The sequence below is a fragment of the Streptomyces sp. NPDC033177 genome (assembly GCF_055577715.1).
The window spans coordinates 269,318-324,651 of sequence record NZ_JBVIPS010000011.1; the positions used below are offsets into that span (position 1 = coordinate 269,318).

Below are 55,334 nucleotides of genomic sequence, written 5' to 3' on the forward strand. Positions count from 1 at the left end.
TCTTTGTAATGGCGCTATCGGGGCTGCGGACCCAGTACAGAAAGAGACATTTGCGGGTGTGGGGGGGGGGTCTTCCCCAAGGGAGGTTTTGTGTCCCCCCCCCCCCCCCCCCCCCCCCCCCCCAACACCGTTTCCGCGTCTACGACCGACGGGGCTGCCTCAGTGGCGTGACAGATGCAGCGCGGCGGGTTCGGTCTGTCCGGGGATGGAGGGCAGGAAGTCCTGTGGGGACAACTCCGAAGGTGCCTCCGAGGACGCCTCGTCCCGCGGTGAGCGGGTCAGCACCACGACTCCGTACGCAGCGATCGCCGCGCCCCCGGCCGCCAGGAACAGCCCGGCCACGCCTCCCTGCAGCCGCTCGCCGAGCAGGGTGAGGCCGATGACGGCGGCGGCCACCGGGTTGGCCAGGGTGACGACGGCCAGTGGCGCCCCGAGGCCCCCGCGGTATGCGGTCTGGGACAGCAGGAGACCACCCACGGCGAACGCGGCGACGAGCAGCGCCACGACGATCACCTGCGGGCTGAGCAGCGGACCCGAGCGGTCCGTGGCGGCGACCGTCACGGTCTGGGTGAGCGCGGACGCGACGCCCGAAGCGAACCCGGAAGCGGTCGCGTGACGCAGCCCCGGCCGCGTACCGGGGCGGGAGAGCACGCCGATCACGGCCATCGTGGCGCCCGCGACGGCCAGCGCCTCCGTCAGGGTCAGCGTGTCGTCGGGCGCGGGCCCGGTGGCGGTGAGGAGCAGGGCGCCGAGGCCGATGAGCGTGAGCCCGGTGCCGCGCCACTCCGGCGGGGTGACGCGCCGCCCCGCGAGGCGGGCGCCCAGCGGCACGGCGGCGACCAGGGTGAGCGCGCCGAGCGGCTGCACCAGGGTGAGCGGACCGTACTTCAGGGCCGCCACGTGGAGCAGGGCCGCGGACGCGTTGAGCCCGACCGACGACCACCAGGGACCGCTGCCGAGCAGCCGCAGGATGCCGTTGCCGGTGTCCGTGATGCGGGTGGCGAGGCGTTCCTGGGCCACGGCGGCACAGGCGTACGCGGCGGCCGAGACGAGCGAGAGCGCGACGGCGAGAAGGGTGGCGTTCATCGGCGGACCCCGGGAGCGGCCAGCTCACGCGTGGGCGCGTACCGCCGCACGACGCGCGAACACGCGGGATCCGGCAGCTTGATCACAGCGAGCGCGATGCCGAGCAGCGCGGTCACCACGAGGGCGTCGAGCCAGTAGTGGTTGGCGGTCCCGACGACCACGAGCAGGGTGATCAGCGGGTGCAGCAGCCACAGCCAGCGCCACCGCGAGGAGGTCGCGACGATGAGTCCGACGGCGAGCATCAGCGCCCACCCGAAGTGCAGGGACGGCATCGCGGCGAACTGGTTCGCCATCGAGTCGGTCTGCGGGGTGGCGCCGTACACGGTCGGTCCGTACACCTGCCCGGTGTCCACGAGACCGGTCGCCTCCAGCATCCGGGGCGGCGCCAGCGGGAACGTCAGGTGCAGCACGAGGGCCGCCGCGGTCAGCGCGGCGAGCACTCGGCGGCTCCACACGTAGTGCCGGGGCCTGCGCAGGTAGAGCCAGACCAGGAAGAGCGCGGTGGCCGGGAAGTGCACGGTCGCGTAGTAGGTGTTCGCGATGTGCACCAGGGTGTCGCTGCTGAGCAGCGCGTGCTGTACGGCGCCCTCGCCCGGCAGGTGCAGGGTGCGTTCGGCGTCCCACACGTGGTGGGCGTTGCGGAAGGCCTCACCGGTGTGGCCGTTGGCCAGCTGCCTGCCGAATTTGTAGACGAGGAAGAGTCCTACGACGAGGAGGAGCTCGCGGACGAGGGGCGGTCGGGCAGATGTGTCCGGCTCCCGGACGGCTATGTCCGGTTTCCCTTCGGCAGGCTCGGTTCGGGATTCCATCCCCCGGCCCCTTTACGTGACGACTGGGTGGTGCGGGTAGTGAGTGGAGAAGCGCCTCGCGCAGTCGTTGCCGTCGTGGAGCGCCGCACTCATCGATACGCCAGTGTACCGATACGCCAGTGTACCGATACGCGGGCGTACCGGTACACTGGCGTATCGATAGGGTCGGTCGAAGCCGCCGCACCGAGGAGAAGAGTCATGACGTCGCCGGACCGGGCAGCAGAAGCAGGCACGACGGACCCCGCGGGCTCCTCGCGCCGCTCCAAGATCACGCCCGAGCGTGAGCAGGAGTTCTACGAGGCCGTCCTCGACCAGCTCCGCGAGTGCGGGTACGACGCCGTGACCATGGAGGGCGTGGCCGCGACCACCCGGTGCAGCAAGTCCACGCTCTACCGCCAGTGGAAGACCAAGCCCCAGTTCGTGGCCGCCGCGCTGCGCGCCAACCGCTGCGTGCGGTTCGCGGGCATCGACACCGGCACGCTCGCCGGTGACCTGCGCGAGGCGGCGCGGGCCGCGGGGGAGTGGTCGACCCGGGACAGCATGCTGGTCCAGGCGCTGAGCCACGCGGTGCTCCAGGACGAGGATCTGCGCAGCGCACTGCGCGAAGCCTTGGTCGAGCCGGAGACGAGGGCGCTCGACGAACTGATCGAGCGCGGGGTGGCCCGGGGCGAGATCGCCGCGGACCATCCGGCCACCAGATTCATCACGGCTCAGCTCATGGGCGTGGTCCGCGCCCGGCCCGTCCTTGAGGGCAAGCAAGCGGACGAGGCGTATCTGTCCGACTTCGTCGAGGCGTGCGTGCTGCCCGCACTGGGCTTGACCAGAGCCACCTGATCGTGGACCGGGGCCCGGTGGATGACGGGCCCCGGTCTGCCTGGCGCGCCGCACCGTGGGGACGGGGGTGGCGTGGCCGCTCTTGGCCGGGCGGGCGGAATCCTCGTGGTTCCGCCCGCCCGGCTCTGACGTTCCCGGGGCCCGTCAGACTTCCTTGCCGTTGCCGCCCCCGCCGCCCGACGCGGCCTTGATCCCCTTGGTGATCTCGTCCATGACGGACAGCTTCGGGGACTTGTCGTTCACGTCGATGCCGAAGCGGACGATCACGAGCTTCGACTTCAGGGTGGGAGAGGGGAAGGCCAGCGACTGGACGTACCCGTCGTCGCTCTTCTCGGTGACGGCCTTCCAGCGCACGAGGTAGCCCTTCTGGCCGGCCACGGTGACCGCCTTGGACTCCAGCTCCTTGTGCGAAGTGATCTTCCCGTAGGTCTTGCCGCCGTACGACTCCTTGGCATTGACGGAGATGTCGGCCTTGGCGGCCGCCTCCGCCGTCTTGGCGTCGATCTTGAAACCCTCGGCGAGTCCGGCGTACGCGCCGCCGCGGGAGCAGGTCTTGGCGGTGTCCCTGGGGCAGGGGTAGGGCCCCGTGGTCACCGAGGCGCCGCCGCTCTGGCCGGCCGCGCCGGTCCAGCCGTCCGGCACCGGGAGGCTGATTCCGCTGAGGGGGTCGGTGGCGTACCCCTCCTCCGACGGCGGGGCCGCGTCGCCACCCGGCGGCTGGGACTGCTCGGGGTCCTGCGGATCCTGCGGGTCCTGGGGGGCGCCGGGCTTCGAAGGGGCGGAGGACGAGGGGTTCTTGGCGGTGTTGTCGCCGTCCCCGTCGTCATCGGCGGTCAGGAAGTAGACGCCGCCGCCTATCCCGGCCAGGACCGCCACGGCCACGCCTATGGCTATGCCTATGCGCAGGCCGCGCCGAGGGGCGGTGGGCTGGCCCGGATAGGAGGGATAGGCCGGGTATGCGCCAGGGGCGCCCGTCGGGGCGCCGGGCGGATAGGCCGGGGGAGTCGCCGGGGCGGAACCACTCCACCCGGCGGCGGATCCCACCGCGCGGACCTGGTCCGTCCATACGTTCCCGTCCCACCAGCGTTCGGTACGGGGGCCGTCAGTTGTCTGGCCGGGGTCGGGGTACCAGCCGGGAGGGGTTACCTGGGTCATGGGCGTCAGGGTATGAGCATTCGGTGAAAGCGGCATGAGAGGGGGCCGCTACGGGTCACCGTTCGGCCGCTGTACTCCCAGGAGGCAGCGGTGAGTTCACAGCTTTCTCGCGTCCACCGTTCACGACCCCCTCCCGTCCACCGTTCACGACCCCCTCCCGTCCACCGTTCACAACCCCCTCCCGTCCACCACCAACCGCACCGGGCCGTCGCCTGTAGGGGCGGGCACCCGCACACCGGCCCGGCCCGGCGTGATCGACCCCAGCACGCTCGCGTGCCGCGCACCCGTACTCTCCGGCACCGTCCCCGGCAGCCCGTGCGCCGTCAGGAAACCGAGGACCGCGAAGGCGTACGCCTCCTTCGCCGCGGACGGCAGTCCGAGCTCGTCGGACGTGCGCACCGGGACCTTGTCCCCCAACTCGGCCCGCAGGAACGCCATCAGCGTCGGGTTGCGGGTGCCGCCGCCGGAGGCGATGACCTCGGAGGCGTCCACCGACCTGACGGCGTCGGCGACCGTGCGGGCGGTCAGGAGGGTGAGCGTGGCGATGACGTCCTGCGGGGCGAGCGCCTCGTACCCGGTGAGCGCCGCCCGTAGATAGGGCAGATGGAAGAATTCCTTGCCGGTGGTCTTGGGGGCGGGGCGCGCGTAGTACGGCTCGCGGAGCAGGACCGCGAGCAGACCCTCGTCGACGGTGCCGCGCGCGGCCATCTCGCCGTCCATGTCGTACGTGAGCCGCTCCCGGGTCAGCTCGCGCACGGCGGCGTCGACGAGCGCGTTCGCGGGGCCGGTGTCGAAGGCGGTGCCGTCCGCGGCGGTGATGTTGGCGATGCCGCCGAGGTTCAGCGCGGCGGGGGCGCCGGGCCTGCCGCGCAGCCACATCCGGTCGACGATGCTGACCAGGGGCGCGCCCTGGCCACCGGCGGCGATGTCGCGGGGGCGGAAGTCGGCGACCACCGGGAGGCCCGTCGCCTCCGCGATCCACGCGGGCTGCCCGATCTGCAGCGTGCCGTGCACCTGGCCGTCCGCCACCCAGTGGTAGACCGTCTGGCCGTGCGACGCGACCAACTCGGCGCGCCCGTCGCACAGTTCGCGGTCCGCCTCGGCCGCCGCGGTGGCGAAGGCCTGGCCGATGCGGGTGTCGAGGCGGCACACGTCCGCCAGCGTGGTGGCGGCGGGCGGCAGCGCGGCGGCGAGCGCCGTCCGCACCTGCTCGTCGTACCCGCGGGTGATCAGTCCCAGCGGGGAGAGCAGCAGGCGGTCGCCGTCGATCGTCAGGTCGGCCGCCGCCGCGTCGATGGCGTCGTACGAAGTCCCCGACATGAGCCCGATTACGCGCACGTGCTGCCCCTCTCACTCTCCTCACCAGTGCGTTTGATCATTGCAGCGAAGAAGGGGCGAGCGCACTCGCACGTACGATCCAGTTCAGGCCATCGACGCAGGGGGAGGGGCGACTTGTCCACGTCCACCACGGGATCGCCCGGTTCCCGCACGGGGGTGTGCCGCACGAACCTCACCCGAACCGACGGCTCCTGGAACGGCCTGCTCCTGGAAGCGCAGGATCGGCCCCGGCCCGGACTGTGCCTCTGGATCGCCGAGAACCGTCTGCTCCTGACGCAAGGGGCGACCGCGGATCCGCTGCTGCTGGCCGTGGTGGACCCGGACCGCGACGGAGTCGACTTCTACCGGACCGGCCGCTACCGACCCTTGGCCCCACCTCTGCGCGCACACATGGCCCGCGCCTTCGAGGGCTCCACGGAGCGCTGGGCCCACCACCTCGCGGCCTTGCTCGCGACGTCGCCGGACAGCCCCTTGCACGACGGACGTTGGGTGCTGTCCCCGGACCCGCTGCTGCGCCTGCGCCCGAACCACCCGCAGGGCGAGTCACCCGGGGAGTATTGGCGCTCGCTCCTCATCGAGGGTGATCCCGACGGATACATCGAGTGGTTCATCCATAACGGCTCGTGGGAGATTCTTCCGCTCAGGTCGTTGCCCGACGCCGACGATCCCAGGGTCAAGGCCTACCGCAAGCAGGCGCGGGACGGCACCCTGCCGCCCGTCCTGCTCTGGTGGGTGAGCGGCCTCGACAGCCACCTCGTCCTGGACGGGCACGCCCGGCTGGCAGCGGCGATCGCCGAATCCGTGGAACCGGCGGTCCTGGAACTGCAACGGACCGTTCCGCACGACGAGGTGGACTCCGGCACGGAGCGGGCCGTGGCGACGTACGAGACGGAGCTCGAGCGGTTCACCGCGCTGCGTGCCGCGCAGGGCCCGCGCGTCCCCGACGGCGCCGAGTTCGCGGGGCCGGCGCTGGTCCGCCGCCTCGACGAACTGCGGACGGCACACCGCCCCACGTGGGCGTGGCCGCTGCCGGGCGGCGTGCGGGAGTGGCGCAGGATCGCCCGGGAGCAGGTGGGTGAGGGGAGTTGGGAGTACGTGTGACAGGGGGGCGGGGGGCTCTGTTTCAGCGCAGGGAGAGGACGCAGAAATCGTTGCCTTCCGGGTCGGCGAGGCACGTCCAGGGCACGTCGCCTTGGCCGACGTCGGCGTCGGTGGCGCCCAGGGCCCGCAGTCGCGCCACTTCCGCCGCCTTGTCGTCACCCTTGTACGGCGCCACGTCGAGGTGGGCGCGGCTCACCGCGGTCGTCTCGCCGGACGTGCGGAGGAACTCCAGATACGGGCCGACGCCCTTGGACGAACGCATCCGCGCGTGATCGTCGGACACCTCGTGCAGGGTCCAGTCCAACGCCTCGTCCCAGAACCGGGCCATGGCCCGCGGATCGGCGCAGTCGACCACGATGGCGGCGACGGGCCCGGTGTCCCGGTAGAGCTCGCGAGGCTCCAGCACACAGAACACATTGCCCTCAGGGTCGGCCATGACCGTCCATGGGACGTCGCCCTGGCCCACGTCGGCGGGCGTCGCGCCGAGATCCTTCAGGCGCGCGACCAGCTCCGCCTGATGAGCCTCGGAGGTGGTGGCGAGATCCATGTGCACGCGGTACTTCACCGTCTCGGGGTCCGGGACGGTGACGACGTCCACGCAGATGGCGGAGGGGTCCGGCCAGGCAACGCCCTCGGGTTCGACGTTCGTGACGCCGGGGCCCTCGCTGGACAGGCCCCAGCCGAGCGCCTCCCCCCAGAACCGGCCCAGCGCCGAGTCGTCCCGGGCCTTGAAGTTCACGTTCACAAGTCGCAGCGGCATGCCGTGGATCATAGGCACAGGTGAGTGACGCGTGCCCGGAATTCACCCCCGGGTCCGACCGGCCCCCCGACCCCCGGACAACACCAGCCGCCGGCACTCGCCGGGGCTGCCCCACGCGCCGCGCAGCGCCCGCGCCTTCGTCAGCCACAGCGACAGGTCGTACTCCGCGGTGTAACCGATGGCGCCGTGGAGTTGGAGTGCCGCCCGCCCGGCGCCGTACGCGGCCTCACTCGCCGCCACCTTCGCCGCGGCCACGTCCGCCGTCTCCAGGGTCAAGGCCGCCCCGAACACGAGGGGCCGGGCGAACTCAAGGCCTATCAGGGCGTCCGCCAAGCGATGCTTGACCGCCTGGAAGCCGCCGATCGGCGTGCCGAACTGGGTGCGCTGCTTGACGTACGCCACCGTCTTGTCGAGCAGCGCGAGCCCGACACCCAGGGCCTGCGCCGCCGTCGCGAGCGAGGCCCAGTCGGCCGCGTACCGGGAAGCCTCCGTCACCGACGGGCCCGAGGCGAGCAGTTCGCCGGGCCGGAGCCGGGCGAGGCGCCGTGCCGGGTCCAGCGACCGCTCCACGCGTGCGTGCCCGGAGGCCAGGCGCAACTCGCCGTCCCCGGCGGTCAGCCGCAGCGTCGCCGAGTCCGCGTCCAGTGCGTACGGCCCGCCTTCGGGGAGCGCGAGGGTCGTGATGGCCTCCCCGGAGGCCACGGACGCGAGGAGCCGCTTGGCGGGGGCCGCGTCGCCCAGTTCGGCGAGGCGGGCGAGCAGCGCGCCCGCCGCCACGGTCTCGACCACCGGCCCCGGCACCGCGTGCCGCCCCAACTCGAGCAAGGAGACGGCCATGTCCACCGGGAGCGGCCCCACACCTTCGTACTCCTCGGGGACGGCCAGGGCGAACACACCCGCGTCCGCGAGACGGCCCCACACGGCACGCCCCGGCGCGTGGTCCCCGGCGGCCCACGCCCGCACGGCCGCCGGGGTGTCCGCCGCGGTCAGCATCGCGTCGAGCGAGCGCGCGAACTCGCGCTGCTCGTCGTCGAGGAGGAACCTCATCAGCGGCGTCCCTTCGGCAGTCCGAGCAGCCGCTCGGCGATGATGTCGCGCTGGATCTCGTTGGTGCCCGCGTAGATCGGCCCGGCGAGCGAGAAGACATACCCCTCGGCCCACTCGCCGCCGTCCGCCAACTCCCCCTCGGAGCCCAGGAGATCGAGTGCGGTCTCGTGCAGCGCGATGTCGTACTCGGACCAGAAGACCTTGTTCAGGCTCGACTCCGCGCCGACCGTCTCGCCCGCCGCGAAGCGCGACGCGTTGGCCCAGGTGAACAACTGGTAGGCGCGAGCCCCGATCACGGCGTCGGCGACCCGGTCGCGCAGTGCGGTGTCCGCGGGGTCGCCGTGCGTGCGCCACTGCCCCACGAGGCGGTTTGCCGCGGCGACGAAGCGGCCGGGGGAGCGCAGGGTCAGGCCGCGTTCGTTGCCCGTCGTCGACATGGCGATCCGCCAGCCCTGGCCCGGCTCGCCGATCACGTCGTCGTCCGGCACGAAGACGTCGTCGAGGAAGAGCTCGGCGAACGCGGGCTTGCCGTCGAGGCGTCCGATGGGGCGGACGGTGACGCCGTCCGCGTCGAGCGGGAACATCAGGTAGGTCAGACCGCGGTGCGGCTTGGCGGAGTCACCTGTGGAGCCGACTGCGGTGTCGACTGCGGGGTCGCTGCGGAACAGGCCGAAGGCGCGGTCGGCGAACGCGGCCCGCGACGACCAGGTCTTCTGCCCGCTGATCAGCCAACCCCCGTCCGTGCGGCGGGCGGTGGAGCGCAGCGACGCCAGGTCCGAGCCCGACTCCGGCTCGGACCAGGCCTGCGCCCAGATCACCTCGCCGCTCGCCATCGGGGGCAGCACCCGGGCGCGCTGCTCCTCGGTGCCGAAGTCGAAGAGGGTCGGCGCGAGGAGGTTGATGCCGTTCTGCGAGACCCGGCCGGGGGCGCCCGCGGCGAAGTACTCCTCCTCGAACACCAGCCACTTGACGATGTCGACGCCCTGCCCGCCGTACTTCTCGGGCCAGGAGACCACCGACCAGCGATCGGCCGCGAGCTCGCCCTCCCAGGCGCGGTGGGCGGCGAAACCCTCGCGGGTCTCCAGTGACGGCAGCGGCTCGGCCGGCACGTGCCGGGCCAGCCAGTCGCGAGCCCGCTGCCTGAACTCCTCTTCCCCGGCGGTGAAGTCGAGGTCCATCGGTGGCCCACCTCTTCGGTCGGTTCTTCTGCTGCGGTCGTTGTTTTCCGCGACGGCCTTCCCTAACAAGTGTTTGGTAGATTACCCTGAGGTCTAGGCAGTCGTCGAGAGCAAGTCAGCGAGTCGAGAGTCAGTCGAGAACCAAGGGAGGCCGAGCATGGACGCGCCCACCTACGTGCCGGGGCACGGTCTGCTCGCGGGCCGCACCGCCGTCATCACCGCCGCGGCCGGAGCGGGCATCGGCGGCGCCACCGCCCGCCGCTTCCTGGAGGAGGGTGCGCGCATCGTGATAGGCGACGCGCACCCGCGCCGCACCAAGGAGACGGTGGAGGCGCTGGCCGAGGAGTTCGGCGCCGGACGGGTCGAGGGGACGCCGTGCGACGTCACGGACGAATCCCAGGTGCAGGGGCTGTACGACCTGGCCGAGCAGTGCCACGGCGGTCTGGACGTCGTCGTGAACAACGCGGGACTCGGCGGCACGGCCGAGCTCGCCGGGATGACCGACGAGCAGTGGGACAGAGTCATCGACGTCACGCTGAACGGCACGTTCCGCTCGACCAGGGCCGCCCTGCGCCGCATGCGGGCCGCCGACCGCGGCGGCGTGATCGTGAACAATGCCTCGGTGCTCGGCTGGCGTGCCCAGGCCGGCCAGGCGCACTACGCCGCGGCGAAGGCGGGCGTCATGGCCCTCACCCGCTGCGCCGCCGTCGAGGCCGCGCCCCACGGCATACGGATCAACGCGGTGTCGCCCAGCCTCGCCATGCACCCGCACCTGGCGAAGGTCACCTCGCCGGAGCTGCTCGAGGAGCTGACCGCGCGCGAGGCGTTCGGGCGCCATGCGGAGCCGTGGGAGATAGCCAACGTCATCGTGTTCCTCGCCAGCGAGTACTCCTCGTACATGACGGGGGAGACGGTCTCGGTCAGCAACCAGCACGCCTAGGCGGAGAATGACCGTGTGTCGAATCAGAAGCAGAGCAGCACCACGAAGAAACAGAGCAGCACCACGAAGAAGAAGGCCCCCGTGAGCTCGCCCGAGCGGCGCGGTGAACTCCTCGCCATCGCGGCCGACGTCTTCGCCGAGCAGGGGTACAACGCGACGACCGTCCGCAAGATCGCGGATTCCGCGGGCATGCTCGCCGGCAGCCTCTACTACCACTTCGACTCCAAGGAGTCGATGCTGGAGGAGATCCTCTCCACCTTCCTCACCGAGCTGTGGGACGGGTACGACACCGTGCTCCAGTCGCGGCTCGGGCCCCGCGAGACCCTGGAAGCGCTCGTCACCGAGTCCTTCCGGGAGATCGACCGGCACCGCTCTGCCGTCGCGATCTACCAGAAGGAGGCCAGGCACCTGGTCGCGCAGGCGCGCTTCCAGTACCTGACCGACTCGCAGCAGCGTTTCGAGAAGACATGGCTGACGACGCTGGAGCGCGGCGTCGCGGAGGGTGTCTTCCGCGACGACCTGGACATCCGGCTCGCCTACCGCTTCGTGCGCGACACCGTCTGGGTGGCCGCGTCCTGGTATCGCCCCGGCGGCGGCCACAGCCCCGAGGAGATCGCCCGCCAGTACCTCTCGATGGTCCTGGACGGCATCGCCGTACGCACCACGTAGAGCGCGCGTCGTCACCCGGCGACCGCGTCGACCGAGGAGCACGAGGAGTACGCAGTCATGGCCGAGGCCTACATCGTCGAAGCGGTCCGTACCCCCGTCGGCAGGCGCAAGGGCGGCCTCTCGGCCGTCCACCCCGCCGACCTGGGGGCCCATGTCCTGAAGGCACTCGTCGAGCGCACCGGTGTCGACCCCGCAGCCGTCGAGGACGTCGTCTTCGGCTGCCTGGACACGGTCGGCCCGCAGGCCGGGGACATCGCCCGCACCTCCTGGCTCGCGGCGGGGCTGCCGGAGGAGGTGCCCGGCGTGACGATCGACCGGCAGTGCGGTTCCTCGCAGCAGGCCGTGCACTTCGCGGCGCAGGGCGTCCTGTCCGGCACGCAGGACCTCGTCGTGGCGGGAGGCACGCAGAACATGTCGATGATCCCCATAGCCTTCGCCTCCCGGCAGGCCGCCGAACCGCTCGGCCTCACCGAAGGCCCGTACGCGGGCAGCGAGGGCTGGCGCGCTCGCTACGGGGACCGGCCCGTCAACCAGTTCCACGGCGCCCAGCTGATCGCGGAGAAGTGGGGCATCACCCGCCGCGACATGGAGGATTTCGCCCTCCGCTCGCACCGGCGGGCCGTCCGCGCGATCGACGAGGGCCGCTTCGACCGCGAACTCACCGCTTACGGGGACGTGACCACCGACGAGGGCCCGCGCCGCGACACGACACTGGAGAAGATGGCAGGTCTCAAGCCTGTCCTGGACGACGGCACCATCACTGCTGCCTGCTCCTCGCAGGTGTCGGACGGCGCTGCCGCCCTGCTCGTTGCCAGTGAAAGGGCCGTACGGGAACACGGGTTGACGCCCCGCGCCCGTATCCACCACCTCTCCGTGCGCGGCGAGGACCCGATCCGGATGCTGTCCGCGCCGATTCCCGCCACCGCGTACGCCCTGAAGAAGACCGGCATGAGCATCGGCGACATCGACCTCGTCGAGATCAACGAAGCCTTCGCGCCGGTCGTCCTCGCCTGGCTGAAGGAGACCGGCGCCGACCCGGAGAAGGTCAATGTCAACGGAGGTGCGATAGCCCTCGGCCATCCCCTCGGCGCGACGGGCGTCAAACTGATGACGACGCTTCTGCACGAACTGGAGCGCACGGGCGGCCGGTTCGGCCTGCAGACCATGTGCGAGGGTGGCGGTCAGGCGAACGTGACCATCATCGAGCGCCTCTGACGGCGTCCAGCTTCGGGCTTGACCTTCACCCCTTGCGGGAGTTGCTGCCCGGACCCCGCACCGTGAGGCCTTCTACCCGGCTAGTCTCGATGTCTGTACGTCGATTGAGCGACCTCGGGAGGTAGCGCGATGACGCAGGGACGGCCCGGAGGTGCCGCCTGGGCCCCGTTGTGGGAGCGCGACGCGGAACTCGCCGCTGCCGCGAGGGCTGTTGACGAGCTGTGCTCCGACGCGACGACGGCGGGCGGGCTGCTCGTCTTCCAGGGCGAGGCGGGCATCGGCAAGACGGCGCTGCTCGCCGAGGTGCGCCGTATCGCGGAGGGGCGGGCCGTGGTGTGGTCCGCGCGGGGCGGCGAGACCATCACCTCCGTCCCCTTCAACGTCGTGCGCCAGTTGCTGCAGCCGGCTCTCGTCGGTCTCTCCCCGGAATTGGCACGGGAGTATCTCGGCGACTGGTACGAGATCGCGGGTCCCGCACTGGGCATAGCCGAGCCGACCGGTGTCCAGGCCGACCCGCAAGGCGTGTGCGACGGCCTGGTCGAAGCGGTCGCGCGCCTCTCGGGACTGCACTGGCCGCTGGTCCTGCTCATCGACGACGCGCACTGGGCCGACCAGGAGACCCTGCACTGGCTTGCCGCGTTCGCCCAGCGCCTCGACGAACTGCCCGTCCTCGTGGTGGTCGCCCACCGGCCGGACGACGCCACCGGCGACAGCGCGCGCCACCTCGCGGCGGTCGGCACAGCGGCCCGCCCGCTGCCACCGCTGCGTGCGCTCACCCCGGACGCGGCGGCCGGCCTCACCCGCGCCACCCTCGGTGAGCACGCGGACGCCCCGTTCTGCCGCGAGGTCTGGGCCGTCACGGGCGGCAATCCGTACGAATCCGTGGAACTGCTCGCCAAGGTGCAGGACAGCGAACTGGATCCGGTGGAGGGCTCCGCCGCCGAACTGCGCGCCCTGAACCGCTCGGCGCGCGGCCGCGGGCTCGTCGCCCGTCTCGAAGGACTCGGCACGGACGTCACGCGGTTCGCGTGGGCGGCCGCGATCCTGGGCACCGCCATCCCGCTGGACCTCGCCGCCTCGCTCGCCGGGATGACCCGCGAGACGGCCGAGCGGTGCGCGGAGCGGCTGCGTACCGCGCGTATCCTGCTCGGCGCCGACGAGGGCCTTGAGTTCGTCCATCCGCTGATCGCGAGTACCGTCTACCGCTCGATCCCGGCCGCCACCCGTACCGCGTTCCACGGCCAGGCCGCCGAGGTCGTCACGCTGTCGGGCCGTGGCGCGGCTGCCGCCTCCCGGCACCTCCTCGAGGTTCATCCGGACGACGACCCCGAACTGGTCAAGCAGTTGCGTGAAGCGGCGGCCGAGCACCTCGCGGTCGGCGCGCCGGACGCCGCCCGCCGCTGCCTCGAACGGGCCCTGCGGGAACCTCCGCTGCCCGAGACCCACGCGCGCGTGCTCTACGAACTGGGCTGCGCCACCCTCCTCACCTCGCCCGCCACGACCATCGGCCACCTGCGCGAGGCCCTGCACACGCCGGGGCTCGACCGGAAGCTGCGGGTGGACGCGGTCTGCCGCCTCTCCCAAGCCCTCGTGCACAACGACCAGTTGGAGGAGGCCCTGCGCGTCGTGGACGCGGAGGCCGAGCGTCTTGACCCCGGGCCCGACCGGATGCGTCTGGAGGGCGTCCACTACATGTGGGAGGGCATCCACGCGCGTGAGGACGACGCGACGGGCCGTTCGCGCCGCCTCGCCGCGCTCGCCCGGCCGCTGCCGGGACGCGACAACTCCGAGCGCGCCCTGCTGATCCTGCGCGCCTTCGACGCCATGACCCGCGGGGAGAACGCGGAGGAAATCGTCGAGCTCTGCGACCGGGCCCTCGTCAACGGCCGTCTCGCGCCCGGGCTCGGCTGGACCGACACGGAGTGGGGCTTCGAACTCCTGACGATGCTGGGCGGCGCCTACATCTTCACGGACCGCCTCGACCGCGCCGAGAGCGTCTTCGCCGAAGGGGTCCGCGCCTATGAGGCCGCGGGCTGGAGCGGCGGTCATCTCGCCGTCGCCAAAGCCTGGTTGGGCCTGGTGTACCGCAGGCGCGGGCGGCTCGCCGAGGCGGAGGAGTCGCTGCGGGAGAGCCTTCGGCTCACCGACCGTGTCGGCAGCGGGTTGCCGATGCACTGGGATGCCGCGTGCAAGCTCATCGACGTGCTGCTTTCCCGCGGCAAGATCGACGAGGCCCAGGAGGCCGCCGATCGCTACGGCATCGCGCCGCCCTACCCCTCCACGATCTTCCTGCCCGACATCCACTACGTGCGCGGCCGTCTGCTGATCGCCTCGGGCCGACGGCCGGAGGGCGTCAACGAACTGGAAGTGGCGGCGAAGACGGCGAACGAACGCGGCTGCTACAACACCGTCGTCAATCCCTGGGCGTACGAACTGGCCCAGGCGGTCGCCGTCGAGGACCCGCGGCGGTCGGCCGACCTGGTCGCCGAAGCACGGGTCCAGGCGGAGCACTTCGGAACGGAGACGGCGATCGGCGAGGCGCTGCGGTGTGCGGCGTCCCTGGAGAGCGGCCAGCGGGCGGTCGAGCTGTACGCACGAGCCGTCGCCTGCCTGGAGGCGTCCCCGTGCGCCTACGAACACGCGGTCGCCCGCGTCGAGTACGGGATCGCCGCGGGCTCCGCAAGCGAACTGGCTCGGGGCCTGGCCCTGGCCGAATCATGCGGGGCATCCGGCCTGGTCGCCCGAGCAAGGGCTTCGCTGGAGGTGGCGAAGGTCTGAGCGGGGGCGTGCATCCGGCGACCAGGGCCGGAGGACCACTCCTGCGGGGCCCGTGCCCGAGGCCCCAGGACCTGGACGCGAATCCGGCCTTCCGCGCCGACCCGGTGCGGCGGGCGGTGTCTTCGTCCTGGCGAACAGTCGCCGTCTGCCAGCCCGCCGGGTCTCAGGAGCTGGGCGCGGATTCGGCGTGCCACCCGGGCGTAGCGGGGTGGCCCCTTCGCTCTGTCGAGCAGCCGCCGTCCGTGAGCCAGCCCGGGGTCTCAGGGCCGGCGCGGATTCGGCCCTCGGTGCGCGCTCCGTACACCGCCCTAACACCCTTGCCTCAATGAGCAGGCCCCGTCTTACAGCCCACCCTGGGGCTCCAGGGCTCGGGAGCCGGCCCGGCCTTCCGAGCACGCCGCGTGCACCGGTCGGTGCCTCCGCCCCGGCGAGCACCCGCCCCCTACCCCGCCCGGAGTCTCAGGCACTGGCGGCGGCGGAGGGATCGGGCAGGGCCTGCTGCAAGCCACCGCAGCCCGCCCCAGGCCGCCGCTCAGCCCAGTCGCCTCACCACCGCCGCCGCCTCCCTCATCACCTCCGTGATCAGTTCCTCGCAGGACGGGAGGTTTCTGATTACGCCCGCTACCTGGCCGGAGGCCATAATTCCTGCCTCCGTGGAGCCGTCCACCATCGCTGACTTCAGCATCATCGGTGTGTTCGCGGCGAGGAGGGTCTGGCTCCAGGTCAGGCCCTTCCCGTGCCGCATCGTGAGGCCGTCGCGGATCATGTCCCGCCAGCCCATGCCGGACATCTTCCGGAACGCCGCCGCGTGCCGCACGGCCCGTGCGAGGGAGGCCGCCCGGCCCGACGTCTCCAGGGACGCGACGAAGTCCGTCCGCAGCATGCGGTGGGGGAGGCCGTCCACGCGCGTGGTCACCGTGATGTCCTTGACCGACGCGGCCAGATAGCGGGCCTTGACCGCGTCCGGCACCGTCGAGTCCGACGTCAGCAGAAAGCGCGTGCCCATCGCAACGCCCGCCGCGCCATAGGCGAGCGCGGCGACGAGCCCCCGGCCGTCGAAAAAGCCGCCCGCCGCGATCACCGGAATGTCCACCGCGTCCACGACCTGCGGCAACAGCACGGTCGTGGCGACCTCACCCGTGTGCCCGCCGCCCTCACCGCCCTGCACGACGACCGCGTCCGCGCCCCACGCCGCGACCTTCTCGGCATGCCGGCGCGCGCCGATGGACGGGATGACGATGACCCCGGCGTCCTTCAGCTCCGCGATCAGCTCCTTCGAGGGGGCGAGCGCGAAGGACGCGACCCGCACCCCCTCGTCGACGATGATCCGCACCCGCTCCCGCGCGTCGCCCGCGTCGGCGCGGAGATTGACCCCGAAGGGCTCGTCCGTACGGGACTTGACCTCGCGGACGGCGGAGCGCAACTGGTCGACCGTCATCGTCGCGGAGGCCAGGATGCCGAGGGCGCCCGCGTTCGCCGTCGCGGAGACCAGCCGAGGTCCCGCCACCCAGCCCATGCCGGTCTGCACGATCGGATACCGGACGCCGACCAGCTTGGTCAGCGCCGTCTCCATGCTCGCCGGGGGCGACGTCACGAGCGGACCTCGCGCTCACGCTGACCGCGCGGGTCCACCACGTCCCGGATCAGCCGGAGCTCATGCGCGGTGGGCTCGCGGGTGCTGGGGACCTCGTCCGCCGTCGCCAGCGCGAAGCCGGTCGCTCCCCGCACCTGCTCCACCGTCACGCCCGGATGCAGGGACACCAGGCGCATCGCGTGGTCCGCCGCCCCGAAGTCGAAGACGCCGAGATCCGACACGACCCGGCGCAGGTCGTGGAAGCGGGTCGCTGACGGCCCGGCGGCCGCCGCGCTGTCGTACCCCACACCGCTGATCATGTCGACCTTCTCCACGAAGACGCGCGTCGAGTGGCGTGGGATCCAGTAACTCACCGGGTTGTTGAGGGTGTTGACCGGGGCTCCGCGCACGCCGAGCAGCTGGCGCCTGGGCCGCTCCCAGTCGCCGATGCAGGAGATGTTCTGGTTCCCGAAGCGGTCGATCTGGCTCGCGCCCATCATCACGTGACGCCTGCCGCCCATGACCATCGTCAGGTGCTTCCTGTACGGCAACCAGCCCTCCGTCACCGCCGACGGCGCCCCCACGGCGGGCACATCCCCGATCAGCAGCGCCTCGCCGTCCGTGAGCAGCAGGTCCGGCGAGAACGTCAGCTTGGCCAGGCGGGCGGCGATCGAGGGAATCGTGCCCATCGGCGACGCGAGGATCTCGCCGGCGTCCCGCCAGGCCTCGGCGCAGGCGATCACGCAGTACTCGGCGCGGGTGACGGCGGTCGCCTCGGACACACCGGCCGTGGCCGTCGGTTCGGTCCGCGTCATCGCTGCTCCTTGTGCCAGGCCCGGACGGCCGTCTGATAGTCCTGCTCGGTGCCGACGAGGAAGCGGTCCTCGAATTCCTTCCAGGCGTCCGGGTCGCCCGCGGCCGCGGCGTACGCCTTCTGGAAGGGCTCGTCACGGCCGTAGTCCGGCACGCACGAAGTGAAGTGCGCGCCGTTGGGTGTCTCGGTCACACCCGTCACCGCGTGCCGGGAGACCAGCATCGTCTGCGGCGCCGACCGCTCGGTGAGCTCGCTCGACTCGACGATCCGCTCGCACGACACGAACGCCGTGTCGGCCGCCTCGCAGAACAAGTCGTCGAAGTACGGGTCGGGGCCCAAGTACTGGCCGTTGCCCAGGCGGTCGGCGCGGTTCAGGTGCACCAGGGCCGCGTCCATCCGCAGGGCGGGCACGGCGACCAGTACCTCCCTGTCCTCGTACGGCGAAGTGACCGTACGCAGATGGGGGTTGACCCGCAGGACGTCCGAGCCGAGGCCCGCGCGGATCGGCAGGAACGGCAGTCGCTGGGCACCGGCGGTCAGGCCCTGCATGAACATCGCCTCGTCCAGCTCGACAAGTTCGAAGGCGCCACGCTCGCGTGCCGCGCGGAAATGCGGCTCCAGGGGGATCGAGTCGAGGGTCGTGAACGCCGTGACCACCTTGCGGATCTTCCCCGCCGCGGCGAGCAGGCCGACGTCGGGACCGCCGTACGACACGACGGTGAGGTCCGTGATGCCGGACCTCAGCAGGGCCCGCACCAGCGTCATGGGTTTGCGGCGCGACCCCCAGCCACCGATGCCGAGCGTCATTCCGCTGCGCAGCCGTCCCACGATCGCGTCGGGCGTCATGGTCTTGTCCGTCATGCCCTGCCCTCCTCCTTCTCTCCGGGCCCCGTCCCGAAGTCCTCGCGGATCCGGTCGGCGAGACCGCTCAGGTTCGCCTCGAAGGTGAAGCCCTGCTCGAAGCGGTAGCTCCGGTGCACGTCCACGGGGTCGATGCCGTTGATCGCGGCCTTCGCGAACCGCAGCAGCGTCCCGTCCTTCCGCGCGATCTCACGTGCCAACTCCAGCGCCGCTTCGCGCAGTTCCTCGCGCGGGACGACGCTCCACACGGAGCCGTGCGCGTGCAGCTCCGCAGCCGTGGCCGTGCGCGAGGTGTAGTACAACGCGCGCATCAAGTGCTGCGGCACCAGGCGGGCGAGATGGGTGGCCGCGCCGAGCGCGCCCCGGTCGAGCTCGGGCAGGCCGAAGGTGGCGTCCTCGCTCGCCACGATCACGTCCGCGTTGCCCACCAGGCCGATGCCGCCGCCCAGGCAGAAGCCGTTCACCGCTGCCACGACCGGCACCTCGCATGCGTACACCGCCGAGAACGCCTCGTAGCACCCGCGGTTGGCGCCTATCAGGGCGCTGTGGCCGCTGTCGCGCTGCATCTCCTTGATGTCCACGCCCGCGTTGAAACCGCGGCCCTCGGCGGCGAGGACGACGCAGCGCGTCCCGGAGTCGTGACCCGCCGCGCGCACCGCGACCGCCAGGTCGAACCACCCCTGCACGGGCAGGGCGTTGACGGGCGGGAAGTCGACGGTGACGACGGCCACGCCCTTGTCCGGGGTGGAGGTGGAGACAGACATCAGAGGATCCGCTACCTTTCAACCAGGCCCTTCAACCAAACATTTGTTAGTTAGGAAGGTAGCAGCGATGACTGACACCCGACAGGTGGTCGTCGTCACCGGCGGCACCCGAGGCGTCGGCGCCGGTATCGCCCGCAGCTTCCTCGCCGCCGGCGCGCGGGTCGTCGTCTGCGCCCGCAGACCGCCCGACCGGCCGGTCGAAGTGGCGGGAGCCGCTGCCGAGTTCAGGCCGCTGGACCTGCGTGACGCGGCGGCGGCGCAGACGTTCTTCGCCGACGTGGCCGCCGATCACGGCCGGTTGGACGCCCTGGTGAACAACGCGGGCGGCACCCCCTTCGGACTCCTCGCCGAGTCCGCCCCGGCCCGCCACGCCAAGATCGTCGAACTCAATCTGCTGGCCCCGCTGTACGCGTCCTTGGCGGCGTACGAGGTGATGCGCACTCAGGAGCACGGCGGGGGCAGCATCACCATGATCGGCAGCGTCAGCGGCTCCCGGCCCTCACCCGGCTCCGGTGCGTACGGGGCGGCCAAGGCGGGCCTGGAGAACCTCGCGCGCACGATGGCCGTGGAGTGGGCCCCGAAGGTGCGTGTGAACACCGTCGTGCTCGGCCTGGCCCGTACGGAGAGCGCCCATCTGCACTACGGGGACGAGGCCGGCGTCGCGGCGGTCGCCCGCACGGTACCGCTCGGTCGCCTCGCCGATCCGTCGGACGTCGGGGACGCGTGCGTGTTCCTCGCCTCCGACGGCGCCCGCTACATCAGTGGCGCCGCACTGCACCTGCACGGCGGCGGCGAACGCCCCGCGTTCCTCGACGCCGCGTCCGTCAACCACTGAAGGTATCCGAGCAGTTCCGACTGAAGGTATTCGAGCAGTTCCGTATGACCGAGGAGTTCCGCATGACCTCAGCCAAGAAGCCGGGCACGGGAATCTGCGCGGGCCGCGTCGTGATCGTCACGGGCGCGGGCCGTGGCCTCGGCCGTGCGCACGCGCGCGCCTATGCCGCGGAAGGTGCCCAGGTCGTGGTGAACGACCTGGGTGTGGGGGCCGACGGCTCCGGGGCGTCCGGTGGGCCGGCGCACGAGGTCGTCGAGGAGATCCGCGCGGCGGGCGGCGAGGCCGTCGCGCACGGCGGTGACATCGCCACGTCCGATGGCGCCGCGTCCCTGGTGCGGGCCGCGCTCGACACGTACGGAAGCCTCGACACCCTGGTCAACAACGCGGGGTTCCTACGGGACCGGATGCTGGTCAACCTTGAGGAGGACGACTGGGACGCGGTGATGCGCGTCCATCTGAAGGGGCACTTCCTGCCGATGAAGCACGCTGCGGCGTACTGGCGCGGCGAGGCGAAGGCGGGGCGCGCGCGGCACGCGTGCGTCATCAACACCAGCTCCGGTGCCGGGCTTTTGGGGAGCGTGGGGCAGGGCAACTACAGCGCGGCCAAGGCCGGGATTCTCGGGCTCACCTTGGTGGCCTCCGCGGAATTCGCCTCCTACGGAGTGCGGGTGAACGCCATCGCGCCTGCCGCGCGCACACGGATGACGGAGAGCACCTTCGCGGAGACCATGGCCGCGCCCGAAGGCGGCGGCTTCGACGCGATGGCCCCGGAGAACGTGTCGCCGCTCGTGGTGTGGCTCGGCTCCGAGTCGTCCGCGGGGGTCACGGGACGTGTCTTCGAGGCCGAAGCGGGGCGCATCACCGTCATGGAGGGCTGGCGGCCGGGGCCGACGGCCGACAAGGGTGCACGCTGGACCCCGGCGGAGGCGGGTGACTCGGCGCTCGAGCTGCTCGGCGGGGCAGAGGTGCCTCAACCGGTGTACGGGGCTCGGTAAGGCCGTCCGCCGCGCCGAGCGACGATCCTCAGGCCCCGGACGCCACCCGCACCGGATCCGTGCCCTCCGCGCTGTGCCGCTCCGCCCAGTTCTCCAGCGACGTATGGCAGGCGTGGTCCAGATGCCGCAAGCCCGTGAGGTCGAGTTCGACCGGGCGGTCCGGGGGCAGGGATTCCAGCGCGTCCAGGAGCTTGGGGAGCCGCAGGAACGTGGCGTTGCCCGACAGGTGCACATGGATCGGACCCACGCCCTTGTCGACGACGTCCACGTGCACGTGTGACGTCTCCCAGGCGGACTTGACCACGGCGAGCACCAGACCGATGAGGACCCCCTCGAACATGTTCACCGTGACGATCGCCGTGGCCGTCACGACCAGGACCACCGCCTCGCCGCGGTGCTCGCGCCACAGGTGCGCCAACTGCCGTACCGGGATGAGCTTGCAGCCCGCGTGCACGAGGACGCCCGCGAGGGTCGCGACCGGGATGAGGCCGAGCGCCGAGGGCAGCAGCGCCGCGAAGAGGAGCAGCCAGACGCCGTGCAGGACGCGGGAGGCCTTCGTCCGCGCGCCCGCCCGCACGTTGGCCGAGCTGCGGACGATGACCGCGGTCATCGGCAGCGCGCCGAGCAGCCCGCTCACGGTGTTGCCCGCGCCCTGCGCCATCAGCTCCTTGTCGTACGACGTGCGCGGGCCGTCGTGCATGCGGTCCACGGCGGCCGCGCTGAACAGGCTCTCCGCCGACGCGATCAGGGCGAACGCCAGGACGGTGCCGACGGCACCGAAACTCATCAGCTCCCCGAAGGCGGCGGCGTCCGGCACCCGCACCGCCTCGACGAGCCCCTGCACCTCGACGGTGGCCACCGGCAGGGAGAAGAGCAGCGAGGTACCCATGGCGAGCACCACGGCGGCCAGCGGCGCGGGGACCACGCGGATCTTCGGGGGGAGCCTGTGCCAGCACACGAGGACGACGATGGTGCCCACGCCGAGCCCGAGGGCGGCGAGGGCACGTTCCGAGCCGATCACGCCGGTGAGCATCCCCGGCAGCCCGGTGATCTTGTCGAGGCCGCTTCTGGGGGCCTCGCTGTCCGTCATGGCGTACAACTGCCCGGCGATCAGGATGAGTCCGATCCCGGCGAGCATGCCCTCGACGACCGCCACGGAGATGGCGCGGAAGAAGCGGCCGAGGCGAAGGAAGCCCATGACCAGCTGGAGGAGCCCGGCGGCGAGCACGAGGGCGCCGAGCGCGGCGAGACCGTACTGCTGCACGGCTTCGTACACGAGCACGGTGAGTCCCGCGGCGGGACCGCTGACCTGGAGGCTGCTGCCGGGCAGCAGGCCGGTGACGAGACCGCCGACGATGCCGGTGATCAGACCCAGTTCGGCGGGTACTCCGGAGGCGACGGCCACGCCCGCACACAGCGGCAGGGCGACGAGAAAGACGATTACGGAGGCCACGAAGTCGTGTCGTACGCCGTCGGGAGGTGTGAACACCGAGCGGACGCGGTCGAGCAGGGGGGCAGGGGAAGGCTGCATGTCGGTTGACTCCTGAGCGCCGTGGGGGGCGCATCGGTGTGACGTGGACCGGTTCGGGTCCGGCCGACGGCGCGTCAGGCGGGAGGGCCTGGCGGAATGGCCGTGCCGGAGGGCCCGATCAGCAGCGGAAGACCTGGAGGAGGGCCGGTAGTTCGCGGCCCGCGGGTTTCGTCCCGGGGTGGGCGACGGCAATGGCGCGGCACGCGCGCGTGCCGTCGTCCGCCGTCGTGGCCGGATGGGCGTGCAGCTGGGGAGCCGTGTCGGGGGTGAGGTCACGGCAGTGCGGGCGCCCACGCGCCGGGAAACGCTCGGACTCCTCGGGGTGACTGTCCCCGCCGCACTGGGCGTACGGCGCCGTGGCAGGTGGCGTACGCGATTCCATAGCGGACGCGTCTTCGTTGGCCCCGTGCGCGAAGAACTGGACGATCACCAGGAGCACGGCGATCAGCGCCGCGGACAGCATCCGCCTGCGCACCCCGGCTCCCGTCACAGTGGCAAAGTCCTCACGTGGCCGCGTAACTCCCATGGTCACCAAGTAACTTAACCGCCGGAACCGTCACCTGAGTGACCATGCGGTGACGTGGCGCGACAGCCACCCTTCGATCAGGTGTGCGTGACACGGCTGCGCGGGCGGGGCGTGCGGTCCCCGCCCGGCCCGGGTGGTCTCAGCGCACGTTGCGGCCCGCCGGTCAGCTGCGGCTTCCGCGCCCGAATTACGCCACCCGAAACCCCCGCGAAACCACCCCACCGCGCCGCCCGCCTACACTCCGGCCCATGGCGCGGATCCTGCCCTTCCAGCCCAGGCGGCTTCCCACCGGCGGCGAGAGCGGGCCCGCCCTGCGGTTCCGCACCGTGCACGGCTACCGGCGCGCGTACCGCGTCGCGGGTGAGGGACCGGCGATCCTGCTGATCCACGGCATAGGCGACTCTTCCGCGACGTGGGCCCCGCTGATCCACCGACTGGCCCGCACCCACACCGTCATAGCCCCCGACCTGCTCGGCCACGGCGCGTCCGAGAAGCCCCGGGCCGACTACTCGGTGGCCGCGTACGCCAACGGGGTCCGGGACCTGCTCGGTGTGCTCGGCGTCGAGCGGGTCACCCTCGTCGGGCATTCGTTCGGCGGCGGGGTCGCGATGCAGTTCGCCTACCAGTTCCCCGAGCGCGTCGACCGACTTGTCCTCGTGAGCACCGGAGGCGTCGGCCCGCAGGTCACCCCTGTGCTGCGGGGGGTCTCGCTGCCCGGCGCCGCGCTGTTGCTCTCCCTGCTCGGGCTGCCCGGCGCCGATCTGCCGGTCCGGGCGACCGTCGCGCTCCTTCGGCTGCTCGACACCGGGCTCGGGCAGGACGCGCCGGAGCTGATGGGCCTGGTCGACGCGCTGCCCGACGTGTGGGCGCGGGCCGCGTTCATCCGCACGCTGCGGTCGGTCGTCGACTGGCGCGGCCAGGTGGTCACGATGCTGGACCGCTGCTACCTCGCCCAGGGCATGCCCACCCTCATCGTCTGGGGCGACCGGGACGGCGTCCTTCCGGTCGACCACGCGTACACCGCGCACGAGGCGATGCCCGGCAGCCGCCTCGAAATCTTCCCGGGGGCCGGTCACTTCCCCTTCCACGCCGATCCGGTGCGCTTCCTCGGGCTCGTCGAGGAGTTCATCGGGGCGACGGAACCGGCCAGTTGGAGCATCGATCAGTGGTGGCGTCTGCTGCGGGCGGGGCGGCCGGGCGACGAGGCGTACGTGGACGCGATGGAGCGGCGGTATCGCGAGGCGAGCGAGCGGAGCGCCACCTAGCCGGGGCGCTCAGGGGCAGATGGACCCTAGGCCGCCTTCCAGACCGTCATGTCCGCGCTCAGAAAGCTGACCCCGTCCTGCGGCATCGCGGTCGACTTCACCAGGACCACGAGCAGGGCGATGTCTCCGGAGGGGTTCTTCACGCAGATCTCGCTGCCGGCCGCCACCGCGGCCAGCGGCAGGTTGTGACCGGTGGCGCCCTTGAGGAGGGTGCGGCACGTGTCGAGGGTGGCCCCGGGCTTGCCGTACAGCGGGGTGATCACACTGGTGTCGCTTGTCAGCGAACAACTGCTCTGCCCGCAGACGAAGCGGAGGTCGCCCTTACGGTCCTTGCGGTCCACCGGCTCCGTGAGGCTCACGGAGTTCTTCTCGTCGAACCACGTCTGGGGGTGCGCGACGGGGCGCGGCGGGGTGGAGGCGTCGGCGGACGGGCGTGACCCGCCTGACGCCCGGTCGCTCTTGCCGCCGGAGCCGGAGCCGGAGCCCGCATTCCCGTCGGTCTCCTCGCCCCCGGATTTCTCACCGGCCGCCGCTCGCTCGCCGTCCCCCGAGGTTCCTCCGGACGCCGATCCGGATCCCGACCGTTCGGATGCCGCCGAACCGGACTGCGACGACGCGTCCCGCTTGCGGAGCAGGTCCGTCGCGTCCATGACCGTCCACGTCAGGCCCGTCACAAGGAGCGCGCCTGCCGTCGCGGCCGCCGTGATCAGTGTGTTCCGTCTTCGGCGGGCCCGCCGGGCGTCCTCCCCCGTGGGCGCCGTCGGCCGCGGTGGTGGCGCGAACAACGGCTGCGTCGCCACCGGGGTGGGGTGCGGAACCGGAGCCGGAACCGTCACTTCAGGCCCCGCGATCTCCCGCCAGACGGCAGGCCCCGCGCCCGCGTCGACCTCCCGGCCCAGGCGCTGGCGGCACCAGTCGACGATCTCCGCCGGGGTGGCCCGGTCCCGCGGATCGGCGGCCAGACACTTGGCGAACAGCGGACGCAGTTGCGCGGGCAGCAGGGAGAGGTCGGGCTCGGAGTGCACGATCCGGTACAGCACGCTGACCGAGGGGCCGTCCCCGTACAGCGGCTCGCCCAGTGCCGCGAACGCCGCGGTCTGGCCGAGCGCGAAGATGTCGGTGGCCGCCGTGACCGCGCCCCCGGACGCCTGCTCGGGGGCCATGAACTGAGGGGTTCCCGCGGCGGAACCGGTGACGGTGTGCGGCGATGTGACGCTGGAGGTCAGGGAGATGCCGAAGTCGATGACACGCGGTCCGTCGGCCGCGAGGAGCACGTTCGACGGCTTCAGGTCCCGGTGGACGATTCCGGCGCCATGGATGGCCTGCAGCGCCTCGGCGATCCCCGCCATCAACCACAGCACCGCGGGAACCGGCAGCGGTCCGCGCCGGGCCACGGCTTCCGACAGGGAGGGCCCGGGCACGTACAGCGTGGCCAGCCAGGGCGGCACGCCGTCCGCGTCGGCGTCGATCAACTCGGCCGTGTAGGCGCCCCGGACCCGCTGGGCCGCCCTTATCTCCCGGCCGAACCGGCGGCGGAATGCCGGGTCGTCGGCCAGCTCGGGCCGTACGACCTTGATCGCGACCGGGCGGCCGCCCTGCGTGTGCGACAGATAGACCCGGCCCATGCCTCCCGCGCCGAGCCTGGCGGCGAGACGGTAACCGGCCACCGTGCGCGGATCGTCCCCCTGCAACGGCTGGAACACCTCAGTCGCGCGGTTCATCAACCCTCGCCCCCCTGCTTCCCTGCTCCCCGGACCCCCTGATCAGACCCCTGATCAGAAGCAGCCTAAAGGGTGCTCCGCGGGGCTACTCCTCCGCGAGGACCCGCTGTGCCACTGCGAACGCCGAGTTGGCCGCGGGTACACCGCAGTAGACCGCCGTCTGGAGCAGCACCGCGCCGATCTCCTCGGGGGTGAGCCCGATGCGGCGAGCCGCCCGGATGTGCATGGCCAGCTCGTCGTGGTGCCCGTGCGCGACCAGGGCCGTCATGGTGATCATGCTGCGTTCGCGGCGCGCGAGGGTGGGGTCGGTCCAGATCTCGCCCCAGGCATAGCGGGAGATGAAGTCCTGGAAGCGGGCCGTGAAGGGGGTGCTGTTGCCCTGCGCGCGGTCCACGTGCGCGTCGCCGAGCACGGCCCGCCGGACCGCCATGCCGCTCGCGGCCGCCCCCGCCAAGTGCGTGCGCAGCGCCGCGACCACGGCCTCCGGGCGCTCCGCGGGCGCCAGATGGGAGGCACCCGCCAGCTCCGTGAGGGAGGCGCCCGGTACGGCATCGGCGATCTCGCGTGCGTGGGCGGGCGGCGTCGCGGGGTCCTCGCGGCCGGCGACGACGAGCGTGGGCGCGGTGATCGATGCCAGCGCGTCCCTGATGTCGTACGCCGCCAGCGCGTCGCAGCAGGCCGCGTACGCGTCGGGGTCGGTGGTCCGGTGGTCGTCCACCAGGCGGGGGACGGTGAAGCCGGGGGTGAACCAGCGCTCCGGGGCGCTCTGCGCCAGCGAGTCGAGTCCTTCGCGGCGAACGAGCGCCGCGCGCTCCTCCCAACGGGCGCTGCCGCCGAAGTGTGCGGAGGAGCAGATCACGGCGAGGCTCTCGATCCGCTCCGGGTGGTGTGCGGCCAGGTGCAGGCCGACGGCGCCGCCGAGGGAGACGCCCGCGTACGCGAAGCGGTCGACGCCGAGCGAGTCGGCGAGCGTGAGGACGAGCGCCGCCAGGTCGGCGACGGTCGCTCCCGGGCCGATCAGGTCGGCGGGGGACTTGCCGTGGCCGGGCAGGTCCCAGCGGATGACCCGGTGGGTGGTGGAGAGTTCGGGCGCCACGGCGTCCCACAAGGCGGTGGAGGTGCCGACGGACGAGCCGAGGAGGAGGGGCGGCGCGGTCGGGGCGCCCTCACTGGTGTGGTGCGGCAGCTTGCCGGTCATCGTCGCTCCAGGGCTCGGTCGGTGAGGGCTCCGGCGGAGCCGGTGTAACGGGCGGGGCCGGTGAGTTCGGTGAGATCCACGGAGGCGAGACCGGGTTCCTCGGCGAGTACCTCCGCGAGGGTCCTGCCCTCGTCGCGGGTACGACGGGCCGCCGAGGTGAGCAGCTCCTTCGCGCGGGCCCGGCCCAGAAGCGGCGTCAGCTCGGCGGTGAGCCGCTCGGAGACGATCAACCCATGGGTGATACCGAGGTGTTGGTGCATCGCCTCCGGATGCACCCGGAGGTTCTCGGCGAGCTCCGCCGCGTGGTGGCACGCGCCGCCCACCGTGCGCAGGAGGTCGCGCAGGGTCTCCCACTCCGCGTGCCAGGCCCCTGCCGGGCGTTCGTCCTCGGCGGCCATCGACGCGTGCAGCGTCGCGGCCAGCGCGGGGGCGCGGCGGGCGGCGGCCGCGACGAGGGTGGAACGCACGGGGTTCGCCTTGTGCGGCATGGCGGAGGAACCACCGCCCGCCCCTTCGGAAAGCTCGGCGATCTCCGTGCGACCGAGGGTGAGGACATCCACGGCCACCTTGCCCAGGGCCCCGGCGACAAAGGCGAGAGCTCCGGCGAGGTCGGCCACCGGGGTACGGAGGGTGTGCCAGGGCAGAGCGGGTTCGGCCAGCCGCAGTTCCCGGGCGTAGACGGCAACGAGCTTTTCGGCGAGTCCGCGTTCCGCCGGGGGAGTGGTGGCTGGGGACATGGGGCCCCCGTACGCCTCGAAAGCCGCCAACGTGCCCGCCGCGCCGCCCAGTTGGGCCGGGAGCGCGTCTCGCACCGTCCGCGCCCTGTCCCGTGCGTCCAGGGTCAGTGATCGCCAGCCCGCCGCCTTGAGGCCGAACGTCGTGGGGACCGCGTGCTGGGTCAGGGTGCGGCCCGGCATCACCGTGTCCCGGTGTTCCGCCGCTAGGCGGGCCAGTGCCGACTCCGTGCGGGTCAGGTCCGCCAGGATCAGGTCGAGCATGTGCCGCGCGACCAGCATCATCGCGGTGTCCATGATGTCCTGGCTCGTCGCCCCCCGGTGGACGTACGGCGCGGCCTCGGCGGGCACCGCCGCCGTCAGGTCCGCGACCAGCGGGATCACCGGATTGCCGCCGGACCGCGCGCGGAGCGCGATGTCGCGTACGTCGAAGCGGTCGACGGAAGCCGCCGCGGCGACGGCCGTCACCGCCTCCGCCGGGGCCAGGCCCACCTCGGCCTGAGCCCGCGTCAGCGCCGCTTCCGCGTCCAGCATCGCCTGCAGGAAGGCCGTGTCGCCCGTCGCTGACTCGGCCGGGGAGCCCGCTCGCCCGGGGGCGAGCAGGCCGACGTCGGTACCTTCATCACTCACTGGAACTCCAGGAACACCGTTTCGCCCTCGCCCTGAAGGCGGATGTCGAAACGGTACGTGTGGCTCGCCTCGGAGCAGGCGATCAGCGTCGTGCGCCGCGCCGGTTCGAGGGAGCCGAGGAGCGGGTCGCCCGGCTCGTCGACCAGGTAGGCGCGCGTGTACAGGTGATGGAGCAGGCCGCGCGCGAAGACCGCGATCGCGATGTACGAGGCGCCGCCCGGCGGGAGCGTACGGATCGTCCAGTGGCCGTCCGCGTCGGTCGGAACGCGGCCGAACCCGGTGAACGCGACGCCGTCACGGCCTACGACCTCGCCGGTTACCGGGTCGTGCCGCAGCGATCCCGGCGCGCCCGTGCGGGAGCCGTCGGGCGCGGGCTGCCAGGTCTCGATGAGTGCGTCAGGGACGGGGTTTCCCGCGCCGTCGTACACGTGCCCGTGCAGGGTGATCGTGTCCGGGTGGCCGGTCGGCGCGACCTCGCCGCCCCGCGGGAAGGGCAGCGCGTAGCCGTAGAAGGGGCCGACCGTCTGCGAGGGAGTCGGAGCGTACGACATCAGTGGTGGTCGCCTTCCTCGAAGAGCGTCGCGGACGGGCCGTCGAGCACGATGTCCCAGCGGAAGCCGAGCGACCACTCGGGGGCGGAGAGATCGTGGTCGTAGGCGGAGACCAGGCGTGCTCGCGCCGACTCGTCGGTGACCGAGCGCAGGACCGGGTCGTAGGGGAACAGTGGATCACCCGGGAAGTACATCTGCGTCACCAGGCGCTGGGTGAACGCGGTGCCGAAGAGCGAGAAGTGGATGTGCGCGGGGCGCCACGCGTTGACGTGGTTGCGCCACGGGTACGCGCCCGGCTTGATCGTCGTGAAGGAGTACGTTCCTTCGTCGTCGGTCAGGCAGCGGCCGAAGCCCGTGAAGTTCGGGTCGAGCGGAGCCGGGTGCTGGTCCAGCTGGTGGGCGTAACGGCCGGACGCGTTGGCCTGCCACAGCTCGACCAACTGGCCGCGTACGGGCCGCCCTTCGCGGTCCAGGACGCGGCCTGACACGGTGATCCGCTCGCCGAGCGGCTCGCCCAGGTGCTGGCGCGTGAGGTCGCGGTCGAGCGCGGTGATGTCGGTGACTCCGAACGCGGGGCCGCTCAGCTCCACCGCCTCCGGGTCGCGCAGCGGGACCAGCGGCTGCTTCGGGTGGCGGAAGTGGCTGCTGCGGTACGGGGGATAGTCACGCGGCGGGTGGTCGGAGGGCGCGGCAGCGGCCTGCGCCTTGGCGACCTCGGTGTCTATCTCCCGCTGGCTGAGCCCGTCGGGCAGGGGTTCGGTGAGGGTCATGTCTCTCGGCTCCGTGAGGACGGCGTGCTGGGGAGTGTGGGGATCGCGAAGGGGGGGTGCGGTCAGCGTTCGAGGACCAGGGCCAAGCCCTGGCCCACGCCGATGCAGAGAGTGGCGACGCCCGTGCCAGAGCCGCGCCGGGCGAGCTGGTGGGCGACGGTCCCGGCGAGTCGCGCGCCGGACGCGCCGAGTGGATGGCCGAGCGCGATCGCGCCGCCGAGCGGGTTCAGGACGGCCGGGTCGAGGTCGGGCCATTCGGCCGCGCACCCCAACACCTGTGCCGCGAAAGCCTCGTTCAGCTCAAGGGTGCTCAGATCGCCGAAGGACCTGCCCGCCTTCGCGAGCGCGCGGTTGACGGCCTCGACCGGCGCGAGACCGAAGTAGTGCGGCTCGGTCGCGGACACGGCGGACGCCGAGACGCGGGCCAGCGGCTCACGACCCGTCGCCCGCAGGCCCTCCTCGTCGACCAGGAGCAGCGCGGAGGCACCGTCGTTGAGCGGTGAGGCGTTGCCAGGTGTGACCGTCCCGTCCGGGGTACGGAAGGACGGTTTCAGCTTGGCCATGGCCTCCAGGGAGGCGTCGGCGCGTACGCACTCGTCACGTGCGAAGAGAACGGGCTCGCCCTTGCGCTGCGGGAGGGAGACCGGGGCGATCTCCGCGTCGAACAGGCCCTTCTGCTGTGCTGCGGCGGCCTTCTGATGGCTGCTCAGGGCGTACGCGTCCTGCTGCTCGCGCGTGATGCCGTGCTTGTCCGCGATCAGTTCGGCGCTCTCGCCAAGCGGGATCGTCCACTGCGGCTCCATCTTCGGGTTGACCATGCGCCAGCCCAGAGTGGTGGAGTACAGCTCGGTGTGCCCGGCGGGGAAGGGGCGGTCGCTCTTGGGCAGGACGTAGGGGGCGCGGGTCATCGACTCGACCCCGCCGGCCAGGGCGATGGAGACGTCGCCGAGCGCGATGGCCCGCGCTGCCTGGATGACGGCTTCGAGCCCGGAGGCGCAGAGCCGGTTGACGGTCACGCCCGGCACCGTCACGGGGAGACCGGCGAGCAGGGCGGCCATGCGGCCGACGTTGCGGTTCTCCTCGCCCGCGCCGTTCGCGTTGCCGAAGTAGACGTCGCCGATCCGGGAGGGGTCCAAGTCGGGTGTGCGGGCGAGGAGTTCACGGATCGCGTGCGCGCCGAGATCGTCCGGGCGGACCCCGGCCAGCGCGCCGTTGTACCTGCCGACGGGGGTGCGTACGGCGTCGACGATGTAGACGTCACGCAGGCTCATGACGGGGTTCCTCCGGAGTGTTCAGCGGAGAGGGCTTCGGAGAGGCGGACCGTGGCCGCTGTCTTCGCGGCGATCTCGCCGGGAGTGACACCGGGCGCCAACTCCACCAGTTCCAGGCCGGTTTTGGTGATGTCGAGGACGCCGAGATCGGTGATGATCCGGTTCACGCAACCCTTGCCGGTCAGCGGCAACGCGCACTCCTCCAGGATCTTGGGGGAGCCGTCCTTGGCGGTGTGCGTCATCGCCACGATCACCGTGCGGGCGCCGTGCACCAGGTCCATCGCGCCGCCGATCCCCGTGATCATCTTGCCCGGGATCGCCCAGTTGGCCAGGTCTCCGCGCGCGGAGACCTGCATGGCGCCGAGCACCGCGACATCGATGTGACCGCCGCGGATCATCCCGAAGGACAGGGCGGAGTCGAAGTAGGAGGCGCCGGGGCGGACGGTGACCGTCTCCTTGCCCGCGTTGATCAGGTCCGGGTCCACCTCGGCGTCGGTGGGGTAGCGGCCCACGCCGAGGATGCCGTTCTCCGACTCCAGGATGACCTCGACGCCCTCGGGTAGGTAGTTGGGGATCAGCGTGGGCAGGCCGATGCCCAGATTCACGTACTGCCCGTCGCGCAGCTCGCGTGCGGCGCGTGCGGCCATCTGCTCTCGCGTCCAGGCCATCAGTCGCCCACCGTTCCTCGTGCCGGCGGCGCGGAGACCGTACGCCGCTCGATCTGCTTGTCGGCGGCCTGCTCGGGGGTGAGCTCGACGACCCGCTGGACGTAGATCCCCGGCAGGTGCACCGCGTCGGGGTCGATCTCGCCCGGTTCCACGAGCTCCTCCACCTCGGCGACGGTGACCCGGCCGGCCATCGCGGCCAGGGGGTTGAAGTTGCGGGTGGACTTGTTGAACACGAGGTTCCCGTGCCGGTCGCCCTTGGCGGCCCGCACCAGGGCGAAGTCGGTCCGGATGCCGCGCTCCAGGACGTACTCCTGCCCGTCGAACTCCCGCACCTCCTTGGCCGGTGAGGCGAGCGCCACCCCGCCCGAACCGTCGTAGCGCCACGGGAGCCCGCCGTCGGCGACCTGTGTGCCCACCCCGGCAGGGGTGAAGAACGCCGGAATGCCGCAGCCTCCCGCGCGCAGCCGCTCGGCGAGCGTGCCCTGCGGGATCATCTCCACCTCCAGCTCGCCGCCCAGATACTGGCGGGCGAACTCCTTGTTCCCGCCGATGTACGACCCGGTCACCCGCGCGATCCGGCCCGCCGAAAGCAGCACGGCGAGGCCCGACTCCATCGCCCCGCAGTTGTTGGACACCACCCGCAGGCCCGACACGCCGGCCTCGTACAGCGCCGCGATCAGCACGCCGGGCACACCGCTCAGTCCGAACCCGCCGACCGCCAGGGACGCACCGTCCCCCACATCGGCCACCGCGTCGGCGGCCGAGGCCACCACCTTGTCCATCTGTCGAGCCCCATCTCTTCCAGGCCTTCGATGCCCCGTCCATTAATCAGGGCACTGACTATTTCCACGAGGTGCGGCTTACGCTGCCACTCGTTCCCTAAGCCGTCAAGGGCGAGTACTGTTCAGTGCACCTACAGAATTCGCGGGCCCGAACAGGCTCAAGGCAGTGGAGGAACTCATGGCCGCGGTGGACCTGACCACCCACCCCGGGCACCTGGCCCGGCGTCTTCAGCAGGCGCACTACCTGCTGTGGAACACGATGGTCTCCGAGGAGATCACCTCGCCGCAGTTCGCCGTCCTGAACGCGCTCGTCGCCGAGCCCGGCCTCGACCAGCGCACCGTCGGCGAGCGCGTCGGCCTCGACCGGTCCACCATCGCGGAGGTCATCAGCCGCCTGATCCGCCGCGCACAGCTCGACAAGGTCCGCGACCCGCAGGACGGCCGCCGGTATCTGCTGCACCTCACCGACGAGGGCAAGCGAACGCACCGCAAGCTGACGGTGCGCACGGCCCGGATGAACCAGGTCTTCCTCGGACCGCTCTCCGCGGCCGAGCAGACGGTGTTCTTCGACCTGATCCAGCGGGTCTCGGACGCGGCGGAGGGCCTGCGCAACCCCATCGAGCCCGTCCCCGCCCACCAGGGCTGAGTCACGCCTTCGCGTACACCACCCACACCTGCCCCTTCGCGAACGGCAGCGCTTCGCCGTCGTCCGCCGTCGTGAACTCCGTGCCGTCCTGCGCGGCGGGCCGCTCCCAGCGCGCCTCGTAGGCACGGCCGTCCCGCAGGACCCGCGCCTTGCCGGACCCGACGGTCTCGGTGAACGGTGTGTTGTTGCCCCCGCGGTCGTGGAACCGCGACTCGCGCACCTTCACGTACTGCACGACGACCGTCGAAGCGCCGAGCGCCTTGCCGTCGGCCGTGCGGGCCCGCGCGCCGTCCATGGAGACCAGCCAGCGCTTCTGTTCGGCGGCCCACGTAAAGGTGAACCGCGCAGCCGGGAAGCGGACGGTGCGCTCGCGCTCCGGGGTGCCGCCCTTGGGGCGCGGGCCGAAGCTGAAGCCGGTGCTCTCCAGACCTCCGTCGCCCGGATCGGCGTCCAGTGCCTTCGGACGTACGAAGAGGTTGTGCGGGGCAGGCTTGTCGGCGCCGCGGAAATAGGCGTTGCCCGGCGCCTTGCCGGGCGACAGCTGGCGCAGGGGAGCCGCCGAGATCAGCGGGAGGAGCTTCGACTGCGCCCCGGAGAACACGAGCGCCGGGTCGTCGAACTGCCGCAGCAGCTCCAGGTCCGTCTCCCGCGCGCTGCGCACCGGGCCGACGACCGGCGGCAGCTTGCCCGCGTACACCGCCATGAGGCGGCTCAGACCGGCCTCGACCTGCTCCGCGTACACGACGTCCGCCGCGTCCAGGCCCGTCTGCGGGCGGGCCGGACCCACGTTGTCGATCTTCACGGCGAGCACGCGCCCACCGTCGGGATCCTTGGCGTCGCCCTCGCCGGTCCGGCTCAGGGTGCAGCCGGGTGCCAGGGCCAGGGCGGCGACGGCCGCCACCGCCGCCGCCGTCGTGCGTCGTGTCCGTGTCCGCGTTCCCATACGGGGGTCCTACCCCGTACGCCCCTGCTCTCCCGCCCTCAGCCCAGATCGAGGGCGTTGCGCAGACCGAGCCGGTAGCGGGTGCGGTCGTGGCGCTTGAGGAGCTCGATCGCCGGAGCGCGGTACAAGGAGGCCACCGTGCAGGGCTCGGCATCCGAACCGACCCTCGTCAGGACGGCGTTCACGGCCTGGCGTGCCGACGTGTTGGCGCCCTCCATCGTCGCGAGGTCGATCGGCACGGCCACGTAGTCACCCGCCAGGCAGAGGTTGGGGATCTTCGTCGCCGCCGACGGGCGGTTGTGCAGGGTGCCGACCGGGTGGATGAGCAGTTCGTCCTCGTTGGTCGGGTTCGGCGTCCCGATGCCGTCGACGCCGGGGTCGAGGAACCACGAGTGCAGCTTGCCGTCGCTCAGGACCACTTTGCCGGTGTCGTTGAGTGCGGCCTTGAGCTGCGCCCACACCTCCTTGGCGACCTCGTCGCGCGTGCACTGCTTGGCGGTCTTGCCGTAGAGGATCCCCGGCTTGTCCCACTCGGAGATGTCCACGGAGAGGCACTCGACCGCGACGCCGTCCCCGTAGTCCGCCGGGAAGTCGCGCTCCGTCCAGTGGCCCGCCTGGGCGATGCCCGTGAGCGACCAGGGCGAGTCGATGCAGTTGAAGTGACCCTTGACGGTGGGCGGACGCTCCGTCAGATAGAACTGGATGCCCGTCATCCAGTCCGTCTCCAGCTTGTCGCAGCGCGCCAACTGCGGGTCAGCCGCCCTCAGTTCGGCGCTCCACGTCTTGCGCGCGTGCTCCACGGGCATGGCCTGGATGTAGTGGTCGGCGGTGATGTCGCGGCGTACGCCGTCGGGGTCCTCGATGACGGCCTTGGAGATGCGACCGTCCGCGAAGCCCAACTGGCGCACGCTCCAGCCGATCCGGAACTCCACGCCGAGGGACTTCAGATGGGCCACCCAGGGATCGATCCACGCCTCGTTAGTCGGCGCGTTCAGGAGCCGGTCCGGCGGGCCGTCCGCGCCCTGCCCGAGCGCGTTGAAGACGAAGGCCTCGCCGAGCGTGCCGACGGTGCGGGTGCTCGCCTCCTCGGCCTTGGTGGCGACGATGTTGCGGGTGACGCCGATCGCGAGGATGCGCTGGTAGTCCTTCGACATCTTCGCGGCGCGCGTGAACTCCCACCAGGGCGTCGACTCCCAGGTGCTGTCGCGCCGTTCGTCGCAGCTCGTGAGGAAGACCAGGGCGCGGTTCACGAAGTACGCGACCTCGTGCGCGGGCAGGTTGAAGGCGGTGTCTAGGAGCGCGGTGAGCGCCCGCGCGATGTCGTCCAGGCTGAGCTTCTCCGGCTCGCTGCCCGGCCACGGGATCGGCATCCGGATGTCCTCCCGTCCGGTGCGCGCGAACGACATCTCGCGCGGCGCCGCGAGGTTGTCCCAGACGCCGTTCGCGTTCCCGGGGAAGGGGATGCGCCGCATCGTGTCCGGGAGGTTGTGGTAGATCCCCGGGATGAAACGGAACCCGTGCTCACCCGGCAGCGGCTTCCGGTTGCCCTTCGCGCTGTCCGGTACGTCCATGCTGCGGGCCTTGCCGCCGAGGGCCCTGCGCTCATAGACCGTTACGGCGAAGCCGCGCTCGGCCAGCTCGTGCGCGGCGGTCAGTCCTGCTACGCCGCCGCCAAGGACGGCCACGGAGACCTGCGCCTCCGGATCTGCCCGCGGGGCGCGGTCCGCGGCCGCCGCAGGAAGCGCTCCCGCGCCGAGCGCCACCGCCGCAGCGCCGCCCGCAGCCGCCGCCCCCGCGACGAACGTCCGCCTCGTGCTGCCCGCAGCTCCCGAGTACCCCATGCACCGGCCCCCTTACCGTAAGTAACTCCCGTGTCAGGCGCTGGAGCTTACGGTCGGCGCTCATGGGGTGGAAGCGGCGCGAGGTCAGGGGCGTGAACATTGGCGCGATCGCGCTCCCGGCACGGTTCCGGGGACGGCGGCGCGGGGTGGTGTGACGTGCGTATGGCCGGAGTGCGAAGGCTGCGTTTCCGGAATGCCGGGGCGGGCGCGATGACTTGACCCTCTCTTGATGCCGTGGCTAGTTTCGACGCCATGCGAATATCCCGGCGGTTCAAGCAGCGGCGCGCTGTTGATCTGATGCGCGTGGCCACCGCTCTGTGTAGCTGACCTTTCGCAACGCTTCGTGATGAGCCGCGGGGAAATTCCCCGGCGGTCTTCCCTTGCCGTGTAGGTCCGCACTCCGGGAAAGAATTCATGCCCACACATATGCGGGCGGCGCTCGGCGCTGCCCTCCTCGTCCCCCTGCTCCTGGCCGGTTGCGCAGACAACGCCACCTCCACCACGACCGTCGACGCCAAGCAGGTCTCCGCCAAGATCCCCGCGAAAGTGGATCCGGACACCACCCTCACCATCGGGGCGCCGGACACCCAGGTCGCCCTGAAACTCTCCGGACAGCTCGACAAGCTGCCCTTCAAGGTGAAATGGGCGAACATCAGCGGCGGCCCCCAGTGCTCCGAGGCATTCAGGGCGCATTCCCTCGACGTGTGCTCGGCGGCGGAAATTCCGTCCATCCACGCCCATTGGACGGGACTCGACACGAAATTGGTCGCCGCCAAATACCGGAAGGAACCGCTCAAGCACCCCACGTACGAACTCGGCATCGCACCCGGCGCCGACATCGAAACGCTGAAAGACCTGCGCGGCAAGAAGATCGCCTACAGCCCCGGCCAGGCGCAGGGCGCCCTCGTCCTGCGCATCCTCGCCAAGGCCGGGCTCGCCAAGGACGACGTGGAGCTCGTCGAGCTGCCGAGCACCGGCGACGTCTACCCTTCCGCCCTCGGCAACGGCCAGGTCGACGCGGCGCCGCTCGGCGGGGTCAACATCAAGCGCTATCCCGCGAAGTACGGCAAGGACGGCGCGAAGACGATCCAGCACGGCCTGCGGGACGACCCCGGACATCTGTGGGTGCCGACCGAGTCGGTGCAGAACCCCCAGAAGGCCGCGGCCATAAGGGAGTTCGTGAAGGCCTGGGCGCGCGCTGCCGAATGGGCCGACGAACACCCCGACGAGTGGATCGCCGGCTACTACGTCAAGGATCAGGGCCTGACCCGCGCGGACGGCGAGTACCTGGTCAAGGGGATCGGTCATCCGGACATCCCGGCCGACTGGACCGACGCCATCGCGCGCCAGCAGAAGACCGTCGACCTGCTCGCGAAGGAGACCGGCAAGGAGACCTTCGACGCGGCGGTCCTCTTCGACCGGCGCTACGAATCGGTCGCCGCGGCAGCCGTCAAGTCCGTTGCGGGGGAGGGAACATGAGTGCCGACGCTCCTGTCCTGACCAAGGCCTCCCCACACCCCGAGCCCGTGGCCCACGTCCGCCGCAAGCCCCGGCGCCGCAGGCTCGGCCCCGGCAGGCCCGTCCCGTACGGCTGGGCGATCGGCCCCTTGTTGCTGCTCGCGCTCTGGTCGGTGGGGTCGGCCGCCGGGTTCATCGACGCCCGCAATCTCTCCGCGCCCTGGACCGTGGTCAGCACCGCCGGTGATCTGATAGCCGAGGGGCGGCTCCAGTCGAACCTCGCCACGTCCGCCCAACGCGCCCTCCTGGGCCTGCTGTTCGGCACTGCGGCCGGGCTCGCCCTGGCGATCGCCGCCGGGCTCAGCAGGATCGGCGAGGGCATCATCGACGGCCCCGTACAGATCAAGCGGGCCATCCCCTCGCTCGCGCTGATCCCGCTGCTCATCCTCTGGTTCGGCATCGGCGAGTCGATGAAGGTCATCACCATCGCGCTCGGCGTGTTCGTGCCCGTCTACATCCACACCCACAACGGCCTGCGGACGATCGACGGCCGCTACGCCGAACTCGCCGAGACCGTCCGGCTCTCCCGCACCGCGTTCGTGCGCCATGTCGTCCTGCCGGGAGCGCTGCCGGGCTTCCTGCTCGGCATGCGGTTCGCGGTGACCGCGGCATGGCTCTCGCTTGTCGTGGTCGAGCAGGTCAACGCCACGAGCGGCATCGGCTACATGATGGAGCTCGCCCGCACTTACGGGCAGACCGACATCATCATCGTCGGCCTCGTCGTGTACGGCCTCCTCGGTCTCGTCTCGGACGCACTCGTACGGCTCGTGGAGAGGAAGGCGCTGTCATGGCGACGCACACTGGCGGGCTGACGGTCCGGATCGAGAACCTGGTCCGCTCGTTCGGCGACCGGAAGATTCTGGACGGCCTCGAACTCCGCATCGCGGCAGGGGAGTTCGTGGCACTCCTGGGCCGCAGCGGCTCCGGGAAATCCACGCTGCTCCGGGCGCTCGCGGGACTCGACCACGAGGTCGCGGGAAGCGGAGACCTCGCGGCGCCCGATGATGTCTCGGTGGTCTTCCAGGACGCACGGCTGCTGCCGTGGAAGCGGGTCCTGGACAACGTCGCCCTCGGCCTGACGGGTGCCGGGGCACGGGATCAGGCCAGCGCGGCCCTCGCCGAGGTGGGTCTTGCGGGCCGGGAGCACGCCTGGCCCGCGGACCTGTCCGGCGGCGAACAACAGCGGGTCTCGCTGGCCCGCTCCCTGGTCCGCGAGCCCCAACTCCTGCTCGCGGACGAGCCGTTCGGCGCGCTGGATGCGCTCACCCGCATCAGGATGCACGCCTTGCTGCGACGCCTATGCGAGGCACACCGGCCCGCCGTGCTCCTGGTCACCCATGACGTCGACGAGGCGATCGCACTCGCCGACCGGGTGGTCGTCCTGGACGCCGGACGCATCGCGGCCGACCTACGGGTGGAGCTGCCCGCGCCGCGTGGACAGGGAAGCCCGGAGTACGCGGCGCTGCGGTGGCGGCTGCTGCGGCAACTGGGGGTTGATCCGGCCGAGGGCGACCCCGCACGGACCGACGACGTCCGGCACGACGCCGAGGAGAGGGACGAAGCCGAACGCGCCCCCGAGGAGCGGGACGAAGCCCAGCACGCCCCCAAGGAGAAGGCGGCTGTCGCATGAGCCCCCGCGAGCTGCACCTCAACCTCTTCGTCTACCCCGGCGGGCACCACGAGGCCGCCTGGCGGCACCACGCGTCCGACCCCTCCCGCATCCTGGACATCGACTTCTACCAGGACCTCGCACGGCGTGCGGAGGCCGCAACCTTCGACGGGATCTTCTTCGCCGACGGCCCGGCGCTCGCCGACAACGTCCGGTACGCGAGCCGTTTCCGCCTGGAGCCCTTCACCTGGCTCTCCGCGATCGCCGCCGTCACCTCGCGGATCGGCCTCATCGCGACCGCGTCCACCACCTACAGCGAGCCCTACAACCTGGCCCGCCTCTTCGCCTCGCTCGACCACCTCAGCCGGGGGCGCGCCGGCTGGAACATCGTCACCACCGGAGCCCCGCAGGCCGCCCTCAACTTCGGCCTCGACGCGCACCCCGTGCACGCCGAACGGTACGACAGGGCACGGGAGTTCCTCGATGTCGTCACCAAGCTCTGGGACAGCTGGGAGGACGACGCGCTCGTCGCCGACCAGAAGACCGGGCTCTTCGCGGACACCGACCGCATCCACGCCATCGACCACGAGGGTCCGCGCCTCAAGGTGCGCGGCCCGCTCAACACGCCGCGCACCCCTCAGGGCCGCCCCGTCTACGTGCAGGCAGGCTCGTCGGAGGACGGCCGTGCGTTCGCCGCCCGGTACGCGGAGGCGGTGTTCACCGCGCACCAGACCCTCCGCAACGGCCAGGACTTCTACGCCGACCTCAAGAAGCGGGCCGCGGGCCTCGGACGCGACCCCGGCAAGGTGCTCGTCCTGCCCGGCATCAGCCCTTTCATCGGCTCCACGGAGACCGAGGCGCGCGCCCTGCACGACGAGTACAACGAACTCACCCAGCCCGCGTACTCGTTGCAGCTCCTGCACCGCATGCTGGGGCTGCGCCTGACGGCCGAGGAACTGGACGGCCCCGTGCCGCGTGAGCTCATCGAGACCGGCGGTGAACGCGGCAACGGCAGCCGCTTCCAAGTCATCCTCGACATCATCGACCGCGAACAGCCCACCGTACGGGGCCTGTTGCATCGCCTGGCCGGGGCCCGCGGGCACCGCGTCATCGCGGGGACGCCGGAGCAGGTGGCCGACCAGATCCAGGAGTGGTTCGAGCAGGGTGCCGCGGACGGCTTCAACGTCATGCCGCCAGGGCTGCCCGGCGGCTTCGACCTCTTCGCGGACGAGGTCGTGCCGATCCTGCGGGCCCGAGGCCTGTTCCGCACCGCGTACACGGGCACGACCCTGCGCGACCACTACGGCCTCGCACGCCCGGACAGCCAGTACGCCGCGTGACCCGCTAACGCAGCACGTCCGCCAGGTCGTACCGGACCGGTTCCTCCAGCTGGGCGAACGTACAGCCGTCAGGGGTGCGGTCCGGTCGCCAGGTGCGAAAGCGCGCGGTGTGCCGGAAGCGCTGCCCGTTCTCCATGTGGTCGTACGCCACCTCGCAGACGCGTTCGGGGCGCAGCGGCACCCAGGAGAGGTCCTTCTTGCCCGTCCAGCGGCTCGGCGCGCCCGGCATCCGGGACGTCTCGTGGGCGGACTCGTCCCCCCAGGCGGCCCAGGGGTGGTCTTCGACCGACTCAAGACGCAGCGGTTCGAGCTCGTCGATGAGCTCCGCGCGCCGCCGCATGGAGAACGCGGCGCAGACCCCGACGTGCTGGAGGGTGCCCGAGTCGTCGTACAGGCCGAGGAGGATCGAGCCGACGACGGGGCCGCTCTTGTGGAAGCGGTAGCCGGCGACCACGCAGTCCGCCGTGCGCTCATGTTTGATCTTGAACATGAGGCGTTCGTTCTGCCGGTAGCGCAGGTCGAGCGGCTTGGCGATGACACCGTCGAGGCCCGCGCCCTCGTACTGCTCGAACCACTCCTGGGCCAGCTCCGGGTCCATCGTCGCGGGCGCGAGGTGGACGGGGGCGCTTACGCCCTCCAGGGCCTCGGTGAGGCGGGTGCGGCGGTCGGTGAGGGGAGTGTCGAGGAGGTCTTCGTCGTCCGTCGCCAGGAGGTCGAAGGCCACGAAGGACGCCGGGGTCCGCTCGGCGAGCGTGCGCACCCGGGACGCGGCCGGGTGGATGCGTTCGGTGAGCGCGTCGAAGTCGAGGTGGCCGTCCCGGGCGATCACGATCTCGCCGTCCAGGACGCAGCGGTCGGGCAGCCGGTCGAGAAGGGCCTCGGCCAACTCGGGGAAGTAGCGGGTCAGCGGCTTGCCCGTACGGCTGCCGATCTCCAGGTCGGCGCCGTCCCTGAAGACGATCGCGCGGAAGCCGTCCCACTTGGCCTCGTACTGCATGCCCGGCGGGATCCTCGCCACGGGTTTGGCGAGCATGGGCTTGACGGGGGGCATCACCGGCAGATCCATGCTCCGATTCTGGGCCCATACGTCACTTTGCGCCCGGTATGCGACTTGCGTCCGTAACGCCTAGCGTGGCCGCATGGGTGGTAAAGCGGTGGAGCTCGACGCGGGCGGGCGTACGGTGCGGCTCTCCAGTCCGGACAAGGTCGTCTTTCCGGAGCGGGGGTTCACCAAGCTGGACGTCGCCCGCTACTTCATCGCGGTCGGCGACGGGATCGTGCGCGCCCTGCGGGACCGCCCCACGACGCTCCAGCGCTTCCCGGACGGGGTCGCCGGCGAGTTCTTCTACCAAAAGCGCATCCCCAAGAGCCACCCCGACTGGATCCCCACGGCCACCATCGCCTTCCCCAGCGGACGCACCGCCGAGGAGATGTGCCCCACGGAAGTGGGCGCGGTCGTCTGGGCCGCCCAGTTCAACACGCTGACCTTCCACCCCTGGCCGGTACGGCGCGACGACACCGACCATCCCGACGAGCTCCGCATCGACCTGGACCCGCAGCCCGGCACGGACTACGCCGACGCGGTGCGTGCCGCGCACGAGTTGCGCGCGGTCCTGGACGAGTACGGCCTCCAGGGCTGGCCCAAGACGTCCGGCGGCCGTGGCCTGCACGTCTTCGTGCCGATCGAGCCGCGGTGGGACTTCTCCGGGGTGCGGCGTGCCGTGATCGCCTGCGGCCGCGAGCTGGAGCGCCGCATGCCGGACCAGGTCACCACCGCGTGGTGGAAGGAGGAGCGCGGGGAGAAGATCTTCGTCGACTACAACCAGGCCGCCCGCGACCGCACCATCGCCTCCGCCTACTCGGTGCGCCCCCGGCCGAACGCCCCCGTGTCCGCGCCGCTGCGCTGGGACGAGATCGACGACGCGGTGCCCGAGGACTTCGACATCGGCACGATGCCCGAGCGGTTCGCCCAGGCCGGCGACGTGCACGCGGACATGGAGAAGCACGCCTTCACCCTGGACGCACTCCTCGAACTCGCCGCCCGGGACGAGCGGGAACATGGCCACGGCGACCTGCCCTACCCGCCGGAGTACCCGAAGATGCCGGGCGAGCCGAAACGCGTACAGCCGAGCCGGGCCAGGCACGAGGACTGACAACGGCCCCCGCGCCCCGAGGCCGGGGTGCGAGGGCCGAAGAAGGGCCGATCAGGCGCTGACTACAGCTCCTTGATCCTGATGTCCCGGTACGAGATCACATCCGTGACCCCATGCACCTGGAGGCCGACATAGCCGGACGAGTAACGCCGTCCGTCCGTACCCGGGTCGTCGCCACGCGGCGGAGTGAAGACCTGGCCGCCCGTGTTGTCGAACTCGTTGATCAGGACACCGTTGCGGTAGATCGAGTAGTGCTGGTCCACCACCTTGATCTCGTAGTCGTTCCACGTGCCCTTCGGGGTGACCCCGGCGCCGCCGAGACCCACCCGGTCGAAGCCGTAGATCGACCCCGTCTTGTACATGTCGCCGTCAGGCCGGTCGAGCATCTGCACCTCGTGCCCGTACTTGATGGCGACCCACTCCGGACGCGACTCCTCCGGGTGGTCGTGGACCTGCGGGAAGCGCACGAAGGCGCCACCGTTGGCGTTGCCGTTGCCCGGCGCGTCGTCCCGCCACTGCAGCTTCAGCGAGAAGTCGCCGTACTTGCGCTCGGGGAACCACAGCATGCCCATGCCCTCGACGGTCGTGCTGCTGGTGATCGAACCGTCGGCGTTCAGGCCGAACTTGCCGCCACCGACCTGCTCCCACTTGTTCAGGGACTCCTGGGTGCCGTCGAAGATCTTGCGGTAGCCGTCCGTCTGGCCCGGCTTGCCGATGCCGGACTGCTTGGCGGCCTTGTTGATCTTGTTGTACTCGCGCTGGTCGATCTCACCGGCCTTCAGGAGCTTGTCCGTGACGCTCTTGACGTGCTTCAGGAAAAGCGCGTGGGACGTCCACTCCTTCTCGTCCTCGATCATCTCGTTGATGCGGCACCGGTTGTTGGTGACGCGGTTCGGGATGCCCGTGTCGACCGTGCCGACGATGACGGTCAACCGCTCGTCGAACTCGGCGCAGTTGGGGGCGGGCACGCCACCACCCTCGGCGACGGTGAAGGACACGTCCTTCGCCTCTGCTGTGTTGCCCGCCTTGTCGCTCGCGCGGTAGGCCACCGTGTGCCGCCCCACGCGGTCGACGACCACCGGGTCGCCGTACGCGAGGTACGGGCCGCCGTCGAGGGAGTACTCGACCTTGTCGACACCGGAGTCGGCGTCGGTCGCGCTGACCGTCACCTTCGCCTTGCCGACGTACGCGCCGTCCGAGTTCTTGTCGCCCTCGACCTTCGCGGTGGTCTCCGGCGGCGTCTTGTCCTCGACCGGCGGCGTGACCACGGTGAACTCGACGGACTTCTCGGCCGCCTGGTTCCCCGCCTTGTCCGACGCGCGGAAGCGGATCTTGTGCGCGCCCGCCGCGTGGACCATGACCGGCGCGGTGTACGCCGTCCACTCGCCGCCGTCACCGACCGCGTACTCGATCTTGTTGACACCGGACCCGGTGTCGGACGCCGTCACGGTGACGGTCGCCATCCCGAGGTACTCGCCCTTGTCGTTCTTCTCGCCCGTCACCGTGGCCGAGGTCTCCGGTGGCGTCTTGTCGTCGGACGAGGGCGGGACCACCGTGAAGTCGACGGATTTCTCCGCCGCCACGTTGCCCGCCTTGTCGCTCGCGCGGTAGCGGATCTTGTGGGTGCCCACCTGGTCGACGACCACGGGCGCCGTGTACGGCTGCCAGGGGCCGTCCGCCCCGACCGCGAACTCGGTCTTGTCGACGCCCGAACCCTCGTCGGTCGCCGTCACCGCGACGGTGGCGGAACCGACGTACGCGCCGTCCGCGTTGGTCTGCCCCTCGACCTTGGCGGCCGTCTCGGGAGCGGTGGTGTCCTCGCCGCCGCCCTCGGTCACCACAAGGATGCCCTGCATCGAGCCGTGGCCCGGGATCGTGCAGTGGTAGCGGTACCGACCGGGCGTCAGGGTGACCTCGGCCGTGTGCTTGCCGCCCTGGTCGTCGTTCGGGTTGGCCAGGATGTTCAGCGGTACGTCGTTGTTGTACTCGGGGTCCGAGACGTCGAACGTCAGCGTGTGCGGCATGCCGGTGTTGTTGCCGGTCGCCTCACTGTTCTCGAAGACGATCGTCGTCGCGCCCGCGACCGCCGTGGTGGGCGCGGAGGCGTACTTGTCGATCGCGTTGTCCGCGGTCCAGGTCAGTGTCTGGGCCGCTGCCCGGCCCGGGTTGTCGGGCTGGCTCGCCGCCGTGGAGGTCAGGCCGAGCACCATCAGGAGCGACGCGAGAAGCGCCGTCCAGAGTCTTCGCTTGTCCACGGTGGGCATCATCCGGCCTTCCTTGCCAGGTCCTTGGCGGCCGGTGTGGCCGCGCCGCCCGAGTAAGTGACGCGCCACAGCGCCGACTTGGAGTCCGAGGTGAAGAAACCGCGGCCGTAGTCGAGGACGTAGAGCGAACCGTCGGCGGCGAACTTCCAGTCCATGAGGTTCTTGATGCCGTCGTTGCCGATCGGGATGATCTTCTTCAGGGATTCGGCGTGCGTGGGCAGGCCGCCGTTGCCGACCGTCTTCGGGTCGGTCAGGACCGCGTGCCGGGGCTGGTCGGCGTCGTAGAAGTCACCGACGAACCACTTGCCGTCCCAGTACGAAGGCCACTTGTCCGCGCTGGTGTTGGCCGCGTCGAAGCGGTAGACCGGGCCGTTCATCGTGGCCTGGCCGCCGCCCTTGAGCCACGGCAGGAGGGTCTTCTGCTCCTCCGTCTTGTAGCTCGGGACGCCCTTCGCGTCGCGCGGGTAGTCGACGCCGCCGCCCTGCGGCGAGTACCAGATGTTGTTGGGCTCGGCCGGCGGGATGTTCACCAGGCCGTCGTTGTTGGGCGACTCGTTCTTGAGATTCTTGCAGTCGTACCAGCCCAGCGGCTTCGTCGGGTCCGGAAGATTGCGGTCGCGGTAGGGCTGGTTGTTGCCCATGCAGTACGGCCAGCCGCGGTTGGAGGCGTGCGTGATGGCGGCGAACGTGTCGTACTTCGCCGGGCCCCACGTCGTCGACGGCGCGCCGGCGTCCGGGCCGACCCAGCCCGCGTACAGCGTGTCGGTCTCCTTGTCGACGGAGATGCGCGCCGGGTTGCGGACACCCATCACATAGATCTCGCCGCGCGTCTTGCCGCCGCCCTCGTCCGGCTCCTTGCCGGTGAAGAGGTTGCCCGAGGGGAGCGTGTACGTCCCGTCGGCCTCCGGGTGGATGCGCAGGATCTTGCCGTTGAGGTTGTTGGTGTTGCCCGCGGTGCGGCGCGCGTCGGCGAACGAGACACCCTTGAAGTTGGGCTGCGGGTTGTTGCCCGAGTATCCGTCGCTGAAGCCGGACGAGTTGTTGTCGCCGGTCGCGATGTAGAGGTTGTTCTTGGAGTCCCAGGCCATGCCGCCACCCGCGTGGCAGCAACTGTGGATCTGTACCGGCCACTTGAGCAGGACCTTCTCGCTGGCGAGATCCAGCTTGTTCGTGGCCTGGTCGAGCGTGAAGCGCGAGACGTAGCGCTCGGCCATGTGCGTCTCACGGTTGATCTTCGAGTGAGGTGTGTAGTGCAGGTACACCCAGCCGTTCTGCTCGAACTTCGGGTCCAGCTCGATGCCGAGCAGGCCCTCTTCGACCTTGATCAGCTCATCGCCGCCGCCCTTGTTGCCGAAGATCGTCAGCGCTCCGGCGAGGGTCGTCTTCTTGGTCTTGGGGTCGTAGACGTGGATCTCGCCCTTGCCCTTGCCGATGTCCGGGTTGTTCCAGTCGGTGACGACCGGCTGCGAGGAGTCGGCGCCGCCGCGTCCGATGTAGAAGACACGGCCGTCGGGCGACGTGACCAGGCCGTGCGGCTCGCCGATCTGGTCGTTCTGGCCCGGCTGGTTGGGCTGGGTCAGGCGCGACGCCTTGTAGTTGGCGGTGATGGTCGACTTGCAGTCGGCGCGCGCGATGCGGCTCGTCCACAGCAGGGCGCCGCGCAGGTGCCGGCGGAAGTCCGTCTCGTCGTACGAGGCAGCCGTGCCGCCCATCCCGGTGTAGAAGGAGCGCCCGCCGTCGTAGTCACGGCACCAGGAGACCGGGTGGTCGGCGCCGTTCTTGCTCGCGCCCGGCTGGTAGGTGGACTCCCGCACGCGGGCCACGGTGTGGACCTCGCCGGTCGGGTTCTTGGTCCAGTTCAGCCACTGGTCGGGGCGCTTCCACTCCAGGGGCAGGTCCTTGGTGGCCGGATTCTCCCGGTCGCCGACCTCGACGGTGGCGCGCTGCACGTTCGTCGGGCTCGAATCGGCCGGGCGGGCACCGATCAGGCCGGTGAACCAGGTCGAGTACGGCTCGGCGCGCGCCGCGTCATGGATGCCGACGAAACCGCCGCCCGCCTCCATGAAGGCCTCAAGGCCTGCTTCCTGCTCGGCGTCGAGGACGTCGCCGCCGCCGGTCAGGAAGGCCACCGCGTTGAACTTGCCGAGCTTGGCCTCGTTCGTGAAGACCGAGGGATCGTCGGTCGCCACGATCTTGAACCGCTCGGCGGCCGGGCCGCTCTGGCCGATCTTCTCGATGGCCTCGATGCCCGCGTTCACGACGGGCGACTCGTCGCCGCCCGCCGCCGATCCGTGGAAGACGAGGACACGCACGTTCGCCTGGCCGGGCGGCGACGGCAGGGACATCGTTGTCAACGGTGGCTCGGGATAGGGCCGCGCGGTGGCGGCCTGTGTGGAGAGCGCGCCGGTGACCATGACCCCGGAGATCAGGGCGGCGGCCCAGGCGCGGCGTGTGCGGCTCCGGTTGTGGTCGTTGCGGTTCGATCTGCGTCTGGCTCTGCTCAACCCTCGTACAGCCAAGGGCTCTTGATGCGGTGTGAGCCGCATGAGTACACCCACCCCTCGTCGGTCACAGCAACAGGCGCGGACGAAGCTAGACCTCTTTTGGCCACTCGCCAATAGGTACGGACGGAATACCGCGAACTTTGTCCTGCGTGTGGATAAACGCAGATCCCCCCGATACCGTGTGGCCGTCCCGGGGGCCACCTGCGCCCCGTCAGTCTCCGTACCGCAGTGGGGAGTTCGGCATGGACCGACGGAGCTTCAACCGACGGATGCTCGTGGGTGGGGCGGTCGCGACGGCCGGGGTGACATCGTTGTCGCTGGCCACCGCGCCCGAGGCGAGCACGGCCGAAGGGCCCAAGACCGCCCCCGCGGGCGGCGAGGTGCGCCGCATCAAGATGTACGCCGAGAAGCTGCCGGACGGGCAGATGGGCTACGGCCTGGAGAAGGGCAAGGCGTCCATCCCCGGCCCGCTCATCGAGCTGAACGAGGGCGACACGCTGCACATCGAGTTCGAGAACACGATGGACGTGGACGCCAGCCTGCACGTGCACGGCATGGACTACGAGATCTCCAGCGACGGCACCAGACACACCAACAGCCATGTCGAGCCGGGCGGCAAGCGGACCTACACCTGGCGCACCCACGCCCCGGGCCGCCGCAAGGACGGCACCTGGCGGCCGGGTACGGCGGGTTACTGGCACTACCACGACCACGTCGTCGGCACCGATCACGGGACGGGCGGCGTGCGCAAGGGGCTCTACGGCGCGCTGGTCGTGCGCCGCAAGGGTGACCTGCTGCCGGACAAGACGTTCACGATCGTCTTCAACGACATGACGATCAACAACAAGGCGGGGCACGACAGCCCCAACTTCGAGGCCACGGTGGGTGATCGGGTCGAGTTCATCTCGATCACGCACGGCGAGTACTACCACACGTTCCACGTCCACGGTCACCGCTGGGCGGACAACCGCACGGGCCTCCTGACCGGCTCCGACGACCCGAGCCAGGTCCTCGACGACAAGATCACCGGGCCCGGTGACTCCTTCGGCTTCCAGGTCATCGCGGGGGAGGGGGTGGGCGCGGGCGCCTGGATGTACCACTGCCATGTGCAGAGCCACTCCGACATGGGGATGGCGGGGTACTTCCTGGTGAAGAAGGCGGACGGCACCATCCCGGACTACGAGCCGCATCACCCTTCGACCGTGAAGAAGTCCGGCGGGTCGGCTGACTCCGGTAAGTCGGCCGACTCCGGTGACGTCAAGTCCGGTGCGTCCGGGCACGATCACGGCTAGGGAGTCGGGGCCCCGGCGTCACACGGCGAGGGCGCCGATGTCGAGGACGGTCCACGCCGTGAACGGCTCCTCCTGTACGTAGATCCGCGGGCCGCGGCTGACGGTCCGGCGCCGGCCGAGCGGGTCGCCGTCGGGTCCGACGAGCCGTCCGGAGGCGTACGGCAGTACCTCCTCGTGCCGGAGCTCGGCGTGCACCAGCCGGTCGTGCTCGTCGCCGTACCCGCCGAAGAAGGTCACCTGGCCCTTGCGCACGGCCAGCGCATGGGCGCCCGCCAGGGCGTTCGCGCGCTGCCGGACCGGGCGGTCCTGGCGGATCTCCAGAAGGGCGAAGTCGCTGTAGGGGCAGACCCAGACCGCTTCGTCGGTCACGTTGACGGCGTAGCAGTCGTAGATCTCGCTCGTGCCCTTCGACGTCTCGTAGACCCACAGGGGCTCGCCTTCCGCACTCCAGCAGCGCAGGCCAGGGTGGCTGAGCTCGTCGTCCCCGAAGACCCCTTCGTCGAAGTAGCCGACCCACAGCCGCCCTGCCCGGTCGGTCAGGAGGGCCTCGATGCCGTCGCCGACGCGGAAGGCCCAGGACTCCCGCCCGAGCGGGTCGAAGATCTGCACGTGCTGCTCGGACCTGCGGCTGCGCGCGTCCGCCACGACGAAGCCGCCGTCGGGCAGCGCGTCGACCTGCGGGAAGCGTGCCCGCACCGCGCTGAGTTCCGTCGCGTGGTCCCGGCCGTCGGTGTCGACGGTGACGACCACCGCGTCGTACGGCTTCATCGCGCCACGTCCGGCGCCCGGTTCGCGCGCGGTGAGCAGCCAGTGGGCCTGCCCGAAGGCGTCGACGGTGCTGTGCGCGATGTGGCGGTCGTGAAAGCGGCGGGGCAGCCGCGCGTACGGGGTGAGCGGCGTCTGAGGTGCGTGGGGCCGGGAGATGGTCCCGGCGCTCTTCGCGGCCGGCCGGGTGCGGTGCTCGGCGTCGCCCTTTCTGTTCGTCATGTGGAGATCGTGTAGGACAGGCCGATCCTCGCGCCATCCCTTTACCCACGGGTCCACGTTGGGTGTACTCCTTGTACGCGTCATCCATGCGCAGCACGTACGTCCCCTGTGCGCATCCCTCCGTGAACTGCCATTCAAGGGAGCCGAGTTGAGCAAGGACAGCGTGTACGACTACGTCATCGTCGGTGCCGGTTCAGCGGGCTGCGTCCTCGCCGCGCGGCTCTCCGAGGACCCCGCGGTGCGGGTGGCGCTCGTCGAGTCGGGGCCACGCGACGGGAAGCCCGAGATCCGTATGCCGGCGGCTTTCCCGAAGCTGTTCAAGACGCCCTACGACTGGGACTACTCCACCGTGAAGCAGCCCGCGCTCGACGGCCGCGAACTGTACTGGCCGCGCGGCCACACGCTGGGCGGCTCGTCCTCGATGAACGCCATGATGTGGGTACGCGGCCACCGGGACGACTACGACGCCTGGGGCGAGGCGGCGGGGCCCGAGTGGTCCTACGACGCGTTGGAGCCGTACTTCCGGCGCGCGGAGCGGTGGACGGGCGGGTCCGGTAGGGCGGGCGAGGGCAGCGTCTACGGCGGTGACGGGCCGCTCTGGATTTCGCCGCCCCGCGCCCTCAACCCGACCACCGGCGCGTTCCTCGACGCCTGCCGCGACGCGGGCCTGCGCGAGCTGACGGAGCTGAACGAGCCGGACCACAGCGGCTTCGCGCTCACCCCCGTCAATCAGCGCCGCGGGCGCCGGTGGAGCGCCGCCGACGGCTACCTGAAACCGGCCAGGCGGCGCCGCAACCTGGACGTCCTGACCGAAGCACGGGTCCGCAGGCTGGAGTTCGACGGGATACGCGTCGCCGGGGTCATCGCCGACGGTGTCCCCGGCAAGCTGATCGCCCGCCGCGAGGTGATCCTCTGCGCGGGCGCGATCGGCTCCCCGCAGCTGCTCCAGGCCTCCGGCGTCGGCGACCCGGACGACCTCGCGAAGGCGGGCATCGAACCCCGCATCGACTCCCGCGGCGTGGGCCGCAACCTCCAGGACCATCTCGCCTACGCGGTCACCATGCGCTGCCCGGAGCCCGTCACGCTGACCGGCGCGGACTCCCTCGCCAATGTCGGCCGCTTCCTGCTCGGCGGGCGTGGCCCGCTCACGTCGAATGTCGGAGAGGCCGTCGCCTTCATCAAGACGCGGCCGGAACTTGCCGCCCCCGACATCGAGTTGGTCTACGCCCCCGTCCCCTTCGTCCACCACGGCCTGACCCCGCCCACCGAACACGGCATCACGATCGGCGTGGTGCTGCTCCAGCCGGAGAGCGAGGGCCGGATCACGCCGAGGGGCCCGGGCGTCGGCTCCGCGCCGCTCATCGACCCCGGTTATCTGACGGCAGAGGCCGACATCCGCACGCTCGTCGCCGGGGTGCGCCGCGCCGAGGAGCTTCTCGCGGGGCCCGCCCTCGGCCCGTACACGTCGGGGCCGCTGGCGCCGCATCCGGGAACGGTCGACGACGCGACGCTGGCCCGGACGATCCGCGGAGCTTCCGAGACCCTCTACCACCCGGTCGGCACCTGCCGGATGGGCCTCGACGACGCCTCCGTCACCGATCCGACGCTGCGGGTGCGGGGCACCTCCGCGCTGCGGGTCGTGGACGCGTCGGTCATGCCGCGGATCACGCGCGGCCACACGCATGCCCCCACGGTGGCGCTCGCGGAGAAGGCGGCCGAGCTGATCAGGGCGGACGCGCGCGGGTGAGGAGGGCGGGTGTCGAGTGCGGGTGTCGAGGGCGGGGGGACCTCTCCGCGCCCCGCCCACCGGTCGTATCCTGACCGGCGCACCAGCCAGCCGCCCCCGAGGAGCCCCACGTGACCGAGCCGCCGAGCGCCGCCCCGCGCCCCACCCTGGAGGCCGTGGCCGCCCGAGCCGGAGTCTCGCGGGCCACGGTGTCCCGTGTCGTCAACGGCGACACGGGCGTGCGCGAGGTACTTGCCGAGAAGGTCAGGCTGGCGGTCGACGAGCTCGGCTACGTCCCGAACCGCGCCGCCCGCAGCCTGGTGACCCGTCGGCACGACGCGGTCGCCGTGGTCATCGCCGAGCCGGAGACCCGCGTCTTCGCCGACCCCTTCTTCGCGCTTCAACTGCGGGGCATCAGCCAGGAGTTGACGTCGCGTGACGTGCAACTGGTGCTGCTGCTCACGGAGGGGCGGGACGATCACGAGCGGGTCGGCCGCTACCTGGCCGGTGGCCATGTGGACGGCGCCCTCGTCTTCTCCCTGCACCTGGACGATCCGCTGCCCGGCATCATCCAGGGCGCGGGGGTGCCGACGGTCTTCGGCGGCCGGCCCGGGTGGCCGGACGGGACGGTGACGACGCCGTACGTCGACTGCGACAACCGCGGCGGGGCGAGGGAGGCGGTCCGCCACCTCCTCTCGCTGGGCCGCACGCGGATCGCGCACATCTCCGGCGCGCTCGACCAGACGTCGGCCGTGGACCGGCTCGACGGCTTCCGCGACGTGCTTCCGGAGGCGGGGGAGAGGTTCGTCGCGCACGGCGACTTCACCCCGGCGGGCGGCGAGCGGGCGATGCGCGAGCTCCTCGACCGCGTCCCCGACCTGGACGCGGTCTTCGCCGCCAGCGACCTGACGGCGTCGGGAGCGCTTCGGGTGCTCCGGGAGCGGGGGAAGCGGGTGCCGGAGGACGTCGCGGTGGTGGGCTTCGACGACATGCTGGCGGTGGCCGAACAGGTGGACCCACCGTTGACGACGGTGCGCCAGGACATCGAGGAGATGGGCCGCCTCATGGCCCGCATGCTGCTGTCCCGCGGCGACCTGCCCCCGGAAAGCGTGGTCCTCCCGACAAAACTGGTCCGACGGGGCTCTGCGTAAGACCAGGGCACTCCGATCCCGTCGGCTTCTCGGCCCCGCCCCGCCCTGCTCACCGGTGCCCCCGGTCTCGGGCCGCGACCGACCTTCATGCACCAGCGGCACCCCGCCCCTGCGCCAGCGGCACCCCGCCCCTGCACCAGCGGCACCCCGCCCCTGCACCAGCGGCACCCCGCCCCTGCACCAGCGGCACCCCGCCCCTGCACCAGCGGCACCCCGCCTCCCGGAACGCCACCCCCGGCGTCCCCGCCCCGAGGCCCAGGACCGCCCCCCCGTCCCACGAACGAGTGCCCTCGTTCCCCCGCACGGTCCACCCGTGTTTTTGTCGCACCGATGGCGGGTGAGGCTCGGTTCAGCACTTCCACTCTTCCGGAGGTAACACCATGCGCAAGTGCGCGATCCTGGCAGCAGCGGCCTTTGCCGCGGTCACCGTCATCGGCGGGGCCGGTTCCGCCGCCGCCGACGGCCCCGGCTCCGGCGCCTACGCCGAGGGCACGGCTCACAAGTCGCCGGGCGTCCTGAGCGGTAACGTCGTCCAGGTTCCCGTCCACATCCCGGTCAACGCGTGCGGCAACTCGGTGAACGTCGTCGGTCTTCTGAACCCGGCAGCCGGCAACCACTGCAAGTAGGTCTCCGGACCGGCGGGCGATCCCTGCCGGACGGCACGCCGCCCCGTCGCGACCAGTGCGCGACGGGGCGGTGCACGTGCGGGGGGTGGGCCCGCTCGGGAGCCGGGGTCAGGAGCCGACGCTCACCGTGAACCGGCGCGGGTTGCCGTCGTGCGCTGCCCCGGACACATCGGGCTCACCGTCCGGCCGTACGTCGTCGTACGGGAACGCGTAACCGATCGGCGAGTTCGCGTGCACCACGCGGGCCCAGTGGTTGGTCACGTCACCCTTGTAGTAGTCCCCGGCACCGGCCCCGTTCGGCTGCTCCGCGTGCGACAGCATGATGCTGCGGTTGAAGCCCGCAGCGAGCCGCGCGAGCAGGCCCTTCTTGTCGTCGGAGTCCCCGGGGTTGTTGGTGAAGGGCCCGTGGTTGCAGGTGAAGATGTCCTTCGACGTCGGCTTCGGGAACGTGTGCCCACCGTTGAACGTCAGCGTGTCGCCGCTCACGCGCCCCGTGAACACGCCCCGGCCGCCCTGGAGGTCGATCTTCAGGTCGGTGCCGCGGTACTTCTCCCACGCCTCGTCGATGTAGCTGTTCCACACGTCCCGGAACGGCATCTCGTTCGGGCGGTCGAAGTACGGGGCCATGAGGTTCTGCGGCGAGATGACCCGGAGCACCTTGTCGCCGTCGCCGCGGATCACCAGATCACCCCACGGCTGCCCGTCCTTCTCGCCCTGGGCCACGAGATCGGCGGCTATCTTGTCGACGGCGCCGTCCGGCAGCGGGGCCACCGTGTGCGTGCCGTCGCCCTCCAGGGTCAGCCCGATGGGCAGCGCCGTGACGAGGTCCACGTAGCTGATGTTGGCGTACAACTGCGAACTGTTGAAGGTGAATTCGCAGAACGACCAGGTGCGCCCGTAGTTGGCGTCCTCCTTGGTCGCGAAGGCGGGCTCGACCAGCGAAGGGCCGGGGTTCAGGAAGAAGTCCAGCTTGTCGTCCCGCACGAAGTAGACGCGCGCGCCGTACATCTGAGGCAGCGTCAGTACCTTCGGTGCCGAACCTGCCGCGCCGAGCGGAATCGCGCAGTCGACCGGCAGCGGAGTCTGAGGGGCCGACGGCGAGTCGGGCCGGTAGACGCCCCCGTCCGGCTTCAGCAGGACCCAGCGGTCGGTGCCCTGCTCGTGTCCGGTGACGTAGGCACGCACCTCTCCGGGCAACGACTTGTTCTGCAGGGCGAGTTCACAGGTCGCGGGGGCTGCCTTGGCGCCGGGGCTGAGGGCGCTTCCCCAGACGGGATAGGTGAGGGCTCCGGCGGCTCCGGCGGCAGTGGACAGGAACACTCGACGCGAAATCACGGAAGGTCTCCCGGGATGTGTGGGGGGATGTCGTACGGCCGTGTGGGGGGTGGTGGCCGCGTGGTGCGACCACTGTTGCGTCGGCCCATTCGGTCGTCAAGAGTTGTGACTGAGAGCGCTCTCAGAAACTTGCTTCTTTCACAAGGTGGCAGCGCGCGCACTGTCAGTGCCGGGTGTCAGACTCAGAAGGACGGCAGAGAGATGCGACAAAGGAGTCGATCATGCTCAATACCCGTTATGTCGTGGGCGCTCCCGCGTGGGTGGACCTCGGCACCCCAGATCTCGAAGGTTCCCATGCCTTCTATCGCGCACTGTTCGGGTGGGAGTTCCTGTCCGGCGGCGCGGAATTCGGTGGATATGGCATGTATCAGGTGGACGGGAAGACCGTGGCAGGAGCGATGACCGTCCACGCCGACCAGGCGCCTCCGTCCTGGACGGTCTACTTCAGGACGACGGACGCCGACGCGACGGTGAAGGCGGTCGAGCAGGCCGGCGGCAGCACGGTGTACGAGGCGATGGACGTGGGCGACCTGGGCCGCATGGCCGTCCTCAGCGACGCCCAGGGTGTCGGCTTCGCGGTGTGGCAGCCGGGCACGAACAAGGGCCTCGATCTGGTCGACGCCCCGAACAGCATGTGCTGGACCGAGCTCTACACCCCGGACATCACGGCGGCCCAGGAGTTCTACGCCGCTGTGTTCGGCTGGGGCGCCACCACCCAGGCCTTCGACGGCGGTTCGTACACGATGGTGCACCCCGCGGGCGGCACCGCGGACGACATGTTCGCCGGCCTGTGGCCGCTGTCCGACGCCCCGGACGAAGCCGAGGCCGGTCCGTACTGGACCCCGTACTTCCAGGTGACCGACATCGACGCGGTGCTCGCCCGGGGCGAGCCTGCGGGGGGCACGGTGCGGGTGGCGCGCATGGACCTCGCGGGCGTCGGCAGCTTCGCCAAGCTCGCCGATCCCTCGGGGGCGCGGTTCGCGCTGATGCAGCCGGAGGT

At 71.2% G+C, this 55,334-nt stretch carries 48 protein-coding genes (1 of these 48 cut by a window edge); 20 read left to right on the top strand and 28 right to left on the bottom strand.

Translation table 11 applies throughout. The features are described from left to right. Positions 1 to 159: 159 nt before the first annotated feature. Entirely contained in the window at positions 160 to 1,086 is a 927-nt protein-coding gene (locus ACZ5U5_RS33970) for a DMT family transporter (protein ID WP_469029430.1), read from the bottom strand. Continuing rightward, positions 1,083 to 1,895: a phosphatase PAP2 family protein gene (locus tag ACZ5U5_RS33975; RefSeq protein WP_469029432.1), complete on the bottom strand. Its 813-nt coding sequence runs from the start codon at positions 1,893 to 1,895 to the stop codon at positions 1,083 to 1,085. The genes ACZ5U5_RS33970 and ACZ5U5_RS33975 overlap by 4 nt, the downstream gene beginning before the upstream one ends. Positions 1,896 to 2,093: 198 nt before the next feature. Here ACZ5U5_RS33975 and ACZ5U5_RS33980 point away from each other — a divergent pair, with 198 nt between their 5' ends. After that, on the top strand, positions 2,094 to 2,729 hold the full coding sequence (locus ACZ5U5_RS33980; RefSeq protein ID WP_469029435.1) for a TetR/AcrR family transcriptional regulator: 636 nt from the start codon (positions 2,094 to 2,096) through the stop codon (positions 2,727 to 2,729). A 144-nt stretch (positions 2,730 to 2,873) separates the two neighbouring features. On the opposite strand, the gene ACZ5U5_RS33985 is transcribed toward ACZ5U5_RS33980, so the two are convergent. Together ACZ5U5_RS33985 and ACZ5U5_RS33990 are read right to left on the bottom strand one after the other, a co-directional pair. Beyond that, the gene (locus ACZ5U5_RS33985) at positions 2,874 to 3,884 is read right to left on the bottom strand and encodes a DUF2510 domain-containing protein (RefSeq protein ID WP_469029438.1); all 1,011 of its coding nucleotides are present in this window, start codon (positions 3,882 to 3,884) and stop codon (positions 2,874 to 2,876) included. A 168-nt stretch (positions 3,885 to 4,052) separates the two neighbouring features. Beyond that, positions 4,053 to 5,222: an anhydro-N-acetylmuramic acid kinase gene (locus ACZ5U5_RS33990; RefSeq protein ID WP_469029440.1), complete on the bottom strand. Its 1,170-nt coding sequence runs from the start codon at positions 5,220 to 5,222 to the stop codon at positions 4,053 to 4,055. A gap of 114 nt (positions 5,223 to 5,336) precedes the next feature. Here ACZ5U5_RS33990 and ACZ5U5_RS33995 point away from each other — a divergent pair, with 114 nt between their 5' ends. Further along, positions 5,337 to 6,323: a hypothetical protein gene (locus ACZ5U5_RS33995; protein WP_469029441.1), complete on the top strand. Its 987-nt coding sequence runs from the start codon at positions 5,337 to 5,339 to the stop codon at positions 6,321 to 6,323. 22 nt (positions 6,324 to 6,345) lie between these two features. Here the strand turns inward: ACZ5U5_RS33995 and ACZ5U5_RS34000 are convergent, their stop codons facing one another. The 3 genes from ACZ5U5_RS34000 to ACZ5U5_RS34010 are packed head-to-tail and all read right to left on the bottom strand — an operon-like array spanning position 6,346 to position 9,308. Further along, positions 6,346 to 7,083 carry a VOC family protein gene (locus ACZ5U5_RS34000; RefSeq protein WP_469029444.1) on the bottom strand — a complete coding sequence of 246 codons (738 nt, stop codon included), beginning with the start codon at positions 7,081 to 7,083 and terminating at the stop codon, positions 6,346 to 6,348. A gap of 42 nt (positions 7,084 to 7,125) precedes the next feature. Then, positions 7,126 to 8,130, bottom strand: a complete 1,005-nt coding sequence (locus ACZ5U5_RS34005; RefSeq protein ID WP_469029447.1) for an acyl-CoA dehydrogenase family protein — start codon at positions 8,128 to 8,130, stop codon at positions 7,126 to 7,128. Further along, positions 8,130 to 9,308 (bottom strand): acyl-CoA dehydrogenase family protein, encoded by a 1,179-nt coding sequence (locus ACZ5U5_RS34010; RefSeq protein ID WP_469029449.1) that lies wholly within the window; start codon positions 9,306 to 9,308, stop codon positions 8,130 to 8,132. Before ACZ5U5_RS34010 ends, ACZ5U5_RS34005 begins: the two co-directional genes overlap by 1 nt. A gap of 157 nt (positions 9,309 to 9,465) precedes the next feature. On the opposite strand from ACZ5U5_RS34010, the gene ACZ5U5_RS34015 reads away from it, so the two are divergent. From ACZ5U5_RS34015 to ACZ5U5_RS34030, 4 genes are all read left to right on the top strand, one after another. Further along, positions 9,466 to 10,248 (top strand): SDR family oxidoreductase, encoded by a 783-nt coding sequence (locus ACZ5U5_RS34015; RefSeq protein WP_469029452.1) that lies wholly within the window; start codon positions 9,466 to 9,468, stop codon positions 10,246 to 10,248. Between the two features lie 81 nt (positions 10,249 to 10,329). Beyond that, positions 10,330 to 10,917, top strand: coding sequence for a TetR/AcrR family transcriptional regulator (locus tag ACZ5U5_RS34020; RefSeq protein WP_469029823.1), 588 nt, complete (start codon positions 10,330 to 10,332; stop codon positions 10,915 to 10,917). A 57-nt stretch (positions 10,918 to 10,974) separates the two neighbouring features. Further along, positions 10,975 to 12,132, top strand: a complete 1,158-nt coding sequence (locus ACZ5U5_RS34025; RefSeq protein WP_469029455.1) for an acetyl-CoA C-acetyltransferase — start codon at positions 10,975 to 10,977, stop codon at positions 12,130 to 12,132. Positions 12,133 to 12,261: 129 nt separating this feature from the next. Next, a complete protein-coding gene (locus ACZ5U5_RS34030) occupies positions 12,262 to 14,910 on the top strand; it encodes an ATP-binding protein (protein WP_469029457.1) in 2,649 nt (882 codons plus the stop codon). Between the two features lie 532 nt (positions 14,911 to 15,442). Here ACZ5U5_RS34030 and ACZ5U5_RS34035 read toward each other — a convergent pair. Genes ACZ5U5_RS34035 through ACZ5U5_RS34050 form a run of 4 tightly spaced genes read right to left on the bottom strand, consistent with a single transcriptional unit; the run spans position 15,443 to position 18,922 of the window. Continuing rightward, positions 15,443 to 16,483 (bottom strand): NAD(P)H-dependent flavin oxidoreductase, encoded by a 1,041-nt coding sequence (locus ACZ5U5_RS34035; protein WP_469029825.1) that lies wholly within the window; start codon positions 16,481 to 16,483, stop codon positions 15,443 to 15,445. A gap of 17 nt (positions 16,484 to 16,500) precedes the next feature. Beyond that, positions 16,501 to 17,298 carry a CoA-transferase subunit beta gene (locus tag ACZ5U5_RS34040; protein ID WP_469029459.1) on the bottom strand — a complete coding sequence of 266 codons (798 nt, stop codon included), beginning with the start codon at positions 17,296 to 17,298 and terminating at the stop codon, positions 16,501 to 16,503. Continuing rightward, positions 17,295 to 18,158, bottom strand: a complete 864-nt coding sequence (locus tag ACZ5U5_RS34045; protein WP_469029462.1) for a CoA transferase subunit A — start codon at positions 18,156 to 18,158, stop codon at positions 17,295 to 17,297. Before ACZ5U5_RS34045 ends, ACZ5U5_RS34040 begins: the two co-directional genes overlap by 4 nt. After that, the gene (locus ACZ5U5_RS34050) at positions 18,155 to 18,922 is read right to left on the bottom strand and encodes an enoyl-CoA hydratase family protein (RefSeq protein WP_469029465.1); all 768 of its coding nucleotides are present in this window, start codon (positions 18,920 to 18,922) and stop codon (positions 18,155 to 18,157) included. The genes ACZ5U5_RS34045 and ACZ5U5_RS34050 overlap by 4 nt, the downstream gene beginning before the upstream one ends. 67 nt (positions 18,923 to 18,989) lie before the next feature. Between ACZ5U5_RS34050 and ACZ5U5_RS34055 the strand changes: the two genes are divergently transcribed. Both ACZ5U5_RS34055 and ACZ5U5_RS34060 read left to right on the top strand, forming a co-directional pair. After that, complete coding sequence (locus tag ACZ5U5_RS34055) at positions 18,990 to 19,757, top strand: SDR family oxidoreductase (protein WP_469029467.1); 768 nt, start codon at positions 18,990 to 18,992, stop codon at positions 19,755 to 19,757. A 62-nt stretch (positions 19,758 to 19,819) separates the two neighbouring features. Next, positions 19,820 to 20,752 (top strand): SDR family oxidoreductase, encoded by a 933-nt coding sequence (locus ACZ5U5_RS34060; protein ID WP_469029470.1) that lies wholly within the window; start codon positions 19,820 to 19,822, stop codon positions 20,750 to 20,752. Positions 20,753 to 20,780: 28 nt separating this feature from the next. Here the strand turns inward: ACZ5U5_RS34060 and ACZ5U5_RS34065 are convergent, their stop codons facing one another. Together ACZ5U5_RS34065 and ACZ5U5_RS34070 are read right to left on the bottom strand one after the other, a co-directional pair. Continuing rightward, on the bottom strand, positions 20,781 to 22,283 hold the full coding sequence (locus tag ACZ5U5_RS34065) for a SulP family inorganic anion transporter (protein ID WP_469029473.1): 1,503 nt from the start codon (positions 22,281 to 22,283) through the stop codon (positions 20,781 to 20,783). A gap of 118 nt (positions 22,284 to 22,401) precedes the next feature. After that, positions 22,402 to 22,773, bottom strand: coding sequence for a hypothetical protein (locus ACZ5U5_RS34070; protein WP_469029476.1), 372 nt, complete (start codon positions 22,771 to 22,773; stop codon positions 22,402 to 22,404). Positions 22,774 to 23,057: 284 nt separating this feature from the next. Between ACZ5U5_RS34070 and ACZ5U5_RS34075 the strand changes: the two genes are divergently transcribed. Then, positions 23,058 to 24,074, top strand: coding sequence for an alpha/beta fold hydrolase (locus ACZ5U5_RS34075; RefSeq protein ID WP_469029479.1), 1,017 nt, complete (start codon positions 23,058 to 23,060; stop codon positions 24,072 to 24,074). A gap of 26 nt (positions 24,075 to 24,100) precedes the next feature. Here ACZ5U5_RS34075 and ACZ5U5_RS34080 read toward each other — a convergent pair whose 3' ends face one another. From ACZ5U5_RS34080 to ACZ5U5_RS34115, 8 genes are all read right to left on the bottom strand, one after another. After that, positions 24,101 to 25,795 (bottom strand): serine/threonine-protein kinase, encoded by a 1,695-nt coding sequence (locus ACZ5U5_RS34080; RefSeq protein ID WP_469029482.1) that lies wholly within the window; start codon positions 25,793 to 25,795, stop codon positions 24,101 to 24,103. 85 nt (positions 25,796 to 25,880) lie between these two features. After that, complete coding sequence (pcaDC, locus tag ACZ5U5_RS34085; protein ID WP_469029485.1) at positions 25,881 to 26,993, bottom strand: bifunctional 3-oxoadipate enol-lactonase/4-carboxymuconolactone decarboxylase PcaDC; 1,113 nt, start codon at positions 26,991 to 26,993, stop codon at positions 25,881 to 25,883. After that, positions 26,990 to 28,357: a 3-carboxy-cis,cis-muconate cycloisomerase gene (gene pcaB / locus ACZ5U5_RS34090; protein ID WP_469029487.1), complete on the bottom strand. Its 1,368-nt coding sequence runs from the start codon at positions 28,355 to 28,357 to the stop codon at positions 26,990 to 26,992. The genes pcaDC and pcaB overlap by 4 nt, the downstream gene beginning before the upstream one ends. Beyond that, positions 28,354 to 28,908, bottom strand: a complete 555-nt coding sequence (gene pcaG, locus ACZ5U5_RS34095; protein ID WP_469029490.1) for a protocatechuate 3,4-dioxygenase subunit alpha — start codon at positions 28,906 to 28,908, stop codon at positions 28,354 to 28,356. The genes pcaB and pcaG overlap by 4 nt, the downstream gene beginning before the upstream one ends. Next, positions 28,908 to 29,678 (bottom strand): protocatechuate 3,4-dioxygenase subunit beta, encoded by a 771-nt coding sequence (gene pcaH / locus ACZ5U5_RS34100; RefSeq protein ID WP_469029493.1) that lies wholly within the window; start codon positions 29,676 to 29,678, stop codon positions 28,908 to 28,910. Before pcaH ends, pcaG begins: the two co-directional genes overlap by 1 nt. 62 nt (positions 29,679 to 29,740) lie before the next feature. After that, positions 29,741 to 30,943, bottom strand: a complete 1,203-nt coding sequence (locus ACZ5U5_RS34105) for a thiolase family protein (RefSeq protein ID WP_469029827.1) — start codon at positions 30,941 to 30,943, stop codon at positions 29,741 to 29,743. A 2-nt stretch (positions 30,944 to 30,945) separates the two neighbouring features. Further along, entirely contained in the window at positions 30,946 to 31,617 is a 672-nt protein-coding gene (locus ACZ5U5_RS34110; RefSeq protein WP_469029496.1) for a CoA transferase subunit B, read from the bottom strand. Then, complete coding sequence (locus ACZ5U5_RS34115) at positions 31,617 to 32,399, bottom strand: CoA transferase subunit A (RefSeq protein ID WP_469029498.1); 783 nt, start codon at positions 32,397 to 32,399, stop codon at positions 31,617 to 31,619. The genes ACZ5U5_RS34110 and ACZ5U5_RS34115 overlap by 1 nt, the downstream gene beginning before the upstream one ends. A gap of 178 nt (positions 32,400 to 32,577) precedes the next feature. Here ACZ5U5_RS34115 and ACZ5U5_RS34120 point away from each other — a divergent pair, with 178 nt between their 5' ends. Then, positions 32,578 to 33,045, top strand: a complete 468-nt coding sequence (locus ACZ5U5_RS34120) for a MarR family winged helix-turn-helix transcriptional regulator (protein WP_469029829.1) — start codon at positions 32,578 to 32,580, stop codon at positions 33,043 to 33,045. 1 nt (position 33,046) lies between these two features. On the opposite strand, the gene ACZ5U5_RS34125 is transcribed toward ACZ5U5_RS34120, so the two are convergent. Further along, entirely contained in the window at positions 33,047 to 33,988 is a 942-nt protein-coding gene (locus ACZ5U5_RS34125; RefSeq protein WP_469029501.1) for a DUF3048 domain-containing protein, read from the bottom strand. Between the two features lie 38 nt (positions 33,989 to 34,026). Then, positions 34,027 to 35,829: a hydroxysqualene dehydroxylase gene (locus ACZ5U5_RS34130; protein WP_469029502.1), complete on the bottom strand. Its 1,803-nt coding sequence runs from the start codon at positions 35,827 to 35,829 to the stop codon at positions 34,027 to 34,029. A gap of 414 nt (positions 35,830 to 36,243) precedes the next feature. On the opposite strand from ACZ5U5_RS34130, the gene ACZ5U5_RS34135 reads away from it, so the two are divergent. Genes ACZ5U5_RS34135 through ACZ5U5_RS34150 form a run of 4 tightly spaced genes read left to right on the top strand, consistent with a single transcriptional unit; the run spans position 36,244 to position 40,296 of the window. Further along, positions 36,244 to 37,308, top strand: coding sequence for an ABC transporter substrate-binding protein (locus ACZ5U5_RS34135; protein WP_469029505.1), 1,065 nt, complete (start codon positions 36,244 to 36,246; stop codon positions 37,306 to 37,308). After that, positions 37,305 to 38,159 carry an ABC transporter permease gene (locus ACZ5U5_RS34140; protein WP_469029507.1) on the top strand — a complete coding sequence of 285 codons (855 nt, stop codon included), beginning with the start codon at positions 37,305 to 37,307 and terminating at the stop codon, positions 38,157 to 38,159. The genes ACZ5U5_RS34135 and ACZ5U5_RS34140 overlap by 4 nt, the downstream gene beginning before the upstream one ends. After that, entirely contained in the window at positions 38,135 to 38,977 is an 843-nt protein-coding gene (locus ACZ5U5_RS34145; protein WP_469029509.1) for an ABC transporter ATP-binding protein, read from the top strand. The genes ACZ5U5_RS34140 and ACZ5U5_RS34145 overlap by 25 nt, the downstream gene beginning before the upstream one ends. Then, positions 38,974 to 40,296 (top strand): LLM class flavin-dependent oxidoreductase, encoded by a 1,323-nt coding sequence (locus tag ACZ5U5_RS34150; protein ID WP_469029512.1) that lies wholly within the window; start codon positions 38,974 to 38,976, stop codon positions 40,294 to 40,296. Before ACZ5U5_RS34145 ends, ACZ5U5_RS34150 begins: the two co-directional genes overlap by 4 nt. A 4-nt stretch (positions 40,297 to 40,300) precedes the next feature. Here the strand turns inward: ACZ5U5_RS34150 and ACZ5U5_RS34155 are convergent, their stop codons facing one another. Further along, positions 40,301 to 41,362, bottom strand: a complete 1,062-nt coding sequence (locus ACZ5U5_RS34155; protein ID WP_469029514.1) for an ATP-dependent DNA ligase — start codon at positions 41,360 to 41,362, stop codon at positions 40,301 to 40,303. 73 nt (positions 41,363 to 41,435) lie between these two features. Here ACZ5U5_RS34155 and ligD point away from each other — a divergent pair, with 73 nt between their 5' ends. Next, positions 41,436 to 42,449 (top strand): non-homologous end-joining DNA ligase, encoded by a 1,014-nt coding sequence (gene ligD / locus ACZ5U5_RS34160; protein ID WP_469029517.1) that lies wholly within the window; start codon positions 41,436 to 41,438, stop codon positions 42,447 to 42,449. A 62-nt stretch (positions 42,450 to 42,511) separates the two neighbouring features. Here ligD and ACZ5U5_RS34165 read toward each other — a convergent pair whose 3' ends face one another. Together ACZ5U5_RS34165 and ACZ5U5_RS34170 are read right to left on the bottom strand one after the other, a co-directional pair. Next, positions 42,512 to 44,716 carry an OmpL47-type beta-barrel domain-containing protein gene (locus tag ACZ5U5_RS34165; protein ID WP_469029519.1) on the bottom strand — a complete coding sequence of 735 codons (2,205 nt, stop codon included), beginning with the start codon at positions 44,714 to 44,716 and terminating at the stop codon, positions 42,512 to 42,514. Further along, positions 44,713 to 47,259, bottom strand: a complete 2,547-nt coding sequence (locus tag ACZ5U5_RS34170; RefSeq protein ID WP_469029522.1) for a ThuA domain-containing protein — start codon at positions 47,257 to 47,259, stop codon at positions 44,713 to 44,715. Before ACZ5U5_RS34170 ends, ACZ5U5_RS34165 begins: the two co-directional genes overlap by 4 nt. Before the next feature lie 200 nt (positions 47,260 to 47,459). Between ACZ5U5_RS34170 and ACZ5U5_RS34175 the strand changes: the two genes are divergently transcribed. Then, complete coding sequence (locus ACZ5U5_RS34175; protein ID WP_469029524.1) at positions 47,460 to 48,509, top strand: multicopper oxidase domain-containing protein; 1,050 nt, start codon at positions 47,460 to 47,462, stop codon at positions 48,507 to 48,509. 18 nt (positions 48,510 to 48,527) lie between these two features. Here ACZ5U5_RS34175 and ACZ5U5_RS34180 read toward each other — a convergent pair whose 3' ends face one another. Continuing rightward, positions 48,528 to 49,496 (bottom strand): hypothetical protein, encoded by a 969-nt coding sequence (locus ACZ5U5_RS34180; protein WP_469029527.1) that lies wholly within the window; start codon positions 49,494 to 49,496, stop codon positions 48,528 to 48,530. A gap of 148 nt (positions 49,497 to 49,644) precedes the next feature. Between ACZ5U5_RS34180 and ACZ5U5_RS34185 the strand changes: the two genes are divergently transcribed. The 3 genes from ACZ5U5_RS34185 to ACZ5U5_RS34195 all read left to right on the top strand — a co-directional run bounded on the left by ACZ5U5_RS34185 (position 49,645) and on the right by ACZ5U5_RS34195 (position 52,999). Then, on the top strand, positions 49,645 to 51,243 hold the full coding sequence (locus ACZ5U5_RS34185) for a GMC family oxidoreductase (RefSeq protein ID WP_469029530.1): 1,599 nt from the start codon (positions 49,645 to 49,647) through the stop codon (positions 51,241 to 51,243). A 110-nt stretch (positions 51,244 to 51,353) separates the two neighbouring features. Next, positions 51,354 to 52,373 (top strand): LacI family DNA-binding transcriptional regulator, encoded by a 1,020-nt coding sequence (locus tag ACZ5U5_RS34190; RefSeq protein WP_469029532.1) that lies wholly within the window; start codon positions 51,354 to 51,356, stop codon positions 52,371 to 52,373. Between the two features lie 380 nt (positions 52,374 to 52,753). Continuing rightward, positions 52,754 to 52,999 carry a chaplin gene (locus ACZ5U5_RS34195; protein ID WP_469029534.1) on the top strand — a complete coding sequence of 82 codons (246 nt, stop codon included), beginning with the start codon at positions 52,754 to 52,756 and terminating at the stop codon, positions 52,997 to 52,999. Positions 53,000 to 53,107: 108 nt separating this feature from the next. Here ACZ5U5_RS34195 and ACZ5U5_RS34200 read toward each other — a convergent pair whose 3' ends face one another. After that, positions 53,108 to 54,334: a glycoside hydrolase family 64 protein gene (locus ACZ5U5_RS34200; RefSeq protein WP_469029536.1), complete on the bottom strand. Its 1,227-nt coding sequence runs from the start codon at positions 54,332 to 54,334 to the stop codon at positions 53,108 to 53,110. Positions 54,335 to 54,555: 221 nt separating this feature from the next. Between ACZ5U5_RS34200 and ACZ5U5_RS34205 the strand changes: the two genes are divergently transcribed. Then, positions 54,556 to 55,334, top strand: the 5' portion of a protein-coding gene (locus ACZ5U5_RS34205) for a VOC family protein (protein ID WP_469029539.1). 16 nt of this gene lie beyond the right edge of the window; 779 of the gene's 795 nt are visible here — the first part of the coding sequence; it begins with the start codon at positions 54,556 to 54,558; its stop codon lies off the right edge, out of view.

Coding starts and splice junctions, on each gene's coding strand:
- ACZ5U5_RS34165 (WP_469029519.1), bottom strand. CDS start 44,716: ATGATGCCCACCGTGGACAAGCGAAGACTCTGGACGGCGCTTCTCGCG.
- ACZ5U5_RS34060 (WP_469029470.1), top strand. CDS start 19,820: ATGACCTCAGCCAAGAAGCCGGGCACGGGAATCTGCGCGGGCCGCGTC.
- ACZ5U5_RS33985 (WP_469029438.1), bottom strand. CDS start 3,884: ATGACCCAGGTAACCCCTCCCGGCTGGTACCCCGACCCCGGCCAGACA.
- ACZ5U5_RS34180 (WP_469029527.1), bottom strand. CDS start 49,496: ATGACGAACAGAAAGGGCGACGCCGAGCACCGCACCCGGCCGGCCGCG.
- ACZ5U5_RS34115 (WP_469029498.1), bottom strand. CDS start 32,399: ATGGACAAGGTGGTGGCCTCGGCCGCCGACGCGGTGGCCGATGTGGGG.
- ACZ5U5_RS34175 (WP_469029524.1), top strand. CDS start 47,460: ATGGACCGACGGAGCTTCAACCGACGGATGCTCGTGGGTGGGGCGGTC.
- ACZ5U5_RS33975 (WP_469029432.1), bottom strand. CDS start 1,895: ATGGAATCCCGAACCGAGCCTGCCGAAGGGAAACCGGACATAGCCGTC.
- ACZ5U5_RS34130 (WP_469029502.1), bottom strand. CDS start 35,829: ATGGGGTACTCGGGAGCTGCGGGCAGCACGAGGCGGACGTTCGTCGCG.
- ACZ5U5_RS34010 (WP_469029449.1), bottom strand. CDS start 9,308: ATGGACCTCGACTTCACCGCCGGGGAAGAGGAGTTCAGGCAGCGGGCT.
- ACZ5U5_RS34045 (WP_469029462.1), bottom strand. CDS start 18,158: ATGACGGACAAGACCATGACGCCCGACGCGATCGTGGGACGGCTGCGC.
- ACZ5U5_RS34155 (WP_469029514.1), bottom strand. CDS start 41,362: ATGGATCTGCCGGTGATGCCCCCCGTCAAGCCCATGCTCGCCAAACCC.
- ACZ5U5_RS34075 (WP_469029479.1), top strand. CDS start 23,058: ATGGCGCGGATCCTGCCCTTCCAGCCCAGGCGGCTTCCCACCGGCGGC.
- pcaH (WP_469029493.1), bottom strand. CDS start 29,678: ATGACCCTCACCGAACCCCTGCCCGACGGGCTCAGCCAGCGGGAGATA.
- ACZ5U5_RS34140 (WP_469029507.1), top strand. CDS start 37,305: ATGAGTGCCGACGCTCCTGTCCTGACCAAGGCCTCCCCACACCCCGAG.
- ACZ5U5_RS33970 (WP_469029430.1), bottom strand. CDS start 1,086: ATGAACGCCACCCTTCTCGCCGTCGCGCTCTCGCTCGTCTCGGCCGCC.
- ACZ5U5_RS34110 (WP_469029496.1), bottom strand. CDS start 31,617: ATGGCCTGGACGCGAGAGCAGATGGCCGCACGCGCCGCACGCGAGCTG.
- ACZ5U5_RS34125 (WP_469029501.1), bottom strand. CDS start 33,988: ATGGGAACGCGGACACGGACACGACGCACGACGGCGGCGGCGGTGGCG.
- ACZ5U5_RS34080 (WP_469029482.1), bottom strand. CDS start 25,795: ATGAACCGCGCGACTGAGGTGTTCCAGCCGTTGCAGGGGGACGATCCG.
- ACZ5U5_RS34145 (WP_469029509.1), top strand. CDS start 38,135: ATGGCGACGCACACTGGCGGGCTGACGGTCCGGATCGAGAACCTGGTC.
- ACZ5U5_RS34055 (WP_469029467.1), top strand. CDS start 18,990: ATGACTGACACCCGACAGGTGGTCGTCGTCACCGGCGGCACCCGAGGC.
- ACZ5U5_RS34040 (WP_469029459.1), bottom strand. CDS start 17,298: ATGACGCGGACCGAACCGACGGCCACGGCCGGTGTGTCCGAGGCGACC.
- ACZ5U5_RS34195 (WP_469029534.1), top strand. CDS start 52,754: ATGCGCAAGTGCGCGATCCTGGCAGCAGCGGCCTTTGCCGCGGTCACC.
- ACZ5U5_RS34150 (WP_469029512.1), top strand. CDS start 38,974: ATGAGCCCCCGCGAGCTGCACCTCAACCTCTTCGTCTACCCCGGCGGG.
- ACZ5U5_RS34135 (WP_469029505.1), top strand. CDS start 36,244: ATGCCCACACATATGCGGGCGGCGCTCGGCGCTGCCCTCCTCGTCCCC.
- ACZ5U5_RS34005 (WP_469029447.1), bottom strand. CDS start 8,130: ATGAGGTTCCTCCTCGACGACGAGCAGCGCGAGTTCGCGCGCTCGCTC.
- ACZ5U5_RS34025 (WP_469029455.1), top strand. CDS start 10,975: ATGGCCGAGGCCTACATCGTCGAAGCGGTCCGTACCCCCGTCGGCAGG.
- pcaDC (WP_469029485.1), bottom strand. CDS start 26,993: ATGACCGGCAAGCTGCCGCACCACACCAGTGAGGGCGCCCCGACCGCG.
- ACZ5U5_RS34065 (WP_469029473.1), bottom strand. CDS start 22,283: ATGCAGCCTTCCCCTGCCCCCCTGCTCGACCGCGTCCGCTCGGTGTTC.
- ACZ5U5_RS34000 (WP_469029444.1), bottom strand. CDS start 7,083: ATGCCGCTGCGACTTGTGAACGTGAACTTCAAGGCCCGGGACGACTCG.
- pcaG (WP_469029490.1), bottom strand. CDS start 28,908: ATGTCGTACGCTCCGACTCCCTCGCAGACGGTCGGCCCCTTCTACGGC.
- ligD (WP_469029517.1), top strand. CDS start 41,436: ATGGGTGGTAAAGCGGTGGAGCTCGACGCGGGCGGGCGTACGGTGCGG.
- ACZ5U5_RS34170 (WP_469029522.1), bottom strand. CDS start 47,259: ATGCGGCTCACACCGCATCAAGAGCCCTTGGCTGTACGAGGGTTGAGC.
- ACZ5U5_RS34030 (WP_469029457.1), top strand. CDS start 12,262: ATGACGCAGGGACGGCCCGGAGGTGCCGCCTGGGCCCCGTTGTGGGAG.
- ACZ5U5_RS34015 (WP_469029452.1), top strand. CDS start 9,466: ATGGACGCGCCCACCTACGTGCCGGGGCACGGTCTGCTCGCGGGCCGC.
- ACZ5U5_RS34120 (WP_469029829.1), top strand. CDS start 32,578: ATGGCCGCGGTGGACCTGACCACCCACCCCGGGCACCTGGCCCGGCGT.
- ACZ5U5_RS34050 (WP_469029465.1), bottom strand. CDS start 18,922: ATGTCTGTCTCCACCTCCACCCCGGACAAGGGCGTGGCCGTCGTCACC.
- ACZ5U5_RS34035 (WP_469029825.1), bottom strand. CDS start 16,483: ATGGAGACGGCGCTGACCAAGCTGGTCGGCGTCCGGTATCCGATCGTG.
- ACZ5U5_RS33980 (WP_469029435.1), top strand. CDS start 2,094: ATGACGTCGCCGGACCGGGCAGCAGAAGCAGGCACGACGGACCCCGCG.